We start from the raw sequence: 57,671 nt of genomic DNA on the forward strand, positions 1-57,671 counted from the left end.
CCGGCCTGGACATTATTGATGAGCTGAGTAGCGTACTGAAAGAGCGGGAAAAACTGTACCGTTCAGCCACACATTTTGTCATTGATGCTGACAGGAATAAGGCACTGGTCATGCAGGATATCTTCAATCTTTACCTGTCCAATATTGCACATCAGCCAGCACCACTGCGTTAAACACACCTGAAAGGTACAGGTTCCCGGCCTGTACCTTATTTTCTAAAACCCTTTTAATGTGATCTGTTGCACATTTTCAATTTTTTCTCGCCACCAAATCCAGGGAAAAACTGGCTTTTCTCACGGCACAGAAAAATCTGAACCAGCTTTTCAAAAAATAAACATCAGTATTTAGCTCACATTTATTCGCGATTTGTTAACAACAATCAAATGGAATTATTTTTTTGTAACTTGCAAGTTAACCTAAAAATTAAAACAACATCATAAAATTGTTAATTCCATAGAATACCTCTATGACTACCCATAAAAAAAAGCATTATTTTCCCTCTCATTGCTCTTCTACCATCAGGATAAGAAAAAAAATCACCCCAAGAATGCAATCTATTAATTACTGAAAAGATGCACTCTGTCGTACCCAAGGAGAGCAAAATGAATACTTACCGCCATATATTTTCGCCTGTCACAATAAATGGCATGACATTAAAAAACCGTATCATAATGCCCCCAATGGGAACGAACTTTGCCGGAATTAATGGCGAGGTTTCAGAAGAGCAACTGGATTATTATGAGCTGCGAGCCAAAGGTGGTACCGGGCTAATTACAATTGAAAATGTCTGTATTGATTTCCCTTTCGCTTCAAATGGTACAACACAATTACGTATTGATAATGACCAGTATGTACCCGGGCTGTTTCGCCTGACAGAGCGCCTGCATAAACACGGTGCCTGTGTCTCAGTGCAACTTAACCACGCAGGGGCATCGGCATATCCTGGCCGCCTGAATCACCAACAACCATTGTCCTCTTCCAATGTGCCTTCCAAAAAAAATGGTCTGGTTCCCCGGGCCATGACCAAAGAAGATATTTACCAGGTTATTGATAAATTTGGTGAAGCAGCACTGCGTGCACGCCAGGCGGGTTTTGACTGTGTCGAGATTCACGCGGGCCACTCTTACCTGCTGTGCCAGTTCCTCTCCCCGGTTTATAACCAGCGTGATGATGAATTTGGTGGTTCACTGGAGAACCGTGCCCGTATTGTTCAGTTAGTGATTGATAAAGTCCGTGAACAAGTTGGCCCCCGTTTTCCAATCAGCCTGCGTTTCAGCCTGGAAGACTTTGTCGAAGGCGGGAACCACAAAGATGACATGATAACCATGCTGTCTTACTGCCAGGACAAGGTTGATATTCTCAATGTTTCCGTTGCCTTAAACGACACACTCCAATTCCAGATTGACCAGATGGATCTGGAAGACGGCTGGAAACGCAAGTTATCGCGTGTTGTGCGGGATAAATTCCATAAGCCGACTGTTGTTTCCGGCAACATCCGCACCCCGGCCATTGCCGAAAGTATTCTGTCTGAAGGCGATGCCGACCTGATTGCCATCGGCCGTGGTCTGATTGCGGAACCTGAATGGGTCAACAAAGTACAACACGGCCAGGAAGCACAGATGCGCAAGTGTATTTCCTGCAATATTGGCTGTGCCGACCACCGTATCGCCCGTTCCCGGCCCATTCGTTGCTCAATTAACCCCGACATTATTCATGGCGACGCCTATAAACAACGCCACGTTCGTGAACCTGTACGCGTGGTAGTGATTGGTGCGGGTACCGCCGGGATGGAAGCCGCCTGCACAGCAGCTGAAGTGGGTTGCGAAACCTGGCTACTGGAAGCCAAAGGGCAACCGGGAGGCCTGGCCGCAGAAATATCTACGCTCCCTGAAAAACGCCGTATCGCTGATTTCCCGGCTTTTATGAAAAACCGCATCAATGGGCTCAGTAACCTGCGCCTTATCACCGGCAAACAGGCAAGTGTCCGGGACATTGCGGCACTGGAGCCACACCTGGTAATTAATGCCACGGGTTCGTCACCCTTGTTGCCGCCCATTAACGGGCTGATGGACTTTATTGATAAACCCAACAGCAAAGTCTTTTCCATTAAAGGCATGCTCAACAATCTGCCGGCATTTGACCACCCGGAAAATAAACAGGTCGTGGTGATTGGCGGCGGTGCTGTCGGGCTGGATGTGACCGAGTTTTTTGCTCTGCGCGGCGCACATGTTTCGCTGGTAGAAATGATGCCGGCCCCTGGCCGTGATTTAGACCTGATAACCAAAACATCCATGATGAGCATGCTGCAGAAATATGGTGTGACTCAGTACATGAACACTCGCCTGATGTCGGTTAACGCCGACAGCTTCACCGCTGAACAGCAAGGCGAAACCCTTCACCTTCCCTTCGACTATGGCTTTGTTTGCCTGGGCATGCGGGCTGACCAGCACACCCTTTCCCCGCTGCAATCCTGGGGACTGGAACACAACGTCAACATCGTCAATATCGGCGACAGCGTCGCTGCCCGCCGCATCATCGACGGGGTACGTGAAGGGCGAAATATTCTCAGCACACTCGAAGACATGGGCGTTCTGGCGTAACGACAACACAAACACCTGACAGCGCCAGGCTGCCAACCCTACATCTTTTGCATTTAAATATAATGAGGAAATTATCATGACAGAACGTATTACTGGCCACACAGAGCTGATCGGTTTGATTGCCACACCTATCCGCCACAGCCTGTCACCCACCATGCATAACGAAGCCTTTGCCAAACTGGGCCTTGATTACGTTTACCTGGCTTTTGAAGTGGACAACCAGGAACTGCCCGACGTTATTCAGGGGTTTCGTGCCTTGAAATTGCGCGGTTTTAACGTATCCATGCCGAATAAAACTGCGGTATGCCAGTATTTGGACCAACTGTCCCCCGCAGCACAACTGGTAGGTGCGGTGAATACCGTGGTCAACGATGACGGCGTTCTGACCGGGCACATCACCGATGGTACGGGTTATATGCGCGCGCTGTCAGAACAACAAATAGATATTATTGGAAAAAAAATTACGCTGTGTGGTGCCGGTGGCGCTGCAACTGCCATTTGTGTGCAGGCCGCGCTGGACGGTGTAAAAGAAATTTCCATTTTTAACCGTAAAGATAACTTCTTTGCCAATGCCGAAGCCACCGTCAAAAAAATCCGCGATAACACCAACTGCGTGGTGAATCTCTACGATATGGACGACAGCAAACGCCTGCGCCAGGAAATGGATGACAGCGTGCTGTTCGCCAACGCCACAGGTATGGGGATGAAACCTTATGTGGGCCAGACATTGCTGCCAGACGACAGCTTCCTGCGCCCGGATTTAATTGTCACCGATGTGGTGTACAACCCACTGAAAACACGTTTGCTGGAAATTGCCGAGAAGAAAGGCTGCCGCACCATGAATGGTCTTGGCATGATGCTGTGGCAAGGTGCCCGCGCATTCGAAATTTGGACCGGGAAAGAAATGCCCATTGAATACGTTAAAAATATTCTATTTTGATAAGGTACGAGAAGATGAAAAATCGTTATCTTCCCACCGCTCTGGGGCTATACCTTAATTACCTGGTTCATGGGATGGGCGTGATTCTTATCTCCCTGAACATGCCACACCTTGAGCAACAATGGCAGACTGACGCCGCCGGGGTATCCATCGTTATTTCCTCACTGGGGATTGGGCGACTGGTGGTGCTGTTCTTGTCTGGTATGCTTTCAGACCGCTTTGGGCGCAAACCCTTTATCTACCTGGGAATGGCCTGTTACTTACTGTTTTTCTTTGGAATACTGAAGTCGCAGACCATTGCTGTTGCTTACGCGTTTGGCTTCCTGGCCGGTATCGCCAACAGTTTCCTGGATTCAGGAACTTACCCGGCGCTGATGGAGTCGTTCCCCAATTCGCCCAGTACAGCCAATATTCTGATTAAAGCGTTTGTTTCCGCAGGCCAGTTCCTGTTGCCGTTTATTATCAGCCTGTTGGTCTGGGGCAATGCCTGGTTTGGCTGGTCGTTTGTTGTTGCCGCGTGCATTATGATCCTTAATGCCATCTTTTTGCTCAAACGTCCTTTCCCGGACCAGGACCAAAAAAAGGCAGGAAAAGCGAACAATCCGGCTTCAGGTGCCAGCAACCAGGTGGCGGCCGCTCCCCGGATGTCACGCAGTGAGATACTGGATATAGCCTGCTTCACGCTCTACGGCTACATCTCTATGGCGACGTTTTATCTGGTCAGCCAGTGGCTTTCTCAATACGGTCAGTTTGTTGCAGGAATGGAATACGCTTCTGCCATTAAGTTACTGAGCCTGTATACCGTTGGGTCATTGTCCTGCGTATTCATTACAGCCGCATTGGTGAAAAAGACAGTCAGCTCACATACCCTGTTGATGCTGTATACCTTTATCTCCTTTATTGCACTGCTCAGTGTTTGCCTGTGGCCAACGCCTGTAATGGTGGCAGGGTTCGCATTTGTCATCGGTTTCTCCGCCGCTGGCGGTGTTATGCAACTGGCGCTGACAATCATGGCAATGAAATTCCCGCAGGCTAAAGGGAAAGCAACCGGGATTTTCTACAGTGCTGGGAGCCTGGCAACCTTCACCATCCCACTGATTACAGCAGAATTATCACACACCAGTATCGCCAGTATTATGTGGTTTGATACCGGCCTGGCTGCCGCCGGATTTGCGCTGGCCTTAATTATCGGCGTGAGGCAATTCGCAGGTGCCCACTTTGCCGTTAAAAGTGCTCAGGTCTGACACCAACGAGCCTCACAGGAGAACGGGATTATGAACACAGTTACTGTCAGAAATATCACTTTTGGTACTGGTACGCCGCTTATCTGCGTACCGTTGATGGGGAAAACCCGCGAAGAAATCGTCGTCAATGCTCACGAACTGTTGTTACAGAAAGCAGATTTAGTGGAATGGCGAGTAGATCACTTCAGCCAGGTTAGCGACCAGGCGGCAGTCAAGAGTGTGTTATCCGCACTGCGTGACATCATGCCTGCCACACCACTGCTGTTTACTTTCCGCAGCAAAAAAGAAGGTGGGGAGTGCCAGCTCAGCGATGACGACTATTTTGCCCTGAACGCCATGGCGGCAGGCAGCGGCCTGGTTGACCTGATTGATGTTGAGCTCTTCAATGATGAAAAACGTATTGCGCAGTTAGTGGGAATTGCTCATGAGTGCAACGTGCGCGTCATCATGAGTAACCACGATTTCCATAAAACACCGCCGAAAGAAGAAATAATCTGGCGCTTGCGCCGGATGCAGGAACTGGGTGCAGACCTGCCCAAAATTGCGGTAATGCCGCAAACAAGACAGGACGTGCTGGTATTGCTGGATGCCACCACCACCATGGCGGAACTGTATGCCACGCAACCGCTGATTACTATGTCGATGGGCAAACTGGGCGTTATCAGCCGCCTGTGCGGTGAAGTATTCCACTCCAGCATGACTTTTGGTGCTGTGGGCCAGGCTTCAGCCCCTGGGCAAATCTCTGTCAGCGCTATGCGCGCAGTATTGCCACTGCTCTCGGCCTGATAACCAAACCGGTAAACAACCTGGCCAGTTGTTTACCGGTTTATCTTAGCGAAACGAATTCTCCTGGCAAAAACGCAGCATAAACGCTTTAAACGCCTGTGCAGGTGGCGACATCGTGCGGTATTTATGGGTTGCCAGGTACACATAACGGGTTTGCTCAATGTTATTCAGGTTAATAACATGAACATTTGATGACGATAACAAGTTAATCCGCGGCATTATGGCAATCCCATAATTAATGCCGACTAACCCAACCATTGCGGTATCTTCCTCAACATAACAGGCAACATTGGGAATGATATTCTTACCCACAAAGATCTTATCAATAAACTGGCGCAAACCGCTTTTTTCTGAAAAAAAGATAAAGGGATATTCCGCCACATCTTCTAAATCAATATTGAGAATGTTTTTTTGCGCCAGAGGGTGATTTCTCGCAGTCACCAGAACTAACTCCTGGCTAATAATAGGTGTGAAGTCAATATCGGTTTCATCCGGCATCATTGAACAAATAGCCATATCAAATTTATCTGCTTTCAAATCCTGAACAATTGATGACGTTGTCCCCTGGTAAAATGAAAACTGAATGTTGCTTGTTGCAGGTTGGGCGGTGAAATGCTCAATCAGTTGGGGAATGACATACTCCCCCATCGTGTAGATAAAGGCCAGTTTCACGTGGTCAAATGCAACATCTGCCAGCTTAGTCAGGGCGTTACAGCCTTTTTCCAACTCACAAATCGCTTTCTCTACATAAGGCAGGAATAGCATGCCACCACTGGTTATACGGACATTTCTTCCCTGTTTTTCAAATAAAGTTACACCTAATTCTTTTTCCAGCTCAGCAATAGCATGGCTCAATGAAGGCTGAGTAATAAACAGGCTTGATGCGGCCTCAGTATAATGCTGCTTTTCAGCCAGCCTTTTAAAATAGTACAACTGTTTAAGGTTCATGAAGCCACTCCAGTAATGTTATTAAATTGTATACGTTATTAACTGAAATAACACATAATCCGTGCCTGATAAAAAATGGCGGTGTTCGTGTAATATTACGGAAACGATAGTTCAGCTAATGAAATAGTTACCTCATTTTACAGAAAAAACAGGGAGTGAAATATTTCCACTTTTGAAAATTTAAGAATATATTGTGCGTTTTTTCAAGAATGCAGTTTGCTGATGATATCACAGTGTGGCAGCCACAACCGTTAACAATGGTGCGAATAACACAATTACCACTGGGAAGGGAAGGCACTAAAATTGCCCCCCTGTGGTAATGCCCGGAAAATTACAGAGTAAAAGCCCCTACCAGCATAGTGCGCGCCTGCCCGCCAATGTTCACCCGGCCAGGTTCACCCAACGCGAGCGACAACTCACCACCACGCGCAGAAGCCTGGAACGCATGCAATTGCGTTTTCCCAAGCTCAGCGCACCAGTAAGCCGCCAGAGCGCAATGTGCAGAGCCGGTTACCGGGTCTTCATTCACCCCCACCCAGGGAGCAAAGTAACGCGAAACAATATCGAACCCATTTTCGCCACGGGCGCTCACCACAATTCCACGCCCGGGTAACGCCCGTAAGGCCGCAAAATCTGGTGCCAGCTGGCGTACAACAGCTTCGCTACTGACCACAATAAAATGCTTCTCACCGAACATGCCCTGTGCTGTTACTTGCTCATCAGTAAGCCCCAGTGCGGCAAGATATGCCAGCCCGGCAGGCACTGCCATATTGGGTGGCAACAGCGGGAAATCCATAGTGATTGCATCCCGCCCTGCCGTTACATGCAGCGGGCCAGAAAGGGTTGTGAATGTTAATGTTTCCCCGCTATTAAGCGCACCGGTTTGCTGTAAAACATGCGCAGTGGCGAGCGTACCGTGCCCGCACAAGTTAACTTCAGTAAGCGGGGTAAACCAGCGTAACTGCTGGCTGCCAGGGGTATAAAATGCCGTCTCGGAAACAGCCATTTCTGCGGCAATTTTTTGTAGCAGTGCATCAGGTAGTGGTTCGGGAGTAATACACACCCCGGCAGGGTTTCCGGAGAAGGCCTGGTGCGCGAATGCATCTACCAGGTACATAGCCAATTCCATGCAGACATCCTCTGTGTTAACGGCTGAGCCAATACCCAGTATCACACAGTCCTGGTATTCTGCGCACCTTAGCCAACAACTCAGGTTTACCTGGGCATGGAACGCCTTTGCATCCAGTTGGCTATCCAGCGTGATAACAGCGGCCCGGTAAGCATCACCAGAATAAAGCGCCCGGTTTGCATCGCCATCACGAAAGGCAAATCCACATTACTGGACGAAGCGATAATCGCCACCGAATCCGCACCACCCGGGCTGGTTGCCAGGTATGCGGTTAACGGGTCGATACCTGCGAACCGGACCAACAGCCAGGCAAACCCGGCACACACCGCCACCAGAGTTAATACGGAAAGCAGCACACGCGGCAACGCATGGGCTGCATGGCGCAGGATCTCTGCGGAAAAGCGCAAACCAATGCCCCAGCCAACAAACGCATAAGCCAGTGCCAGCAAGGTTTCTGGCAGTGTAATAGCCAAACCACCGGCATCTTGCGCAACCGTTGCCAGCACCAGTGCCAGTAACATGGGCCCGGCAGGGAGCTTAACCCAGTGAGCCAGCAATACGCTGCCAGCGATAACCAGCAAAGTGGCGCATAGTGGCCACAGAGGTACCGGAGCAAACCAGTTTATCTGGGCTGCGGCACCATCCGGAATATCGCTCACCCACAGGCGAGTTACCAGTGTGGCGACCAGCGCCACCACCATCACCCGCAAATACTGCATAAATGCCACCAGGCGCACATCGGCACCAAAGCTTTCCGCCATCAGTGTCATGGCGGTAGCGGCACCTGGAGAAGACCCCCAAATTGCCGTGGAACCAGGCAGAACCTGGTAGCGGGCTAACAGCCCTCCCAACACCAGGCTGGCGATAATAACCGAAACCACACACCCCAGAAACAGTGGCCACTGGCGAGCGATTTCGTGAAAAATCGAGGGAGGAATAGCGGCAGCAATCATAGCGCCCACCACGGCCTGCGCACTACGAAATAACGGGCGGGGAATACTCACCGGGCGGCTGGATGCCGCAAAACCAATAGCCGCAAACATCGGCCCCAGCAATAAAGCCGCCGGGATCTGTACCGCTTCCAGAACCAGAACCAGCAAGGCGGAAATCAGTACCAGCCCGCACCAGCGGGCCAGTGATGCCGGCGCCTTAATCACCTGGCGCTAACCTGTGCCAGAACATCGGCTGTGGTGCCGGTTTCCCCCAGGCGCGGGAAAATACGTTCAATACTGTTCGCATGGGTTTCTGCCGCCAGATCGGCCATTGCATCTACCGCCAGCGCCACGTTGTAACCCAGCTCATACGCCTGGCGGGCAGTGGATTCAACACCAATACTGGTTGCCACACCCACCACAATAACCTGGGTCACACCCCGTTGTTGCAGTTCACTATGCAGCGGCGTGTTGTTAAATGCGCCCCAGGAGTGTTTAGTAACAGTGATATCGCCAGCCTGTGGGGTCATCTCCGGGATAAGCGTTGCCCAGTTGGCAGGCAGTTCACCACTGTGGCGCGGCTGCTCTGTACGCCCGGGAGCGCCCCCGGCAACATTCACCAGCACCACGGGGAGCTGTGCGTTGCGAAAAGCGCCAACCAGTTGGGCGCATTTTTCAATAACCGGGCGAGTATCCTGCGCGGTAGGCAGAGAAACAATGCCATGTTGCAGGTCGATAACGATCAGTGCCGTATTGGCATCAAGGGTAGTAATAGCCATGTATAACCTCTCAGGATGAATAGTCAGCCAGTTTCTGGAGTAAAGGGACAAGTTGCGTTAATTGCTGCTGTTCTTCCTGTGAAAGCTGGCTCTCCATGGCTTGCAATAACCAGTCATCACGCATTGCGCGGTTAGCTGACACCAGCGCCTGGCAGGCTTCAGTGGCGTGGTAACGTGTTTTGCGCCCGTCGTTCGGGTCGGGTTCACCGGTTACCATGCCGGATGCCTGTAAACTGGCAACGGTTGCGCCCATTGACTGGGTTCGCACCCTTTCAGCATCTGCCAGTTCGGTAACCGTCATGGCGCCATCACGCACCAAATAGCCCAGCACAGCAACCTGAGACCAGGTTAAATCGCCAGGAGGTGCAGATGCGCGCAAACGGCGCGACAGCCTGCCAACCAGGCTGCGCAGGCTGGCAGCGGTTAGGGTTGAATCGTTCATTTTATGCGCTCCTTACTCCATACAGGCAGTCTACAGTTACGAAGGAAAACTTGGTAGTTTACCTTCGTATCATTTTGTAACCACCCGGTTAACAGGGACAAAAAAGCCCGCCAGCATGGAAACTGGCAGGCAGGGAATAACGATATTGTGTTAATACGAATCAAAAATAGCCTGGATACTTTCTGGCGACTCAGTTTGTGTCAAAGCCAGTTGCAGCAAGATGCGTGATTTCTGTGGGTTCAGTGTGCCTGCAGCCACAAAGCCATACCGGGCATCATCAATTTCCGCATCACGCGTGGTAGCGCCGCCAGGTACTCGCGAAGAGCGCACAACAGCAACACCCTGCCTGCGCACTTCAACCAGTGCATCAAACACCTGGTGGTAAAGATTACCGTTGCCCACACCGGCACTGACAATCCCTTGTGCGCCCTCGCCAGACAGCGCCTTCACTGGTGCCGCAGAGGCATTGGCGTAGTTATAGACAATATCCACCTTTGGCAGGGCATCAAGTTTGCTGACATCAAACACAGTCTGAGCCGGATGCCTGCGTGCAGAAACCCGCAGGTATTCGACCCGCCCATTGTGAACCAGCCCCAGTGGGCCAAAATTCGCGCCCTGGAAAGTCTGCACCCCGGTGGTGTGGGTTTTCGTCACGTCGCGGGCATCAAACACCATGTCATTCATTGCCACCAAAACACCCCGGCCCGCCGAGTGTTTATCTGCCGCAACCACCACTGCGTTATACAAATTAAATGGTCCGTCTGCGCTCATTGCGGTTGCCGGGCGCATCGCCCCCACAAGAACCACTGGTTTATCGCACTTTACCGTGAGATCAAGAAACCAGGCCGTTTCTTCCAGCGTGTCTGTACCGTGGGTAACCACAAAGCCATCGCTGGCCGCGCATTGTGCATTAATCTTTTTAGCTAATGACAACCACACTTTGTCATTCATGTCTTGTGAGCCAATATTTGCCACCTGCTCACCTTTAATAATGGCCATATCACTAAGCTGTGGCACTGCGGCAACTAACTGGTCAACATTAAACTGCCCGGCAACATAGTTAGATTGTGTGGCGGACTCGCCACCACCAGCGATGGTGCCACCGGTTGCCAACAGAGTGATTGTTGGTAAGGTTTGCGCAAAAACGGAAACGGGGGAAACGAGTGAAAAAACAAATGCACTTGATATAAACGAACGGGGAATGACCATTCTCAACTCTCCTGTCGAGGCTATATTCCAGTAAGGGCTATGTATTCCAGTAACCGTGCGCCTTCCCACCGCCGGGCGATAAAAACACCAACACCCGCCCAGGAAAACGCCACGGCATTATCACCAGGTACTGGTTTTTTTCTGTGATACATCCCCAGGGAATCCCGTTCCCACCCGGCAAAATACCCGGCTTGCGGTACAGGCCGCAAAATTGCCGGCCAGCCAGTGCCCGGCGGGCTCGTTCAACCTTCACGACAAGTTTCAACCAGGCCGGGATACCCCCATCATGCCGCGTACCTGAATAAAGCACAGCAATAATGAGCCCCACAGTGCCATGGTAAGATAAGGGCTGACCCCCATCATGTTAAAGCCACTTTCAATGGTTTGCAGGAGAAACAACGCCAGCACCATACCAATAATACGCCCGCTGCCACCATCGGGGTTCACCCCGCCCAGAACCGCCGCCAGAATAGACACCAGCAGGTAAGATTCCCCATAAGAGGCTTTGGCAGAATTCAGTTTGGACATCATTAAAAATGCGGCAACCGCACACAACAGTGCGGAAATCATATACACCTGAATCAGCACCCGGCGGGTATTAATCCCGGCATAGTGTGTCGCCCGTTCGTTAGAGCCAATCAGGTAGATGGCACGGCCCAACGGGCTTTTCTCCAGCAGAACCCACAGCCCAAGCGCTACCAGCGCAAACAGCCATAAAGGCAACGGGATACCAAACCACTGAGCATGGTTCAGCCACAACACCCAGTCCGGATAATTGGCAATGGCACTGCCGCCGGTTATCAAAATATTGATACCTTTCAGCAGGGTCATCATGCCAAGGGTTGCCAGAATGGGCGATACCCGTATCCCGGCAATCAATACGCCATTACATAAACCGATAAGCACCGCAGTGCCGGCACCGGCACCCAATGCACCGAGTGCCGATATCCAGCCAGGTGGATAACTGGTTGCCACCCAGGCCATAACCAAAGAGCAGGCGTTGGCCGTGCCAATAATCGACAGGTTGATCCCACCGCATAACATAGTCATCGCCATTGCCAGCGCCAGGATCCCCAGCACCGGCATTTGTGACGCCACTGACTGAAAGTTACTGACCGACCAGAAAATATCCGGCATCAGTACACTGAAAGCAGCCACCACCAGCAACAACAACCCCACCAGGTAAAACTCCACATTATTACGCCAGGCGATTTTCATAACAGACTCCGGTTCTGGTGCTGGCTCCAGGCAGTCGCACTGATACTCACAACAATGATGCTGCCGGTAATCAGTGTTTGCCAGTAAGAGGATACGCCCAGTAAATTCAGGCCGTTTTGTACTACCGCCAGTAAAATCACCCCTAATAATGTACCGGTGAGCGTACCCCGGCCGCCCACCAGACTGGTTCCGCCCAGCACCACCGCCGCCAGCACTGTCAGTTCATAGCCCAGCAGTGAATCAGGCGCCACGGTTTGAACTGTCCAGGCCTGAACCACACCCGCCACACCCGAAAGAAAACCCATATAGCCATAAACAAACAGGTGCAGCCGCAACACACTGAAGCCAATCCGGCTGGCAGATTCCCGGTTGCCGCCCATGGCGTAAATCTTGCGGCCAGTGGTGGTGAAATTCATGATAAGCCCGGTCAGTGCCACCACCGACAGCATCGCCAGTAATGGCAGGCTCAGCCCGTAGTCATAGCCATCTGCATCTGTGTATTTGAACAGCATGATGCCTTTTTCGAACCAGGGGGGAAAATCGTACAGCCACACCCCTTTGCTCAGCCATAACAGCAGGCCATAGAAAATATTCAGCGTGGAAATAGTAATGATGATAGACGGCACATTCAGGCGATTAACCAGCAGAGCATTGACCAGGCCCAGCAGCACACCGATACCGCCTGCCAATAAAAACGCCACGGCAAAGTTGCCGCCAATGTGGTGCAACAGCAACACCATGCCGTACTGGGCAATAATGGTCATGGCGGGAAAAGAAATATCAATACCGCCAGAAATCAGCACCATAAACAGCCCGCAGGCCAGAATGGTTAACATGGCGTAGTTATTCACCAGGTCATACAGGTTACTCAGGGTAAAAAACTCATCGCTTTTCCAGGCCAACCCGGCAAACAGCACCACAATCAGTAGCCCCAGCCAGGTTTCGTGGCGTTTGAATAAATCAGCCATTGACCACCCCGGCTATCATCTCTTGTGTACTGTTTTCTGGCAGGAAACTGTGGGTTAACCGCCCCTGCTGCATCACCAGAATCCGGTGGCTCTGGTACCAGGCTTCTTCAATTTCATCGCAAATCATCACTACCGCGATACCATGGTTCGCCAGGTCGCTGATAATCTGGTAAATCCCGGCTTTGTTGGCGATATCCACACCAACCGTTGGGCTGTCGAGAATCAATAACCGGGGAGTAATCGCCAGCCATTTGGCAATTGATACCCGCTGGGCGTTCCCCCCCGATAACGTATTCACCGGCAAATGAACATCAGGCACTTTAATGCTCAGCGCTTTTACCAGGCGGGACACCAGGCCCCGGCAACGGGTTTCATCAATCAGCCCCACAGTATTAGTGACCTGCGGGAACACCGTGCTGATAACGTTATTCTCGATAGACTGCGCCATTACCAGCCCACGGTTCATCCGGTCTTCTGAGACATAACCAATGCCCTGGCTGATAGCATCCTGGTTACTGCGCAGTTTCACCGGGCGGCCATTAATGCGGATTTCACCGCTGTCTGGCCGGGTGAGCCCGAACAGGCTCAGACAAAGTTCAGTGCGCCCGGCACCCAGCAGCCCGACAATGGACACCACTTCTCCGGCCTCCACCTGAAACGACACATCCTGGTATTCCCTGGCCCGTGACAAGTTCACGACTTCCAGCACCGGCGTACTACCCGCACTCTGGCGCAGTGCGCGGGTCTGGTATTCAAACTGCTGCCCCGTCATCAGGAAACCCAGGTGTTGCGTTGTCATATCGGCTGCCGGGTACGTGCCCACAAGTTCACCATCCTTAAGAACCGTGATGTTGTCCGACACCGCCAGCACTTCTTCAAGCCGGTGGCTGACAAACACCACACAGATACCTTTTTCCCGAAGCTGGCGCACCACCGCCAGCAACCCTTCCACTTCCTGGTGGGTTAGCGAAGCCGTGGGCTCATCCATAATAATCAGCCTGGCATCCTGGGCCAGCGCACGGCAAATAGCCACCAACTGGCAACGGGCAATAGACAGCGATTCCACCGGGGCATCCAGTGGCAGGGAAACATGAATACTCGCCATTGCCTGTTCAGCAACCAGGCGTAGTGCCCGGCGTTTCACCAGCCAGCCGTGGTGGTAGTGGTTGACGGCAATGTTTTCCCACACACTCAGGTTGGGAAACAGCGAGAGATCCTGGTAAATCACCTGGATCCCCTGAGCAACAGATGCCGAAGGCGTCAGGCGCGACCAGTGCTGGCCGCCAAGAGTTATCTGCGCACCGTCATCAGGGCGGTAAACCCCGGAAATAATTTTGATCAGTGTGGATTTGCCACAACCATTTTGCCCGGCAAGGCAGTGCACTTCACCGGGCAGAAAATCGAGCGCCACGTCGTTAAGCGCACGGGTGCCGTGAAAGGTTTTACTGATATGACGCAGTGAAAGAAACGGTTCCATAATCGTAATCCACCCGGTCCTGGTGCTGGCACCAACCGGCCAGAGGGCATAACCGCCCCCGGCCTTGTACCAAACTCAATACAGCGAATCGATATTGTCTTTATTCACCAACAACACTTTGTGGAAGCGAATGATATGTTTATCCATATCCACTTCCGCTTTCCCCAGGTTCTTCACTTCAAAGTCAGGTTTGATGGCGCCGCCGTTCAGCAACGTACTGGCGACAGCCGTCAGTGCATAACCAGCCGTTGCCGGATCGTAGGTGATCCCTTCAGTAATATCGCCACTGCGGATCAGCGAAGCAGCCTGCGACGGGATCATCATGCCGTACACCGCCACTTTGTTTTTCGCGCGTTTTTCTTTCACTGCACGGCCTGCGCCAATTGGCCCGTTAGAACCGAAGGAGACAATGGCTTTCAGGTCCGGGTAGGTTTTCATCAGATCCAGCGTGGTGCGGCGTGAATCATCCACGCTTTCCGCAACTGGCATACGGCGGGTCACTTCATGCATTTGGGGGTAATGCTCTTTCTGGTATTTCACCAGCAAATCTGCCCACAGGTTATGCTGCGGCACTGTCAGGCTGCCCACATAGATAACGTAGCCGCCTTTACCGCCCATACGCTTCGCCATGTGCTCAACGTATTCAGCCGCAAATTTCTGGTTATCAATAATTTCGATATCCCAGTTAGCGCTGGGTTGCCCCGGGGATTCATTGGTTAACACCACAATACCGGCATCGCGCGCTTTCTTGAACGCAGGTTCCAGTACGTTGGCATCATTCGGAACAATGGTGATGGCATTCACTTTGCGGGCAATCAGGTCTTCAATGATTTTAACCTGTTGCGGCGCATCGGTACTGGCAGGCCCAACCTGGGAGGCATTCACGCCAAAGTCTTTTCCCGCCTGTACCACCCCTTCCCCCATGCGGTTAAACCAGGGCATACCATCAACTTTGGAAATATTCACCACCGTTTTTTCTTCGGCGTGCAACGGCGCAGACAACACCGCCGCCCCCATCAGTAATGCAGACAACATACTGGCAATAAATTGCTTACTCATTTTCAGCCTCATATTTATTCGTCAGGACAGCGGTAAGAAAATGCGGCATACACAACAGACCATGAAATGTTGCCGCTTATCATGATTTTGTTACGTTTTTTTAACGACAGTCAGATTTGAAAATAGTTGGCGCGTCGGAAATATCCTGCTGGAAATATGGATAAACGCGCTGTTATTTTTCTATGTGATGAGACTCACGCCCTGATGCAAAATTAATTGGGAATTACGTGAAAAATTAGCATCCGTGAAATACGACGTAGTTTAAAACCCCGCAAATACCAGCTCTCACATCCCGTTTTCCTGATTATTATTGGGACTCAGTACTGGTTTTCCCAAAAATGCGAAAAAAGCATGAATAGCCAGCGGCATACATCAGCCGGAGTAGCCCACAAGCCTTACCATGGCAGCAATAAAAATAGCCAAAATGTAATAACCATGAACTATAAATGGATAATTGCCCTGTCTTTCAGGGCCGCGAAAACAACCCTACACACAGGATATAACCATGCTCAATCTTATTATTTGTTGTGATGGTACCTGGAATACGCCAGATCAAATGGACGACGACCTCCCGGCGCCAACTAATGTAGTGAAACTCTATAACGCGCTGGAGAACAACCCGGCACAACGCCGTTATTATCACCCCGGGGTGGGCACAGACGGCACCTGGCTTCAGCGCATGGCCGGAGGAGGCACCGGTGCAGGCCTGAATGAAAATATTATGAGTGCTTACGGGTGGCTGACACAAAATTACCAGCCAGAAGCGCGTATCTGGTTATTCGGATTCAGCCGTGGTTCCTGGACCGTGCGCAGCCTTGGCGGAATGATTGCCCGCTGTGGTTTGCTGGACCCGGTTGCGTCGAAAATGGATGAAAAACAACGCTGGGCAGCAATTAAAGACCTGTTCGAGATCTACAAGACCCCAGAAAATGAGGCTAAACCGGTAACCGCTACTGCACAGCGCGCTTTTTTCAATGTGGCGCAGGGGGCACCCACCCGGCACAGTGTCAGTATTGAATTTATTGGCGTGTGGGACACAGTCGGTGCGCTGGGTGTGCCGGATGATATGGCTTTGCTCAACCTGCTGGACAACCCGGACAATTACCGCTTCCACGATACCAATCTGAGTAACATTGTGAAGCACGCGCGCCACGCCATTGCCATAGATGAAAAGCGCCAGAGCTTTTCCCCCACCTTGTGGAGCAATGAAACAGCCCATACGGATATGAAGCAAATCTGGTTTCCTGGTGTCCATGCTGATGTGGGCGGGGGCTATGGGCAAAGTGCGTTATCAGACGGAGCCCTGCAATGGATGATGGAAGAAGCGCAGGCCTGTGAGCTGGCGTTTCGCACGGATACCATGGCGCAGCTTCACCCGGATTATTTGGGCTACCTGCATGATTCCGTTACCGGTGTCTTTAAATCGCTGAAAACCCGCCCGCGGAATGTGCCCTGCTTTACCACGCAAACCAGCCAGTTACACTCGTCTGCATTAAACCGCTACCACAACCCACCGCTGACCCAGGGTGGCTACTGGCCTACCACAGTGTTGGCTGAAGGTGGCGATACAACTGTCACGGTGTTTGCCCGTGAGCACTGGAATGCAACCGGGTTGTACCTGGAAGCCGGGAAAACTTACCACCTTCAGGCACAGGGTGAATGGATGGATAGTGACATCCCCAGTGGCCCGGCAGGCTGCGATAACGGCAAATTTCAGTTGAGCAAACTGGCACACAGCGTTTCATCACTGTTAGGTAAAGCCGAAACGCTCTACCAGAAATTCACCCATAACCACACCGCTGATTTCTGGTACACCAAACGTGAGGAACAGTACCCCTGGTTCGCGCTGGTTGGTATGGTTGCCAACGATTTTCCTTCGGGAAGCCAGCAGGATGAAAAATTACCCCATGAAGTCTTTCTGATTGGTGACACAACCACCTTCACACCTAAGGCAAGCGGCTACCTCTACGCTTTCGCCAATGATGCATGGCAAACCTACCACAATAATCGCGGTAGCGTCGCGCTAACAGTCACCTGTAAGTAGCCCGCACCAGAGAGCAGCGCCAGTACCCTGCCTGCTGCTCTCTGACCACTCACAATAACGGCTGTTGCGGCGCACTACGGCGCAAATGGTAATCCACCTGGTATTCGCGAGTATTACGGTACATTACCGAGTAATTGAGGAATACCCCGCTGTCGTTGTAAGACAACGAACTGATCCTAAGCAAAGGCGTGTGCTCAGCAACATTTAGCCGTTCAGCCAGTTGCCGGTCTGCCAGCACGGGTGTCAGGCTTTCATAGTTGCCACTAATCGTCAGCCCACACTCTTTCTCAATATAATCAAACTTCGACCCTTCAAGATGCGCCAGCGATAAATAAGGAAACAGCACGACAGGCATATAGCTGTCTTCCAGCATCAAAGGCTTACCATCCACGTAACGCAGGCGGCGGGAAAACCAGATCCGGTCATTCAGCTGCACCCGCAGTTGCCGGGCAATTGCAGGCGGTGCGGGCATCACTTCAAATTTCAGCACCTGGCTGGCAACCTCTTTGCCCTGCAGGCGCAGCACTTCCGCCAGGCCGCATAAACTGTTGGTTTCATGGTGAACATCTTTGCGGGCGACAAACGTGCCACTGCCATGGCGGCGAACCACCAGCCCCCAGCTCACCAGTAAATCCAGCGCGTTGCGAATTGTCATGCGCGCCACACCAAATTCCTGTGCCAGCGCCTTTTCACCAGGCAACGGGCTGCCCACAGCATAATCCGATGAATTAAGGCGCACCCGTAACCGTTCTGCAATTGATTTATAGATCACTACTGGACCTCTTTTTGCCTCAGCCATGAGTAAAATGAACTGGCGTTTCCGTTATAAAGTTATTTAAAAACAATTAACTAATAGAAAAACCAGTAACACATCTTCAGCCAGTTTCTGCACTTGTCTGGTTTCACAATAAAAAGTAGACATCATGCGCTGTAATTAAACTTTGAAAGCTATCACAAACCCGGTGTTCTCACCCGGCCATCGCATGCGCCAGTTCTTATTCTCAATACCGGCCAGCACGACAATGAAATAAGGCCTCTTACCCGGTTGGTTTATGTGAGGATTTTACAATGCTCAGTCAAATACAACGTTTCGGCGGTGCGATGTTCACCCCGGTATTATTATTTCCGTTTGCAGGAATGGTTGTTGGCATAGCTATTATGCTCAGCAACCCGCTTTTTGTCGGGGAGTCACTGACCGCGCCGGAAAGCTTATTTGCACAAATTGTTCATATTATCGAAGAAGGTGGCTGGAGCGTATTTCGCAATATGCCCCTGATCTTCGCCGTCGGCCTGCCCATTGGCCTGGCAAAGCAGGCTCAGGCCAGAGCGTGCCTTGCCGTACTAATCAGTTTCCTCACCTGGAACTATTTTATTAATGCCATGGGAATGACCTGGGGAAATTTTTTCGGCGTAGATTTTACTCAGGATCCTGTTGCAGGAAGTGGCCTGACACTGATAGCCGGAATAAAAACTCTGGATACCAGTATTATTGGCGCAATTGCTATATCCGGCATAGTTACGGCATTACATAACCGTTTTTTCGATAAACCCTTACCCGTTTTTCTGGGTATTTTTCAGGGCACGTCATTTGTTGTAATTATTGCATTTCTGGTAATGATCCCCTGTGCCTGGCTGACATTACTGGGCTGGCCGAAAATCCAGATGGGCATTGAATCATTACAGGCATTTTTACGCACTGCCGGTGCCACTGGCGTGTGGATCTATACCTTCCTGGAACGCATTCTGATCCCCACCGGGCTGCACCACTTTATTTACGGCCCGTTTATCTTTGGCCCGGCCGCGGTCGAAGGCGGTATTCAGGTTTACTGGGCACAACATTTACAAGAATTCAGCAACAGCAGCGAACCATTGAAAGCGCTGTTCCCTGAAGGCGGTTTTGCCTTACACGGTAATTCCAAGGTGTTTGGCTCAGTTGGAATTGCCCTTGCGCTGTATGTCACTGCCGCGCCAGAAAACCGGGTAAAAGTTGCCGGGTTGTTGATCCCGGCCACACTCACCGCCGTTCTGGTGGGCATTACCGAACCACTGGAGTTCACATTCCTGTTTATCTCCCCGCTGCTGTTTGCCGTGCATGCCGTGCTGGCTGCCACCATGGCGACAGTGATGTACCTGTGTGGCGTAGTTGGCAACTTTGGCGGCGGCTTACTGGACCAGTTTTTACCCCAAAACTGGATCCCGATGTTCCACCACCACAGCGGCATGATGTTCACCCAAATTGGGGTCGGCCTGTGTTTCACCGCACTCTATTTTGTGGTGTTTCGCACCCTGATTCTGCGGCTCAACCTGAAAACCCCCGGCCGTGAAGCCAGTGAAGTGCGCCTGTACAGCAAGGCCGACTACCAGGCTGCCCGCGGAAAAACCCCGGCCCCTGCCACCAGAGATACCCGTACCGGCCAGGCCTTCGGGTTCCTGGAAGCGCTGGGCGGAGCCGCCAATATCGACAGCATCAATAACTGCGCCACCCGCCTGCGTATTGCCCTGGTGGATATAGCGCAAACCCAAAGTGACGACGTTTTCAAAGCCCTTGGCGCTCATGGCGTGGTGCGCCATGGCAACAGTATCCAGGTGATTGTCGGGCTGCATGTTCCGCAGGTGCGGGACCAACTTGAAAGCCTGATGAAAACCGCTTTAACGAATGAATCCAACACCATGACGGAGGCAGTATGACAAATAAATTTTCAGTGGTAATCGCCGGTGGCGGCAGTACCTTTACCCCAGGCATTGTGCTCATGTTGCTGGCGAACCAGGACCGCTTCCCGTTACGAGCGCTGAAATTCTATGACAACGATGGCGCACGCCAGGAAGTTATCGCCGAAGCCTGCAAAGTAATTCTGCAGGAGCAGGCGCCTGATATCGCGTTCAGCTACACCACAGACCCAAAAGAAGCCTTTACTGACGTGGACTTTGTGATGGCCCATATCCGCGTGGGTAAATACCCCATGCGTGAGCAGGATGAAAAAATCCCCTTGCGCCATGGTGTTCTGGGCCAGGAAACCTGTGGCCCGGGTGGAATTGCCTACGGCATGCGCTCTATTGGCGGCGTACTGGAACTGGTGGATTACATGGAGCAATACTCCCCCAATGCCTGGATGCTGAATTACTCCAACCCGGCGGCCATTGTTGCAGAAGCCACCCGCAGACTGCGGCCAAATGCAAAAATACTTAATATTTGCGATATGCCCATTGGCATTGAAGGGCGCATGGCGCAAATTGTCGGGCTGAAAGACCGCAAGCAAATGCGTGTACGTTACTACGGCCTGAACCACTTCGGCTGGTGGACCCAAATCGAAGATTTGGCAGGTAATGATTTAATGCCACAGTTGAAAGCCTATGTGGCGCAACACGGCTATGTTCCCCCGGCAAAAGATACCCATACCGAAGCCAGCTGGAACGATACCTTTGCCAAAGCAAAAGATGTCCAGGCGCTGGACAGCGCAACCCTGCCCAATACCTACCTGAAGTATTACCTGTTCCCGGATTATGTGGTGGCTCACTCCAACCCGGAAAGAACGCGGGCAAACGAAGTAATGGACCACCGTGAAAAACAGGTATTTGGTGCCTGCCGGGCCATTATTGAAGCAGGGAATTCCAGTGCGGGAGAACTGGAAATCGACGAACATGCTTCTTACATTGTTGACCTGGCTGCTGCCATTGCGTTCAACACCCAGGAGCGCATGTTGCTGATTGTTCCCAACAATGGCGCAATTGCCAACTTTGATGCCGATGCCATGGTGGAGATCCCCTGCCTGGTTGGGAAGAACGGGCCGGAACCCCTGACTGTTGGCGAAATCCCGCATTTCCAGAAAGGGATGATGGGCCAGCAGGTGGCGGTGGAAAAACTGGTGGTGGATGCCTGGGAACAGCATTCTTACCAAAAGCTGTGGCAGGCCATTACCCTGTCAAAAACAGTGCCCAGCGCCACGGTTGCCAAAGCGATTCTCGATGACCTTATTGAGGCGAATAAAGCATACTGGCCTGAATTAAACTAACCCTTCCTTTTGTTGCTTCCCGCTCGCCCGGGAAGCAACGCTCCCGAAAGCCGGATAACGGCAAACCAACTCTGATTACCCCGCCCCCAGGCAGCACAATATTTATACGGCAGATAATGCTGCAACTGCTTTCCACCGTGAAAAGAGTAACCAAAAAGAGAACCACACTCAGCATGATGCACGGGTATTATCGCTGTCTGAAAAACATACTACAAAAGCCCCAAAAACCATTGCAGCGGTTAATTAACAACATAGTGATTTAAATCAAAATGCATCTCCCCCAAAACGCGGAGAAATACCGTAAAAGACTATTAAAACTTTTCCTGGCGCCAGGTTCTGGTTCTTAGCTGCGCCAATTTGCAAGGCAACTTAAAGATGGATTTAATGTGAGGTTTCGATAATGGAAACTGTGGTACAAGGCTCTAACTCACTGGGTGAATATTTTACTCTGTTACTGGATAAAACCCAGTACGACAAAGACGCTATTCTGAAAGCCAGTTATGGTTTAGCCGAGTATTATTTTGTGCATATTACCAAAGCAACCACTGAAAAATTGGCAATCTCTTTCTATACCAAAAATATCACCGGCACCCCTTTAGTGATTGAGAACGCGGTAACCCTGTTCTTAAACGCACTGCATGCCACCCCGCCAGCGCCATTGCCACTGGCAGAAACCCACCATTGAAGGTGTTCCGGCTAATGGCATACTTTACTTTGCCATGAAGTCACTTTATGCTGGCTCACTACCTGGGGAATATATTAATCAGCCGCCCAATAATGAATAACATGGTTATTCCCCGGAAAGCGTAACTGAGCCAGAATTACTTTAAAAAAAAGCCCCATAGCTGAAACAATTCAGCTTATGCAATTCGCAACATTCCGGTTGCAATTTCACCCGTTAGATCATCCCCTTTTAATAAACACCGCCGGGCAGTACGTTTTGCCATACCAACGGTATTATTCGGCTGCCGTTATACCAGCAATGGATCATAGTTCGGTCTGGCAGGTAACTGCTGGCGTCTCCAGGTAATATGGCATGAATTAAATAAATTCATAAATTGAGTGCTGCACGCTTCTTATTCATTGACCTGGTAAGCTCGCTTCGACGGCCATTAGTCATCCTCCGAAAACAAGCTATCAATCTCATCCCAATCAGGTAATTCGTGACGTTTAGGTGTCACGTTAAACTGCAAGCCAACTGCATCAAGCAAGCGCTCGAAGATATCGAATGAGCCTGTAAAACGACCATTCTCTATTTCTGAGATAGTGACTTTGTGAATACCGGTTAGCTCCGCGAGGCGCTGCTGGGTATACCCAAGCGCTTTACGTTGCTCGCTGACCGTTTTACCGATTTCCTGTCTGCTGGCCATGTAAACACCCAAAGTTAACTATATAGCTAATAAACTAACTCATAATTACAATATTAGCTATATAGCTAACAATATTTTAAGCGAGACCCATAAACACGAATAACGCCACATCAGACTTATCCAAATGCCCTGTAGTCATCCCATGATGCTGGAATGATAGTAGCCAGCCATAAATCAAGTGCTACACGCTTCTCGTTCATATACTGGCCAGCCTCTTGAACCGTTACCAGCTGTAAGGGTGATGGTGTATACCCACGACTCAATCGGTCTGGGCGAAGATAGCCCTACTCACCAGTCTGTGGAGCAACAGTCTGATGCAGCGCGTGGTGGCTATGCGCTGAAAGGCTGTGAAGGCCAGCCGCAGGTGATTTGCATTGCCACCGCCAAAACGCACCATCAACGTGCAACGCAAGCATCAATATTGTGCACACCGCCCGTTTTTACTTTTTCCTTCTCATAGCATTGTCCCTGGCGGCAATCTTCTTAACTAATTACTTTTCAAGTAGATAAAAAAACACCGGTTGTCTGATTACGCCCTGGCACAATTCATGCAAATGTCATTTCGTTCAAGTAACTTTCCTAAAATGAATATCACTTTCAGAGAGCGAAACCATGAAACTGACGCGTTTTTCCTTTGCAGCCTGTTGGGCCATGTTGGTAACTGCCAGCGCCTTTTCTACGACAGCACACAGCGCAGACTTACTGGAACGGATTAAAGAAGCGAAGGTCATGACCATCGCTACCGAAGCCCGTTACGCACCATTTGAATATGTTGAGAACAATAAAATTGTTGGCTACGACGTGGATCTGATGAATCACATTCTGGCTAAGTCGTTACCGGGCGTGAAAGTGGATCAGTTGGATCTCCCCTTTCAGGGCATTCTGCCCGGGCTGGATGCCAAAAAATTCGATTTCGTCATCACCGCGGTTACCGTGAATAAACAACGTGTGGATCACTTCGCGTTTACCGCTCCTATTGCTGAATCCACCGTCGCGCTACTGAAACGCGCGAAAGACAACAGCATCACCTCCCCTGACGATCTGAGCGGCAAAGTAGTGGGAACACAAACCGGATCCGGCCAGTTGCAGGTGCTGCAGGCTTTTGATCAGAAACTGAAAGCCAGCGGCAAACCGGGGATCAAAGAGATTAAACAATATGTCGCCTTCGACGAAGCCTATGTTGACCTGGCCAATGGCCGCCTGGATGGGGTTGCCCAGTCGCTCTCCAACCTGGGGCCGCTTATCAAAGCCCGCCCGGGTGTGTTTGCCACACTGCCGGAAATGCTGGGGCCGAAGACCTATTTTGGTTGGGTTGGGCGTAAAGATGCCGACAGCGCTTCACTGGTCAAACTGTTCCAGGACGGCATTATCGAGGCCAACAAAGACGGCACGATGAAAGCACTGCAACAGAAATGGTTCGGCTTCACCATGAATGTTCCGGCAACACCGATGCCAGCACCGGCACTGTGAGTACTGAGTGATGCCTGCTTTTTTCACCCATTTCGCCAGCTGGCTACCCGCGTTATTGCATGGCGCGCTAACCACCGCAGCACTCTGCCTGGTTGCCATGGTTGCCGGCTTTCTGGTGGGGATTGGCGTCTGGCGCATGTCTGGCAGCCCGGTGCGAGTCTGGCGTGGAGTGGCCCATGGATGGGTCAGTCTGTTTCGCGGTACGCCGGTGCTGGCTCAGTTGCTGTTGTGCTTTTACCTGCCTTCACAACTGGGGCTGAATCTGCCGGTGTTCCTCGCCGCAGCGGTGGCACTGACACTCAACACAGCCGCTTACCAGTCGCAAATCCTCAAGAGCGGGTTTGCCAGTATTGCTCCCGGGCAGTTGGAAGCGGCCGCAATATGTGGACTCAGTTCCCGGCAAATTCTGTGGCGTATTCAGGTGCCGCAGGTGTTGCGCCTGACACTGCCCTCATTGTTATCAGAACTGATTGATGTGGTGAAAGCTTCTGCCGTGGTCTCTGTCATCGCACTGACTGACCTGATGCGTGTAGGCCAGCAACTGGCGTCATCCACTTACCAGCCATTACAGGTCTACCTGTCAGTTGCGCTGATTTACCTGGCGCTGACCAGCCTGCTGGCCCTGGCTGGGCGCCAGGCGGAACGCTACTGGCAGAGGGAATCACGATGAGCGAACTGGCCAATTACCTGCCTGATTACCTTCAGGCTATGGGTACCACATTATGGATAAGCCTGTGTGCAGCCGTGCTGGGAATGGCGCTGGGGTTTGCGTTTAACGGGTTATGCCCACATCACCCACTGGCATACCGCTTGTGGCGCGGATATGTATGGATTATTCGCGGTACACCTTACCTGGCTCAACTGGCGGTTATCTATTTTGGCCTGCCTTCTGCAGGCATTATGCTCAGTGCGGTACAGGCCACTGTACTGTCACTCACGCTCTACAGCGCCGCCTACTTCGGTGAAATTTTCCGTGCAGCATGGGGCAGCATTCCCCCGGGCCAGCGCGAAGCGGCCCTGGCTAATTCCATTTCTGGTGTGCGTTGTTTCTGGCATATCCAGGCACCTCAGGCTGTGCGTTTTGCCCTGCCATTGCTGGGTAACCAGTTCATTTTAACTATTAAAGAAAGCGCGATTGCGTCGGTGATTACCGTACCGGAACTCACCATGACCACCAGCCAGATTGTCGCCAACACCTACACCTATGTACTGCCGTACGCCCTGCTGATTGCCAGCTACTGGTTACTGGCGCAAGGCGTCAGCTTTTGCGTGCGCGGCCTTGGCTATGCACTACGTACAGGAGATTAACGTGAGTAATGCATCCGCTCCAATTCTGGAAATGCGCCATGTCGGGAAGGCGTTCGCCGGGAATCCGGTGCTGCGCGACATCAACCTGAGTGTTCACCCGGGCGAAATCGTCACCCTGATTGGCCCTTCCGGCTCAGGGAAAACCACCGCGCTGCGCTGCATGAACTTTCTGGAAGCTTACGACCAGGGAGAAGTGCTGATCAAAGGCCAGTTACTCGGTTATTCCGGTAACCAGCGCGGTAAAGCGCACACCGACAGCCCGGCGCTAATAGCAGAGGTGCGCCGCCCGCTGGCCATGGTATTCCAGCAATTCAACCTGTGGCCGCATATGACCGTGTTGGAGAATGTCGTCGCCCCACTGGTGCTGGGCAAAAAAATGCCGCGCCACACAGCAAAACACGCCGCCATGACAGCACTCAACCAGGTGGGTATGGCGCAAAAAGCCAGCGACTGGCCGGTACGGTTATCCGGCGGTCAACAACAGCGCGTAGGCATCGCCCGCGCCCTGGCGCTGGAACCCGAACTGCTGCTACTGGATGAACCCACTTCAGCACTGGATCCGGAACGTGTTGAAGAAGTGCTGGATGTTATCCGCAGCCTGGCAAAGCAAGGTATGACCATGGTGATGGTGACCCACGAAATGGCGTTTGCCGCCCATATCTCTTCTCGCCTGGTGTTTATGGCTGATGGCTACATAGTGGAAAGCGGCAGCCCTCGCCAGCTCTTTACTCAACCAGAAAGTGAGCGCTTACGTACATTTCTGGCGCCACTGTTCCGCCGCCCTTTGCAACCTGAAGAACTGGAGTCGTTATGATTTCCTCCCCGAGCCTGAGTGCTGCCCAACACCTTGATACTGACTGGCTGGACAGCCTGCTGAGCAAGCTCTCACAATTTGGCGCACTGGATAATGGCGGTGTGGACCGCCAGGCACTGAGCGCTACCGAACTGGATGCCCGGGCCTGGCTAATTGATGAAGCCCGCTCGCTGGGTTGTGAGATTTACACCGACAGCGCCGCGAACCTGTTTTTCCGCCGCCCGGGCAGGCAAGACCTGCCACCGGTGACGACCGGCAGCCATATCGATACCCAACCCGGTGGCGGCAACTTTGATGGTTGCTATGGCGTACTGGCGGGCCTCGCCTGCCTGAAAGCACTGAATGACGCAGGCATTACTACTGAACGCCCGGTGGAAGTGGCCATTTGGACCAACGAAGAAGGCAGCCGGTTTGCCCCCGGCGCCATGGGTTCCAGTGCGTTTACTGAACCAGGCACCCTGGCGGCATTTCTGAACGTTACCGGGGAAGATGGCGTGACCTTTGCCCAGGCACTGGAGTTACACCACCAGCGCTTCCCAGGCCTTGCCCAACGGCCCAATCGGGACATGGCCTGCTTTGTGGAATTACATATTGAGCAGGGCCCGTTGCTGGAACACCTTGAGTTACCCCTGGCGGTGGTCTCGGGCATTCAGGGGGTTCGCTGGTACCAGGTGCAGTGCCAGGGCGAATCTGCCCATGCAGGCACCACGCCCATGGCCTTGCGCCAGGATGCCATGCAGCTTGCCCGCAACGTAGCCAGCACCATTGAAGCCAGCACATTAAACCCGGGCGATGACGCCCTGCGCCTGACATTTGGCCGCTGGCAGGTTACCCCGAATGCAGTCAATACCATTCCGTCCCGGGCCAGCTTCACTCTGGATTTCCGCCACCCGGACCCGGCGGTACTGGCACAGTTTGATGCCCGCATAGCCGGGCTGGCTGGCGACCGGGTCAGTGTGGCGCCGCTGTTATCCTGTGAACCGGTGGTATTTGCACCGCAGATAAACCAGGTGCTGAACGCCACAGCCCAGGCACTCGATATTCCCTGCACCGGGCTTCTGTCCGGCGCATTCCATGACGCCATGCATCTGGCCGGGCACTGCCCCACCAGTATGCTGTTTGTTCCCAGCCACCGTGGCATCAGCCACAACCCGGCTGAATACACCGAACCTCGTGCGCTGCATACCGGAGCCCGTGCTCTGGCAGGTGCGCTTACCGAGCTTTCTGATACTATTTAAGGAGTTACATAATGACTACCACTACCCAATACCCGGAATGTTGTGCAAAAGATAATGGCGATGCGCTGGGCATGAATGCCACCGCAACCTCCCCAATTTCGGTTGACGGCACACCAGTAGCTGGCGAGTTATATACCATTCCTCCGCGCTGCGGCCGGGCCGTAAAACTGAAAAAAGGCCAGGTGATTAAAATTATCAACACCCCGGGTAGCCAGGTGTGCGATACCTGGTTCTTTAACAGTGACGACCTGAGCGAATTCGCTTCCATGGAGCACACCCGCGCGTTTATCGACAAAATCATTCCCCAACCAGGCGATGTACTGGTAACCAACCAGCGCCGCGCTATTGTGACACTGCTGACCGATACCTCACCGGGTGTGCACGACACCATGATTGCCGCCTGTGACCTGTTCCGTTATTCCAACATGGGGATCACGGAGTACCACGACAGCTGTGCAGATAACATGCGTATGGCGCTGAACGCCATTGGTCTGCGTGCCCGCGAAGTACCGCAGCCCCTGAACCTGTGGATGAACACGCCGGTCAACCCGGATTACACCATTTCCTGGCTGCCAACTGTCAGCGCACCGGGCGATTACGTGGAAATCCGCGCTGAACGCGACTGTGTGGCAGTAATGTCCGCCTGCCCGCAAGACATTGTGCCTATCAATGGCTGTTCACCGAAGGAAATCCAATTTACAGTAGCAGGATAATTTTTTTGTTTTGGCCTGCCTGGGCAGGCCTTATTCATTAACTGGCAACCCATTAGCCCATGAAAAAAAAGACAGACCCGAAATCAACAGGAACGCCTGCCAGCCTTGGTATGCGGTTACGCCATGCCCGGCTGGTCAGGGAAATGACACTCAAGCAACTGGCAAGCCAGGTAAACTGCTCTGAAAGTTTTCTCTCCAAGCTGGAAAATGACGCCGCTAACCCTTCACTGACCATGCTGCACCACCTGGCAAAAACCCTGGAGACCAGTGTTTCAGACCTGATGTCGGAAGACTGGGCAGGGGATTCCCCGGTGATGAAACCCGCGCAACGCCACCGTAAGCGCTTCCTGCAGCGCAACAAAAAAGGGGGAATCGAGCTGGAGAACCTCACCTGGCACCACAAAGGCGGGTTGCTACAGGGTGATATCCATATCATTGAACCTGGCGTGAAAAGCGATGCCTTAATTGAACACCAGGGCGAAGAAATGGGTTATGTGCTGGAAGGCATATTAGAATTGCGCATTGGTGAAGAAACCTGGCAACTGGAAGCCGGTGATTCATTCTACTTTCCCAGCCACCTGCCTCATGGCTACAGCAACCCCGGCAAAAGCGTAACTAAAGTGCTGTGGGTAAATACACCAGTGACATTCTGACCAGGGGCTGGCTTAGCCCCTATGTAATGGTGGTGTATATTTATAGCAAAGCACCGCAGCCAGATATAATTATTCGCAAATATTTTTATTAAAATAGACTTCAATAAGCGCAATCTTAATTTGCCCCTGGCGTGGCGCCCGGCACCCTTCACGCCCGCCAGCACACAGCGAAAGTATCAAGCTTCCAATACAATATAAAGCAAGACAAAAACCTTAAAACATACAAGCATAACACCACGAACCAGAACAAAACGCCAAAAACCAGACAAGCGGCTTCACTACGACCGACCACTACCAATTTCTGCTGGTCATATTTTTTACTCTGCCACGTTATAATCACTTTCTTCTCAAAATAATTTTAACTAACTGGCTGGGAATTATTCCCTGCTGCACGGATACATCTGTTCTGTATAGCCGGATTATATTTTTCTGTGACAAGGAAACACCACGATGAAAAAAGGATTTAGCAAAATCCTTATCTATTTATTGCTCACGTTATTTGCCATACCTGTGGCCACACTGATGCTGTCGGAATATGCCGGGTACCAGCTGAATAATGAAATTACTGAAGCAATACTGGATAACGCACGCCAGAACAACCAGGACCTCACCAAAGTAAGCGCATTTCTGCAGGCACACCCGCCACGCAGTGTATGCGACACAGTTACGCCAGACCTGCTTGAATATAAGCATGCCGTCTGTAATGGCAACGAGCTGTGGCAATTCGAAACCATGGACAAAGTGATATTCTTAAGCATGGGTTTGGGGCTGGTGTTTTTAGTTCTGGTTGGTGTGCTGGGTGGGGTTGCTTTTATCAGCCCGGGCGCCCAGGCATGGAGCCTGCGGCTCTCGCGCCCGGTGCTTATTTTTATGAGTTTTGTGGAGGTTATTGTCCAGGGCGGGTTGCTGCTGTGGTTTACCTTCTGGATCTCCGCATTCTTTACCGACAAATATTACCCCAAAGCTATTTTCGCCGTCGCTCTGCTGATACTGGCCGGGTTGTTCTATATGGTAAAAGGGATTTTTCGCCGCATCCCCTTTGACAACCAGGTGGAAGGCGCACAAATCAGCCGGACACACGCCCCGGCATTGTGGGCCAGAATGGATAACCTTGCCTCGCGCCTTGGCACAACTGCACCAGACCATATTGTGGCCGGGATTGACGCCAGTTTTTATGTCACCGAAGTTCCGCTAACCGTGAAAGACCGCAAACTGACCGGGCGCACGTTGTATGTCAGCCTGCCGTTGTTGCGCCACCTGACACCCGAACAGGCTGATGGCGTGATGGTGCATGAGTTAACTCACCTCCACCAGGGGGACAGCGCCACCAACGCCACACTGGGGCCGAAAATACAGCGTTTTGATTTGTATATCTCAACCATGAAAGATAACCTGGCGACCTTGCTGGTGTATTACCCTCTGGCGGTATACCGCACCTTATTTGAGCTTGCCTGGCAGCGCGACAGCCGCCGCCGTGAGTTTATTGCCGACAACAAAGCAGCACAAATCGCCGGGCCTGCCACTATTGCACAATCCCTGGTGAAAGTTTCCGCCTATTCCGGTTACTGGGGCGAGGTAGAAAACGAATTGTTCGCTCAGGATGAAAAGCACGAAAGCAGCCTGCAAATACGCCAGACCATTGCACAAGGGTTAACACAGTACGCCCATTCAAACGGGTTCAGTGAGATGATCCGCCGCCAGAATGTGCCCCATCCGTTTGATTCTCACCCGCCATTAAGTGTACGGATGAAAAATGTCGGGTATGAAATCAGCAGCGACCAACTGGCGGCAGTCGCCACCCACGTCCCCGAAGAAAGCTGGGCAAACCTTATCCCGGATGCGGAAGAGATTGAACAGGCATTATGGCAACGTTACGAGCACGAATTCTCCAGCGCTCATGAAGAAAGCCTTGCCTGGCGTTACCGCCCGGAAGATGCCGCCCAGACAGCACTGGTAGAGAAATATTTTCCACCGCAAACTTATACGCTGCGCAAAGGCAAAACCATCACCATTAGCTGGCAGGGCATTACCGAACCCAAACACGGTGAACTGTTGCGCTGGGAAGATATCAGCACCATGACTCACGACACCCGTTGCTGGATTGATTACCTCGCCCTTAACTTTGAGAAAACCCGTACCAACAAGCGCAAACGCCTGACCATTTACCTGCCAGGTATTGGCAAACAAATGGACGCGCTGAATGAATCGCTGGGGCGTTACTGGGTTCGCCACCAAACCATGTGCGAGCACCAGCGCACACTGCGTGAAGAACAGCACACCACCACAGCGGATGCCTGATGCAGGCATTGTGCCAGGGGGGTCCCTCTGGCACTGTTCCGCCAGGCTGCGGCAGTCGGGTTTTGTGGTGATTAGGCGAAAATGAAATACCGGGTATATCCCCCCGGCATCACACGTATCTTTCCTTTTATCCCTACAGATAACCCAATATCTCCCCCCACCTTCCCTTCTGTATTTAATTCCCAGACTGTACAAATTTATCACTATTTTTAATTATTTGTTAATTAGCTGTTTGAATATATTAAATTAATGCTAAATCCAACTCCACTCGCACTAATTCGTTTTGCAAATGACAAATTTAACTCACTTTTTAACGCGAATGAGATATTGAATTCTTCCGCAAAAACCCAAACAAAACAGATACAAAACCTATATAAACGTTAAAATGTAGATATTTATAATTAAATTTCATATTTAAAGAATATTTAAATTTGTTTTAGTAACTTTACGTGGTCTTATATTCCGGCGAAATGAACAGGACTTGTGTTCAGCAAAAAAGGACAACTGGCGCGACGCAGGGAACCTCTGGATAAGCCTCACGCCAACACATTACAGCTATACACAAAACAAATTGGAAAGAGATGAAAACTATGTTTAAGCAAACAGTAATCGCAGCAGCAATTATTTTTTCTGGCGCTGCATTTGCTACCGAATCAACTGGCGTTGCCGGGGGTACTATTACTTTCAACGGTTCTGTATCTGATACCACTTGTGACGTTACCACCAACAACGGTTCTGATTTCACTGTAAACCTGACTCCGGTAACCCTGGACGATATTAATAGTGCTGCAGGCGTTGTTGCTGCCGGTAAAAAAGATTTCACCATGAGCCTGAAAAACTGCTCTGCAGCTGATGACGGTGCCACCACGCTGAAAATCACCTTCAGCAGCAGCAACCTGTCTGATGATGGTAAATACCTGAAAAACTACAGCGATGGTGGTGCAGATGGCGTGGGCATCGCCCTGACCTCTGATGGCTCTACGCTGGTTCCGTTTGATAGCGCATTTGATACTGGCCTGAGCTCTACTGACGTAGCCAGCACCAATGGCGCGACTGTAACCATGTACGCTAACTACTACAACTTCGGTAATGGTGCAGCCACCACTGGTAAAGTGGTTACCGACGCAACTTACGCATTCAGCTACGATTAAGGCACTCAAACCGGGGGCCCCTTCCCCCGGTTTTCTAATACCGATTATGAAAAAACTCCTGGTTCTTTTAACTACCGTTTTATTTTCTCAAACGGTACTGGCAAGTGTTGTTATTAATCAGACCCGTGTTATTTACCCGGCTGCGGCGAAATTCGTTTCCGTACAGTTAGTCAATGACAGTGATAAAACACACCTGGTGCAATCCTGGCTGGATAATGGTGATGCTTCGGCCGCACCAGAGAAAATAAAAGTGCCCTTCACGATTATGCCACCAGTAGTAAAAATGGCAGGCCACGCAGGGCAAACTTTAAAAATATCATCCATGAATACCGCACCTTTGCCGAAAGACCGCGAAAGTGTGTTCTGGCTTAACGTACTGGATGTTCCGCCTATTCCTGAAGGCAGTAACGATAACTATTTACAGGTTGCCATTCGTAACCGCATTAAGTTGTTTTATCGCCCTGAGTCTTTAGCCGAACCGGATAGTTCTGTCGCAGAAAAAATATCAGTGTCGTCATCTGCCGGGCATACCTGCCTGAAAAATGACTCACCTTATTACATGACGATTCCCCAGGTTGTCACCTGGCAGGGAGGGGAATTAAAACAAATCCGCAAAGATAATTTACTGGCAGAGACCGCGTTTATTGCGCCATTTGGCTGCACAAAAGTGTCAGACAAAGTCCGTGCTGGTGGGCATTACCGGATTACCTGGCTTGATGATTTCGGTGCAAAACGGTTCAGCACCATTAACTGATTATGGTTGTTGATTACTCGGGTTCATTTCTGATGAAAAACGAATTTTTGTTTCGTAAAAGCTTGCTTGTCCATGCCATTAGTCTGGCGGTGTGTGCATTAAGCGCCACGAACGCTCTGGCTGAGAGTTTCAATAATAGCTTGTTGGTGGGTAACTCTGCAGAAATGGACTGGAGTAATAAGTCATTGGTAATGACACCGGGAGCTTATGACCTGGATGTCTATGTTAATAATGTCTGGCGCGGCAAATTTAACGTCATCGTTGGCAGCAATGCAGCTAATTCACTTGAAATAAAAAAAGATGATATTGCGCAGCTGGATATTCAGGAACTGGATGATGTACTGAAAAGCCAGCATGAGGATATAGTTGATATTAACGCCCTGCTGCATGGTGGCAAAAGCACCCTGAAACCAGGCGAATTGCGCCTTGACCTGGAAGTCCCTCAGGCTTTCGTAAAAACCCAAAGCCGTAACTGGGTTGCACCCGAAAAATGGGATGAAGGTATTAATGGCGCTTATACCAACTACAACCTGAACTATTACAATTTTCATGGTCTGCAAAAAGGCTACACCAACAGCGATAATATCTATCTGTCATTAAACAGCGGGCTCAATCTTTTTGGCTGGCACCTGATAGATAACTCATCCTGGATGCGCTACAGCACGCTTAATAAAAGCTACTGGATCAATACCACTCGCTACATTGAAAAACCCATTGCGGCAATAGGCGCAGTGCTGCGTGCCGGACGGGCTTATACCGCATCGGACTATTTTGATACCGTACGTTTCCAGGGTGTAACCCTGCGTAAAAGCCGCCAGATGCTGCCAGACAGCGAACGCGTTTACATGCCGGTAATTACCGGTATTGCAACGGGTACTGCCGTAGTCAGCATTTACCAGGATGGCCATATTATTCACCAACAAACCGTTCCTGCGGGCCCGTTTGCCATTCGTGACTTAATGCCTACTGGCTCACGTAGTGATTTATCTGTTGAAGTAAAAAACAGTGGTGGCAGCATTGAGCGCTTTGTCGTCCCGTTTTCTTCTATTCCGGATATGCTGCGTCCGGGCACCAGCGACTACCAAATTAACCTTGGTAAAGTTGATATCCGTGGCGTGGATGATAACACCGGATTTATGCAGGCCAGTTATTCACGCGGGCTGAATAACTACCTGACAGCATCTGCTGGCACTACGTTAAGCAACCATTACCAGTCAGTTATTCTGGGCAGCGCTGTGTCGATTCCATATATCGGCTCGCTCTCTGGCTCACTGGAAGAAGCGCAGTACTCACTCCCGGGCGACAGCCGTACTCGTGGTGAAAAATATTCTATTTCCTGGAGTAAGTACTTCCCGACGCAGACCAATATTTCACTGGCGTCTTACTATTACCGTACCCAGGATTACGCATCGTTCAGTGATTTCGTGCAGATGCGCTCGAATGTCCAGACATACGGCTACAACACATCAACAATTAACAGCAAACAGGCGTTCAGCGCAAATATCAACCAGACATTACCAAACGGCTTTGGCCGCCTGTCTTTATCTGCTTACTGGCGTGATTACTGGAAAAACCGCCAGACCAGCAAGCAGTATAACTTTACCTGGAGTAATACCTGGAAGAGCGTGAACTACTCCGTCTCCCTGCGCCGTTCTGAGGTTTCCCAGTCTTATTACGACTATGAAACCAACTATGAAGGCAACATGGTAAGTGCCCTGCGATCCAGTGGTAAAACGGAGAATAACCTCTATTTTACTGTCACTGTCCCTATGACAATTTTTGGCAGTGGCGGCAGTGTTTCAAGCCACGCCAGTGTACAAAACGGCAGATACTCCTCTTCTGATGTCAGTGTTAGTGGTAATGCCAAAGACGTGGATTACAGCCTGATGCTTTCCCATGACAGAGAAGGTAATTCGCGTTCGGCAGACCTCTACACAAGCTGGAAGAACGACTACACCAGCCTGAACAGCGGCCTGACCATGGCACGTGAATACCGCCAGGCAAGCCTGGGTGCCAGCGGTAACCTGCTGGCCTGGCGTGGAGGTGTGCTGATGTCACCAGAAAGTGGGCGTAATTTTGTGATACTGGAAGCACCCGGGGTTGAAAATGCCACAGTGAATGGCAGCACCAGCACACGAACTAACAGCAAAGGCATCGCACTGGTCACCAGTGCTACAGCTTACCGGCAGAATAACTTCCACCTGGACCAGGATGGTACTCAAAGCAGTGATGTAGATTTACTGGGGAATATGCTCAACATTGCCCCGTATGAAGGCAGCATTACTTACCTTAAATATAAAACAGACACCCGCAAGCTTTTCACACTGGATGTTCAGGATGCACAAGGCGACCAGCTACCCTTTGGGGCATTTGTCTACGACAACAAAAAGCAAGAACTGGGTTTTGTCGCCCAGGGTAGCCAGATATTTATTAAATCCGACACCATGCCGGACACCATTACAGTAAATATCAGCAAAGGCAAAAAGAAACAGATGTGCACCATTACACATCCAACTGAACACGGCATTAATACCTGCCGCTAACATTTTACTGTGGCGATTAAACATCATGCTCAATAAATTTTTTCTCATTATTACGGTGATAGCCGCAATATTGACTCCTGGTTTTTCCGCCCAGGCTGCGGGAGCACAAGCTCGAGCTGTTACGGGCGATACCTGCCGTAACGCAGGTATTTTATTTACCAGTGTGGCGGAAGCAGATAAATCCCTGAACCTGTCTTCTGCTTTCGTTAATAGCAATGTGTATGAAGCTACTTATACCACCAGTTGGTCCGGCAGCATGACTTGCGTGTACGGCAGTGTGGGGATCGGTTCATTAATGCAGGATCACCTGTATTTCTTTACCGGATTCGACAGCAACCCGGTTTACCTGCATTTCAGTAGCAGCGACGGTGAAGACAGCTACTGGATTAAAGTGACATCTGAAATCACTGGCATTCAGAAAGTAACAGTCAGCGGAATAGTGGGTATTCACTCACTTGGCTACCAGACACAATATACACTGCGCGCTGAACTGTTAACCTCTGCACCCAGTGGCGTAGAAAGCTACACCAAGTCTACCACTACCGGTGCGCTCAGCGTGATCCCGGCAGTGATGAGTGGTACCGGTAGCGGAAGTGACTCACCGTTATTATCCAGCAAAACATACTCGTACCGCGCGTGGAGCAACATGATGGCAAATACATCACGCAGAAGTTGGGATACCGATTACTTTCTGGCTTATGAAAAGATGACCATTCAGTTTGAGCCCAAACAGACCACCTGCAATATGACTCGGGATTTAACCGTAAAATTGCCCCCAGCTCCACTTAGCACTCTGAAAGCTCAAGGAAAAGCCAACGGTGCCGATTTCACCATCCCATTAAAATGTGGCAACCTGGCTGGGGTGAAAACCGCCACACGTAATATTAAAGCCTGGTTGTCCAGCAATGATCTGGTCAGCACAGACTCTTCCTACCAGATTATGGTGAATGATGAAACCACCGCTGGCGGTGTTGGCATTGCTATTCGCAGCCGTATTTTTATGGGAGATTCTGAAGAAGTACAGATATCCAGTAGCTCAGATATGGAAAATGCCACACAAATTCTGGATATAGAAAAAGATGAAGATATTCAGGATACCCAATACATTTATTTGCATGCGTATTATAAAGTCTACAATGCCGCTTCACTCAGCACAGGGACAGTTGTTGCAACAGCGCAAATCATGTTTGGCTACGATTAACCTGATAAATAAAATTTTGACACGCAAGAATTAATTCGTTTTTAAGAAACGAGAATTTATATCATTTTCACAATGCTCCAGGCATATCGGCAGAGTGAATTAAAACTCGTATAAATACGAGAAAAAAGTACCGATAAGGACATTATGAAAATATCAATTCAGACCGTACTCGATTTACTTCACAGCATTATTAAACCGATTTCACCTGAAATCGTCATTCACCTGCAACGGACAGCGTTAATCAGTTGGTATCTGGCCAACAAAGCCCGTCTGCCTGAGCAGGAGATACGCGAGACTTATCTGGCGGGCATGCTGCACGATATTGGTGCTCTGGATAAACCCCGGGCAGACCTGGCTCTGGCCAGTGAGTCATTTTTAGACGGCCATGAAGCAAGTGGGGCAGCAATGACGGCCGGGATCCATTTTCTGCAGCCCGTCACACAAATTATTGAACATCATCACCTTGAATGGGTGGATGGCAGTACCCTGAATTTACCGCTGATTCACCACCTGGTGCATATGGCAGACAGCTTTGAGCTATACCTGCGCCGGGTGGATGGCAATTATATTGCACAGCGCGAAGAGATTGTGAATGGCTTTTTGTCTGGCAATAAGAAATGGCCCTTAGAACTGGTTGATGCGCTGATAAAAGCAAGCCAGCAGGATGGCTTTTGGTTCCGGCTGGGCAATCCGGAACCGGAACGCGTGTTACAGACCATCAGCCCGCTGCACGAAGAATTCCTCGGCCGGGAAGACTTTCTCGAAGTGTGCCTGCTTATTTCCAAAATCGTCGATAAATACAGCAGCTTTACCCAAACCCACAGTACCAGTGTGGCCCATGTTGCGGAAAAGCTGTCTGAGCTGTATGGCTACGACACTGAAATGCAACAACGCATCTGTATTGCTGGTTACCTGCATGATATCGGCAAGTTATTTATTCCGCTGTCGATTCTGGAAAAACACGGACGGCTGGAAGCAGTCGAATATGCCAGAATGAAGTTGCACAGTTATAAAACGCTGGTGATGCTGGAACAATTTGAAGAGCTGGGGCGAATTGTATCCTGGGCAGCAAACCACCATGAGCGGCTGGACGGCAGTGGCTACCCTTTTGGCCTAGTGGCCGCAGAACTGGATATACCTTCACGAATTCTGGCAGTAGCAGATGTGTTCACCGCAACAACGGAAAACCGCCCTTACCGGCGAGGAATGGATACCGAAAAAGCCATAGAGATTCTGATGGAAGAATCTGCAAATGGCCGCCTGGACAGGGACATCGTTGGGTTACTCATCCATAATATCGGCGTTGTAAAACCGCTGGTTGCAATGTGCTGAATAAGTGGTGCAGTCAAAAGAGTCGCTCATGAAATATGTCATCGCTGGCAGTATTATTTATGATACAGAAAGTGGCACGCTGGCCGTAAAAGAAACGGGCTCACTTGCAGGATCGCCTGTACTGGAAGAGAAAAAACTTACCCATACTGCCAACCGGATTTTATCATTATTAATTGCGTCCCCAGGCCAGGTGCTGGAGCGGAGCTATTTATTGGAAACGGTATGGGAATCAGCCGGGCATGTGAGCTCCAGTTCGTCATTAAATCAATATGTGAGTATTCTGCGTAAGATCCTCACCTCACTGACAGATATTGAAGAAACGATTATTGCGGTGCCCCGGGTTGGATTTTATTTTTCTGCTGATATCGAGATTCTGCCCTGGCATGACATCTCACAGCCGGATACACAACAACCCGTTGAAGTTCAGCGCAATGCTGCAGCAAAACTCAAACTACCCTGGCGGATTGTAATACCTGCCGCCCTGATAACGCTTCTGGTGCTGGCAAATATTGCTATACGCCTGGATGACGATACAGGTGCGCGTTTCACACGGCTTTATAATGCAGGAACAATCGGTAAATGCCAGTTGCAAACTTTTGAACAATTGCCAGGTAGTTTGCAACAGAAACTACTTAATATGATGAGCCACTTTCAACCAGATATGGCAGCACGCTGTGAAAAGCAGCCTTTTGCTGTCACTGTTCAGGTACAACGTAGTGTGTTTTACGGCGGCCGCGGGCGGGTGTTTTATTCGCTATGTCCGTTAGATGACGCAAGCGAGAAAGTTATTTACTGTGAAAATCACTACACCTTCGATGGGGAATGGAAATGAAACTGACAGGGCTGTTTGTCACCCTCATTGTGCTGCTGGCAGGGCTGTTTGCCTGGGGTGCAAACAGCCACCCCAAAGAGTATTTTAGTGATCGCTGCTTCGCTAACCTGACTTATGACAGCTCAACAAAAGAAGAAGACTTTACATTTAATGGCAATATCGCTTTTGAGTTTCGTACCGATAAAACCGGGCAATTTAATCTCTCCGGTTTTATGAAGTCCGACGGGAAAATCTGGACCTTTTCACGCTATATCACCTTTAACTACCGTAATATTTCTGCCAATAAATACCACATTACAATAACTGGTCAGGCCCCGATGGTGCACGATAACGCCCCCGACAACGTTTCAGCACTGGCGGTAAAAATGCTGGGTCTTGGCGGGCAATACGCCGTCTACCTGCAAAGAACAGATGACAATTATTTCACTATCGGTATTCCCCTGTCGCCAATCATGAATTGTGTTATCCAGTCATGACCCTGACCATAGCCCCCATTGCCACAACTGGCATTGCAGTAGAGTAACCTGCCCATAAAAAAGAAGAAGTTGAAATGAAAAAAAACTGTGTCACCTGTGCAAAATGTGGCTTTGCCAGTGCCTGTAAAGCATACCTGTTTGATTACCAGGAGCGGTTGTTTGTTGACAGTCTTTCCACACGTAAAGCATTTGCGAAAGGTGATTTTATCTACCGCTGTGGTAACAAAGTGGATGCACTGTATGCCCTGCGTTCTGGTTTTGCGAAAGTTTATGACGCAGAGGATAAGCTCCAGGGGCTGATACTCCCAGGCCAGGTATTTGGCGCGGAAGAGCTATATTCCGAGTATTACCAGCACCATGTTCAGGCGGCCAGCCCGGTTGAAGTATGCCAACTCAAAAATTCCCGTTTCTATGAAATCAGCCAAATTACTACGGGTTTTACCAATTTTATTATTAAAATCATTGCCCGCTCAGCACTGGAAAAACAGAAATTCATCGCCGTACTGAATCAACGAGACAACGCCGGAAAGGTGTTGGGTTTTTTACGTTATTTATCAGATATTAATAAAGAATATGGCCTTGACCAGTGCGAGATACAGCTCCCGCTGAACCAGGAGGAAATTGCCCATATGCTGGGGATATCCAAATCTACTTTCCTGCGTGCTATGGATATGCTGGTAGACCAGGAACTGGTGGATATTAAAAATAAAACTATGATGCTGTTGGCTTCTGATTCCAGTCGGTAACTGTGAGTCCACAAGCTAAATTGTAATAGCCAGGCGGAGAACCACCTGGCTACGCTTGCTCTTGTACATCTCAAGCGAGCCTGTTTGAGCCCGCAGCTTAATTCAGCGCGGTTTCTGGCAACGCTTCATCGCTGTTCACCGCCACCTGGTGTAACGAACTCCATGAATTGATATCTGTGCCATGAACCTGCAGTTTTACCCAACGAGCTTTAACCGGCTCCACCACGAACTTTTCGCCCTTGAGAGACGCCGTGGATGTCTGTACCCCTTGTGCCAGTGTTACCCAGGTTTGGTTGTCCTGCGAAACCAGCAAATCAAACTTAAGCCGCCGCTCTGCCGGTTTAAAAGTATGCAGAACAATATTATGAATCTCCGTTTCATCGGCTAACTGGAACACGGCCCAGTTCCCTTTACCACTTACGGCCCACCGGGTTTTAGCGTTACCATCCAGCATAAATTCAGGCTTGTGGCCGTTCTTTTCATCAAAACCAGAAGCCGTAACGCCACTGATTTGGGTGGCGAATGCCGTTGCAGAACATGCCAGTAAGAGTGCTGCGCTAACCAGTCCTTTAAACATAGAGCTGTCCTTAATAAGTCAATATGCGGGTATGTTGTGTGAGGTGCTAATTCGTGCATAGTATCGGTTGATACGTAATGCTACGCAGCGTAATAAACCGGAATGCCGGGGTGAAAACAACAGAACAAACAGGCAGGGAGAAATAAAATTACAAATTGTGGTGGGTTTCCTGTTTTTTTATAACCGGAATGTACTTCCGGGCAGCAAGGTTAATGACAATTACACTCGTTATTTAATGCTTGTATTAACTGAATGTACGATTAAATAAACACGCAAGGCCATTCACATAACGTAATTAATTTATTCCTGGTAAACAGCAGCATGAACAAGCCAGGCGCTATGGCAAAACCCGCCTGACTATGCCTGCCAGTACACTCACCCAACCAATGCTTCACTGGCTATATGGTGTGTAACCCAGTTAAAAAGTGCCCCTGAATCACCACCGTCTTCACCCTGCTCAAAGGTGTACACCGGGCCGATGCTCATTGGGCGGGCAGATTGCGCTAACACTGCCAGCTCTGGTAAATACTCTTCCCCCGGGTGGCCCGGTTTACGTTGCTCAAGCCGCCGGGCATAGCGTGATACAGCCAGTTCCGGTGAAACCTGATTCCAGACTTCCAGCACCTCACGTACCCGAGCCTGTTGCAAAAAGACCTGAAGTTGCTCACGGGGCTGGAACCCAAACCAGGCATCAACCAGCCAGATACAGTTTGCTGGAGCCGCAGCAATAACCGACCAGATAGCCGCATAAGCCGCGCACCCAAGCTGGCGGTTAAGCTGGCGATCTATAGCCGGGAACTGCGCCATAAAAGGCTCTTTGATACCATCCAGCGTCAGTGAGGGCAGGCCGAATTGCTGTGAAAGCGCCTGGGTGACGGTACTTTTCCCTGATGCCGGAATTCCATTAACCAGAATGACGGTTTTATGTTCAGCACTAAGTAACTGTTTCATAGCAATGCTGCCACCTCCTCTTTGCTGCGCGCTGCCCGCAGGCTGGACAACCGGACATCGTTATCCAGTAAATCGACAATTGCGCGAATCCCCTCTTCAATATGCTTATTGCTATCCTGTGCACCAAATAAAATAACAATATCTGCCGCACCACTTCCGGCAAAACTGACCGGTTTTTTAAGTAACACCAGACTAAAACAGGTGCGGGATACACCGTTTTCCGGGCGGGCATGGGGTATGGCAATCCCCTCATCAAAAACATAATACGCTCCGTGTTCAAGCGTGTTTTTGATTACGGCTTCCCCATAATTTTGTGAAATAAAACCTTTATTCACTAAAGGGTTGGCAGCCTGGCGAATCACATCCTGCCAGTTATCAATATCTACACCGACCTGGATAGCATCTGCTTCCAGCAACAAATCTTTAATGGACATGCGCACTCCCTAAATATTACGGCGAATAATATTTCGCAGTTCATCAATTCGAGTAAACAACGTCTCCACCTGTGGCCGATAAACAGGGCTTGCGGCATAAGCACGTAGTGCACGGTTGTACTCAAGCATTAATGCTTTTTGTGTTTCAGCATTATCTGGCTGTTGGGCCAGAGATTGCTCCAGCAGAGCTATTTGTTCAGACAACAGTTGTGCCTGCTGATTATTGTCTTCCTGGTTCACTGGCGCTTTTTGCCATAATACTTTTAGCGAATTAAACATAGCTGACTCCAGCCCCGACGGGTGCCGGGGCACCAGGGTGAGTGATAAAAATAAAAGAAGAACGGGTATTTATTTAAACAGTGCGATCTTTTCCATTAATACCTGCGTAACGGCTTCGTTTGCCGGAATTAAAAATTTCCGCACACTGTCATTCACTTTTCCTTTTTCAAATGTGGTTTTACATTGCCCTACCCACTGGACATTCATTTCTGTACCCACATTCACTTTATTAATCCCTTCGGTCACCGCCAGGCGCATATCTTCATCGCTAACGCCCGTCCCGCCATGTAATACCAGCGGCGTGCCAGTTGCTTTACTGATTGCGGTTAACCGTTCATGGCGAATTTGCGCTTTACCCGTATACAGGCCATGTACTGTGCCAACAGAGACTGCCAGCATATCAACCTGCGTTTCATGCACAAAGCGCACAGCATCTTCCACGGTAGTAATGGTGATGTCTTCATCTGCCACGGCTTTGCCATCTTCTGAGCCACCAATCGCCCCCAATTCACCTTCTACAGTGATATTTTTCGGGCGAGCCATTTCCACCACAATACGCGTATTCGCAATGTTGTCGTCAATACTAAGGTGAGAACCGTCATACATCACAGATGTAAAACCCGCATTCATCGCTGTTTCAATCGCGTTAATATCCGAGCAATGGTCCAGGTGCAGGCAGGTTGGCACATTTTCACTTTCCGCCAGGGAGCACACAGAATCCACCAGCAATTTATAACCCAAATATTGTGCTGTTCCGGTAGATATCTGAATCATTAACGGACTGTTCGTTTTTCTTGCAGCCCGGAAATAGGCAGGCAGCATTTCAATACAATGTAAGTTAAATGAACCAATTGCCTTAAATTGTCGTTCCTGAGCAATACGTAAAATATCGTTGAAATTAAGCAGGCTCATGACCTTTCTCCCCTTTAGGATTAACAGACTTACCATTTACAAACCAGGCAAGGGCGGCAACAAACACAATAAACAAGGCAACAAATAACCAGTTATTTTGGAATGCATGCCCCAGCACCAGGCCAGAACTGATCACATCTGAGTCACTGAACGTGACGCCATTAAAACCGTAACTTTCCAGCATCGGCACCAAAACTGACGGCAGGAAAGTAATAAACAGGCCATGGACAACACCACCAATCATTGCTCCACGTCGCCCTCCCAGCGCATTGCCAAAAACGCCAGCGGTGCCACCTGCAAAAAAGTTCGTTAATAACCCGGGTAGAATCATTGCCATCCCGAACATCGGGAAGACCAGCATGCCGATAATAGAACCCACTGTTGTTGCCAGAAAGCCGACTATCACTGCATTGGGGGCATAGGGAAAGAGAACCGGGCAATCCAGAGCGGGTTTGGCGTCTGGCACAATACGCATGGCAATTCCACGGAATGCAGGCACCAGTTCATTAAGCAGTAAACGCACACCGCTATAGAGAACAAAAACACCGGCAACAAACTGGATAGATTGCATAAACGCGTACATCAGGTAGTTCATACCGCCAGAAAACTGGGCAATATAAGCAGGCCCAGCCGCCAGCGCCGGGATCAGGTACATGGGCACCATCACCACCGCCATAGACAAATAGGTATCTTGCAGGAACTTGAAATTATCCGGCAGCACCAGGTCTTCAGTTGAGCGGGAGCCTTTGCCGACAACTTTTGCCACCGCAGCCTGAACCAGGTAGCCAATGGTACAAAAATGCCCCAGCGCGACGTCATCTGAACCGGTAATTCGCCGTACCACAGGTTGTGCCAGCGCTGGCATCAACACCGCCATAACCCCACCAAAAACACCACCAGTAAGGATAAGGGGTAAACCTGTCAGGCCAGCTTTATAGCCAATAACAGTGCCGATAGTTGCCATCCAGAGCAGTGCCTGCCCGGTCAGGAAGATGTATTTAAAGGGTGAAAGGCGCGCCACCAGGATATTGACGGCAAAGATCACCATCAGCGTTAACGCCACTTCGGAGCCCAGCTCACGGTTTGCCAGCCCGGCTATCGCTGCCACGTCGGTGATATACCCTTTCATGCCGAAGCCATGGGTAAAAATATCGTTAAGGAAAGTCAAAGTGGCGACAATAATGTTAATGCCTGCCATCATTATCAGAAAGCCCAGCAGCGTTTTAAATGTGCCTTCTGCTATTTTCCCTGGCGATTTTTTTTGCAGAATCAACCCGAGCATGGCAATAAATGCCACCAGGATAGATGCCTGGCCGAGTAAATCTTTTACAATAAATGAAATAATACTATTCATGATCAACCACCATTAAATTTTGCGCTTTCATAAAGGCAACTATTTTTGTTTCTATCTCCTCTTTATCAGTTAATTTATTCAGAATGATAACGCGCCTTGCCTCTTCTTCACTGGCATCGGCTGTTAAAATATCTGCAAATGTTTTGGAGGTTAAAATAATATCGGATTTAAATGCCCCCGCTTCAGAAACAGTGGTGTGTTCAATTTGTGCAGGAATCTCCAGTTTTTTAAGAACAGCTTTCGCGGTCATTTCAATGGCAAAGCTTGAGCCGAGGCCGCAGCCACATACGCAAAGTACTTTTAACATGTAGGGTCTCCTCAAAGGATATTGAGCTGCCTTGCAAGTTTATAATGATGCCCTTCAGTATCGACCAGGCGTTTTTGCATACTAATTAAATCAATGGGAATAGGTTTATTACTCGAATTAATAACAATGGCTTTATTACGCATTCCAGACTGAATGCAACGAACAATCTCACTGGCCATAATCGTTCCCTGATAAATTTCCTCGCAACTTGGGTCGCCACTGCGTAAGCCAAAACCCAAAATGGTCTTACGGATACGCACACCTATTTGTGGCTCCAGTTGTTTTATCATGGTGTCTATCGCCCCCTGAAACCCTGGCGAGTACTCTTTCGTGTAGCCTTCTGAGCAAAGGATTACGACGCTGTTTTGTTCCGCAAGCTTGTGCTGAATTTTTGATACCAGCTCAGCCACTGGCAACTGCCTTTCAGGGATTAACGCAATATCGGCATTACTCTTGATAGCCGCCTGCAAAGTCAGCTCGCCACAGTACCCACCAAGAACTTCAATCATAAATACTCGCCCGGGCAATGCCCTGCCGGTATTACGTAATTTGGATACTTCCTGGCGAATTTGTTCACAGGCCGTTGAGAAACCGATAGTGTAATCACTGCCGAATACATCATTATCAATCGTCATACCCACACCAAAACAATTAACACCAAATTCGCTGAGGGTATTCAGAAATTGTAAAGAACCATCGCCACCTGCCATGATTAATATATCAATATGGAGTGATTTAAGTTTTTTACTGATTTCGCTGTACTCTGAACGCATTAATTTTTTCGACGTCCTCCCGGATGTGATTACCGGCATTGCAGAGATAGAGAAGTCCACCAATTCACGCCATGCAATCTCATGGTGTTTTTTCTCCAGTAAGCCAGGGATCCCGCCATTAAATAGCGTAATATCAGCCTGCGCCAGCCTGGCTATCTGGAAAATAAAATTATTTATCCCTGAAACATCTCCGCCACTTACGACAATACCGATTTTCATCATTTGCCCTTATTGCTTGCGACACCCACATTTTTCCCTGGCTGCAAGCCCTGTATTTGCAACGAAGATCTCAAAAACTGGATAAATGAATCCATACAGAACATTGACACCCCTGTTTGTTAATAGTTTTTTGTGAATTGAATCACATTTAAAATTTAACAAATAGCGGGAATCAAATGTTTTTATTTTTTAAATACAGTGAGTTATTAAATAAATAGAAAAACTGAATTGAACAATGAGGGCTGTGAGTAATAGCCAGAAGATGCGATGGCAATTTTGTGAACACTACCTCATTTTTTGCGCTCAGGAGGTGCCAATAAGGCACCTGAGTCTGATGACAAACCTCATGTCCGTACAGAAAGAAAGGATGTCACCTAATAAAAAACCAGGAAAATCAATTCATTGATTTTCGGCTGCTAACTAAAAAGAAGGGATAACCACGCTTTTCCCTTCTTTTTCATCAATCTAAGGTGCCAATAAGGCACCTGTTTATTTTTACCGGGATAACCACGCACGGAAATTGCCAGATGTAATAGCGAAAACAGGCACCATAAACACCAACCAGGCCACACCAAAAAGGTGATGCAAGCAATGCGCTCAGCGCGTTAATAACCAGCGAGCTGTATGCTCATCGGTAACCAGGCCGTTAACCCAGCCCCCTTTCAGCGCGGCTAAAATCGCCGGGCGTTTGTAATCGCCACAGGCCACACCAATACGTGGGCAGGGATTGTTGCGAATATCATAACTGGTTATCAGCTGGTTGATTTCACTGTTAACAACATTGCCATCAGCATCAATAAACCGCCCCAGGATCTCACCTACAGAGCCCAGTGTTGTTAGTTCATCCAGTTGCGCCCGGTTAATAAACCCGTCTTTATAAATTGGGCTTTGCTCACCTAAAGGCCCCACGCCAACAAAAATAACGTCCGACAGGTTGGCTAACTCGCTCACGTTATTAAACAAGCGGCTTGAGCACCACATTGCGTGTTCATCATTGGTTTGTGCATAGCGCGGTGCCGGCCACTGAGAATATTTGGCTTCCAGTTTACGCGCCAGCAGCAAGGGCACATCGTCGTAATAATTACACTGGCCGTTTTCATCCATGGCACTAATCAACGCAACACAGCGGGCGTTCTTACAATTAAAATCAATGCGCTGAATGGTTTTTTTCAGGGTAAACCCCGAGCCAATACCAATGATCTTCGGTGTATCGGCCCGCAGAAAACGGGACATCACCTGGTAACAGCCAAATGCCACGCTATCGAGAAGGCTGTCTTCGCTGTAGACCGGCACAATATTGCATTCATGCAACTGGTACTTTTCCTGCAACAACTGCGCATAATCAAGGCAGTTCGCCACCGGATGGTGCAGACCAATGGAAACAATACCCTCTTCTTTCGCCGCAGCTATCAGGCGCTGGACGACCGGCCTTGAAGTCCCTAACAGGGTAGCTATTTCACTCTGATTCTGCCCGGCAATGTAGTACATCCACGCCGCACGCACTTTTTGGTCCAGCCTGGCATCATCTTCTTTGCTCACGTTTCCCTGCCTTATTCCTGCGCCTGCGGGCATTTTACCCCCGGCAATACCCGCATTCTGGCGGGAAGATCATAGCGAGGCAAGTACTCTTGCCATAATTAGATGCACATTATTGGTCATTTGTATTTTATTTGGTCTTTTGCTCTTTTGTGATCTATAGCTCTATAATTGATCAAATGATTGAATAGAGTGTGCCCACACCTTAATGGAGAACAGAGCATGAACAATCAATTCACATGGCTTCATATCGGTTTGGGTTCTTTTCATCGTGCACATCAGGCCTGGTACCTGCACAGCCTGATTGCCGCAGGCGATAACCGCTGGCACATTGCCGCCGGGAACATCCGCCCTGATTCAGAAAACGTACTTCAGGCACTGAAAGCGCAGAATGGCCGTTATGTCCTGGAAACCGTCAGCCCGGAAGGGGAAAGAAAATACGAAGAAATCACCTCTATTCAGAAACTCATTCCCTGGCAGGAAAACCTCCAGCCACTGATTGACGAAGGGGCGAAATCCGCAACTAAAGTGATTGCATTTACTGTCACAGAGGGTGGGTATTACCTGAATACCCAGCACCAACTGGATACCAGCAACCCGGATTTAGCGGCAGACCTGCAAGGCGCCTGCAAAACGATTTACGGCACCATTACCCGCATTCTTGAAGCGCGCATGGCCGCGCAGGCAGGCCCGTTAACCCTGCTGTGCTGCGATAACGTCCGCCATAATGGCGAGCGCTTTCATGGTGGGTTAATCGAATTCTTACAACAGACAGGCAAGCAGACCGTGATTGACTGGATGACAGCCAACACCACCAGCCCGAATACCATGGTGGACCGTATCACACCACGCCCGGCACCAGACCTGCCGGCCCGTATCAAAGAAAAAACAGGTATTGATGACAAAGCCCCGGTAATGGGTGAAACCTTTATTCAGTGGGTGGTGGAAGATAACTTCCGCGATGCCCGGCCAGCGCTGGAAAACGTCGGTGTTGAACTGGTGTCTTCCGTTATTCCTTACGAAGAAGCCAAAATCCGCATTCTTAACTCATCCCACAGCTGCATTGCCTGGGCAGGTACGTTAATCGGCCAGCAATATATCCATGAAAGCACCCAGACCGATTTTATCTATGCCATAGCAAACCGTTATGTCACCGAAGATGTCATCCCTTGCCTTGGCGATAACGGTATTGACCTTGCCAGTTACCGCGATGTAGTGCTTAACCGCTTTACCAACCCGTATATTCAGGATACCAACCAGCGTGTTGCCGCAGACGGTTTCTCAAAGATCCCGGCGATGATCACGCCAACGCTGCTGGAATGCTACCAGCGTGGAGCCCCCCCGGATGCCACTGCAATGCTGCCTGCCCTGTTCTTCGTGTTTATGGAGCAGTGGCACAACGGCACGCTGCCTTATGAATACCAGGACGGCATTCTGGATGCCCCTGCCGTGCATGCCATGTTCAACGCGGCCGACCCAATTGCTGTTTATGCCAGCAACAAAGCACTGTTTGGTGAACTGGCTTCACGCGCCGACTTCGCCGCGCTGTTACGCGCAAAAATTGCCGCTGTATACACGCTGATTCAGTGAGGGATGACTATGTACTTAGGCATTGATCTTGGCACATCTGAAGTGAAAGCACTGGTCATTGACGACAACTACCATGTTGTTGCCACCCACAGTGCGCCACTGAGCATCCAGCGCCCGCACCCGCACTGGTCTGAACAAGCACCACAGGCCTGGTGGGAAGCCACAGACTATTTAATGGCAACACTGAAAGAGAAATGCGGCCAGCACTGGTCGGCCATTAAAGCGATTGGTTTATCCGGGCAAATGCATGGCGCAGTGCTGCTGGATGACCAGGGCGAAGTGATTCGGCCCGCGATTTTATGGAACGACACCCGCTGTGCACAGGAGTGCGCAGAGCTGGAAGAAATTGCGCCGGAACTCCACGCCATTGCTGGTAACCTGGCAATGCCGGGGTTTACCGCACCCAAGCTGCTTTGGGTTCGCCGCCATGAAAGCGACAACTTTAACCGCACAGCAACAGTGCTGCTGCCGAAAGATTACCTGCGCTTCAAAATGACAGGCAAGAAAGTCTCCGATATGTCTGACGCCGCAGGCACTCTGTGGCTGGATGTAGCCAAACGAGACTGGTCAGACACCCTGCTGGAGAAATGTGGGTTGTCGCGCAGCAATATGCCGGAACTGGTGGAAGGTTGCGCGGTGTCGGCAACACTGGCACCAGACATTGCACAACGCTGGGGGCTGAATGCTTCAGTAGTGGTTGCCGGTGGTGGTGGCGATAACGCGGTTAGCGCGATTGGTGTTGGCGCGGTCTCCCCGGGGGATGCGTTTATCTCCCTGGGTACTTCCGGCGTTCTGTTTGTGGTAACCGACGCCTACCGCCCCGCGCCACAATCGGCGGTACACGCTTTTTGCCATGTGCTGCCCAATTTATGGCACCAGATGAGTGTGATGCTGAGTGCCGCCAGTTGCCTGCAGTGGTTTTGCCGCCTGACAGGCACCACTGAAACGGCACTGCTGGAAGAAATAGAACAGTTAAGCGATAGCGACAAAGCCCATGCACCACTGTTCCTGCCTTACCTTTCTGGCGAGCGCACACCCCATAACGACCCGAACGCACGCGGCCTGTTCTGGGGGCTAACCCATGCCAGCCTGCGCGCGCAAATGGGCTATGCCGTTCTGGAGGGCGTGAGCTTCGGGATTGCCGACGGCCTGCGAGTGCTGCAGGAAAGCGGCACTGATATTACGCAATGCTCATTAGTTGGCGGCGGTGCCCGCAGCCCATTCTGGGCACAACTTCTGGCAGACATTCTTGCCATGCCGGTTGTCACCCACAAAGGTGGTGAAACCGGCGGGGCTCTGGGCGCTGCCCGGCTGGCCTGCCTTGCCGCAGGTAAACCTATGGCAGAGGTGTGCACCAAACCTGAAATCTACAAAACCTGGCAAGCGAACCCTGAGCGCCACCAGACACTAATGGAACGCTATAAACAATTCGCTGCTCTGTACCAAAACGACATTACTTACCGTACTCATTAATTTTAATAACAAAACCCTCCGGCCTGCGCCGGAGCGGCTCCACTGTACCCTGAATACGAGGTCATTATGTCTGTAACCAACAAGCAGTGGCTGGGATTGCCTCTGAACCTGATATGGGGTTATATCGCTATCGCCTTCTTCATGACGGGAGATGGCTTCGAACTGGCGTTTTTATCCCACTACATTAAAGAATTAGGCTTTTCACCGGCTGAAGCCTCTTTTGCTTTCACACTCTACGGCCTTGCAGCCGCGCTTGCTGCGTGGGTGTCTGGCGTGGTGGCTGAAATTATTACCCCACAAAAAACCATGCTGATTGGCTTTTTGATGTGGTGCGTATTCCATGTCCTGTTCCTGGTGTTTGGCCTGGGGCGTGCGAATTACGCCATGATCCTGCTGTTCTACGGCATTCGTGGTTTCGCTTACCCTCTGTTCCTGTATTCGTTTATTGTCGCCATTATTCATAACGTGAAGAGCGACAGCGCCAGCTCAGCGATTGGCTGGTTCTGGGCGGTGTATTCCATTGGTATTGGTGTGTTTGGTAGTTATATTCCGAGCTTCACCATCCCGCATATTGGCGAACTGGGGACATTGTGGCTGGCGCTGGCGTTTTGTGTTACTGGCGGGGTTATCGCGCAGATTTCACTGCGCCACATTGCCACACCACGCCATATGCAAAACCTCACCACGCGGCAAAAATTCAGTGAGCTCACCCGTGCCGTGACGCTGATTTACAGTAACCGCAATATTCTGCTGTCCTGCATGGTGAGGATTATCAATACCCTGTCGCTGTTTGGTTTCGCCGTCATCATGCCAATGATGTTTGTCGACCAACTCGGCTTTACCACGTCTGAATGGCTCCAGGTCTGGGCTGTCTTTTTCTTCACCACGATTTTCTCCAACGTGTTCTGGGGCGTTGTGTCTGAAAAAATGGGCTGGATAAAAGTGGTGCGCTGGTTTGGCTGCATTGGTATGGCGATCTCCAGCCTGGCGTTTTATTACATCCCCCAGCATTTTGGGCATAACTTTGCCATGGCGTTAATTCCGGCAATTGCGCTGGGCATTTTTGTGGCGGCATTTGTTCCCATGGCCGCGGTATTCCCGGCGCTGGAACCTAACCACAAAGGCGCGGCTATTTCGGTTTATAACTTATCTGCCGGGACATCCAACTTCCTGGCCCCAGCCATTGCCGTGCTGCTGCTGCCCCACTTCAGTACCATTGGTGTAGTGATTGCCTACACCGTGCTGTATATCGTCGCGTTTTTCATCTGCCCATTCATTCACGTTGAACAGCCCGGTTTTAGCACTAAACCGGAATGTGCGGCAGAAAGCGCGCAATTGTCGTAAACAACCGGGCTGGCGGGCAGCCGCCAGCCAGCAAGAGAGGTAAAAATGAAGGTGAAAGCGGTTATTTTTGATATGGATGGTGTGATTATTGATTCTGAACCGTTCTGGCAACAGGCACAAATCACGGCACTTGCGGCATACCAGGTCCAGGCCACGGTTGCGCAATGCGAAGCCCTGACAAAAGGCAAACGGCTGGATGAAATCGCCAGGGTGTGGTGCCAGTATTTCAACTTACCCACCCGGCCAGGGCAACTGGAACAGGCCATTTTGCACCATGTCACCACATTAATTGCCGCTAACGGTAAACCTTTGCCTGGCGTCGAAGCGACATTACGCGCCTTGCAGCAAAGAAACTGCCGCATCGCTTTAGCCACTTCATCTTCGCACCAGGTTATTGATGCCGTGTTCGATAAACTGCAACTGAGCCACTATTTTGAAGTGGTTTCCAGTGCCGATAACGAACCGCGCGGTAAACCAGACCCGGCAGTTTACCTCTCTACCGCACGCAAACTTTCACTGCCCGCCGCAGAGTGCCTGGTGGTGGAAGACAGCCTGAATGGCTTCCGGGCAGCACAGGCTGCCGGAATGGCAGTATGTGTAGTGACACCCGGCTGCCACCAGCCTGATTTCCAGGGTGCTGCCGGGTGTTACTCTTCACTGGCAGAGATGCTGGCAGCACTGCCAGTGCCAGCTACCCAGCCAGCATAACCTGCCGGTTTTCTGAATACGTAAGCGCAAACATTCCGGGAGATAAACGGTCTGTTCTTTCCTTGTTTGCGCTTACTTTTTTAACAGCAGTTAGTGGTCCAGAAAGACGTAGTTTTCCCAGCTTTTCATGCGAATCAGGATTTTACGCATTAAAGACAGCTCTTCAAAATGGCCGGAATAGACTGCCACTTCCACCTGGGAACCCTGGGGCAGGTCATATTGCGCCAGCCGCGGGTCTGTTGCCCTGACCGTGACCAGAACACGCCCCTGTCCTTGTAAATCTGCCGTGGTCAGCAGGCGGCCCTGCCCCTGGAACTGGCCTTCACCCATCGCGGGCAATACACCGAGCACTTCACCGTGAAACACGGTACCCGGAATTGACGGGAACAACAGCTCTGCTTCGTAACCGGGTTTGATGCGCTGAATGGAGTTCTGGCGGAACGCGGCAACATAAGTAGGTAATTCCCCCGGCTCTTTAGGCACAAATGTCATTACTGGAGCCATCCCCAGTGATGTAGACATCACACCTGGGCGCAGGCCCACCATAGTGACGTAACCATCGGAAGGCGCACGCACCACCGTACTTTCCAGGTTAAATTCGGCGTTACGCAACTGCGCCATCAGTGAAGCGACTTTCGAGTTTTCACCATCCACCACAGAATTGAGTGAGTTCTGTGCCTGCTGTACCGCAGCCTGCTCTGCTGCCACTGTTGCCTCTGCTGCTTTCCAGGTTTGCAGGCGGGTATCTACTTCCTGGTCCGAAAACGCACCTTTCTTGTGGCCCTGAGCATAACGGGCATATTCCCGTTTTGCCTGGTCGCGGTCGGCAATGGCTTTATTCAAATCCGCTTTTGCCTGGTTCAGGCCGGAATCCAGCGAAAGGGCATTCTGGCTGGCGTCTTTAATTTGCGCACGGAGATCATCCACCCGGTTCTGGAAAGGTTCCGGGTCAATACGAAACAGCACATCGCCTTTATGCAGCATAACATTCGGCGTTACCGGTACATCGGTTACCCGCCCGCGCACCTGAGAAACAATGGGAATGGTGCGGTAGGCTTCTTTGCCAATATCGCTGAAGGGGTAGTTGTAATTCATAATAAGCACAATCAGGCCAAGAAAAACGCCTCCGCCTAATACTGCCGTGGGCACAGTCCATTTATTTAACGGGATGCGAAAAATCTTGAACACCGCAACACAAAGTGCGGCATAAGAAAGCAGTAACAATGTTTCCATTATTTTTCCTCCTGCGAACTGGCCGGCACTTCTTGCACTACGGGTACCACTTCGGGTACTGGCTCAGGAGTTTTTTTTAACTGGGTAATCTCTTGCTGAAGCTGCTCTATTTGCGTGGTAAGCACGCTAAGATGGTGCTGGATATCATGCTGTTCTTGCTCAATTTTCTGAATACCCCAACCCCTGTCTTCCCGCCACAGGGTGGCCCAAATCCACAGGAATGGCCATAACACATGCAGAGTGAACAAACTAACCCACCCGGCATAATGAATAGCATCCTGATGGGGATGATTGCGTTTTTTGGCTATTTCATAAGGAATATCGTGAATGGCAATGATCCCGTAAAACAAAATCAACACCACCACTACCAGCATTACCAATGCAACATAGTCCAGCGTCATGAGTTTTGCTCCCAGCGGAAAATAACTTCTGCCTGGTCATCGCCAGAAAAAGATATTTTCAATTGTTTTCAAAATATTAGCTCAAAGCCCGGTTATATTTTCTCATTCAGGTTGTGGAATAATTCGCCAGGGGGCAACAACCTGATTAATTTGAGCTTATGCAGGGGAACGGGGTTACGCCAGTTCAAATGAGATATTTCTCAACAACAATTAAAAAATGGCAAAAAGGTGGGATTGCGCAAGAAAAAAGCGAGGAAAGAAACCGGTTACTTTGCTTCTTTTGTATTGCAGGTGGTATTGCCTTCATCTTCCTGAACAGCCTTTTCACCGGGTTGCATCTGGATAACGGGTATTTTGCGAAATGGTGCACCGCGCAATGTTTTGCGCTCTGCTTTTTTGCGATCACGCAGATACAAAAAATCACAAACCATAGAGGAGACATCAACTAACAGACTGATAATATTCCACATTCCCCGCTCTCCTTTATCCCGTACCAGCGAATTCAAACACAGCTAATAATAAATTGGCGCAGCTGCAGCATGCCCCCACTAAAAATGGTGGGGCTATAGCCAGAATCAGGGCGCAAATGGCGCGTTATGTTACCCATTGTTGGTAACCCAAAATCGTTATACTGTGTAGGGATCTCCCTAAGGGAAATGCTTTCTGAAGTGCTGTCACGATATGCGAAGTCAGCGACGAAAATACGCCGCAAACTGAACTAATCTTCCTGATGGAGGACTGCACGTTTTACATACAGCCCGGCTATAAGGAACATCATCATGGCGACACGTAATTACCGGCTTAATAATGACAAGCCCCAGGAGCAAACAAGCGCTTTGGATGGGCAGTCGCACAGGGCCGCACGGGCGCTGGATTCCTGGCGTTTAAAGTTTGACAATATTGCGTTGAGCAAATGTGGCGGAATGTCTCTGGAAAGTGCGCGCCAGCATGCTGCAGAGGTTTTCCCAATGCTGAAATTGCGCTGGCACAGCCACAATGATGACCATGTGGATTGCAACGATATTCTTTCCCAACTTCATACCCGGGCAGATATTGTGCAGTTGATTATTATGTCTATCAACGTGGCGCAACACGCCATAATGACTCACGGCTTATTTTCCACTGAAGCAGAAGCGCGCCTGTATTTAATGGGCCGGATAATGGACCACTACCGGGTGCCGCACCGTTTATAACCTGGGCAGAGGTGGCTCAGGCATTGTTGTGTGTTAAACCACCTCCACTGTATTGCTGCACCGGGATCACATTTTTCACGCCACTCTATTCCCATATAAAAAACAGGTGTTAGTATTCACCCGTTTTTTCTTACCTAATCTCACCGAGGCTTTGATGCTGGAGAATGTAATCATCAGATAATCAGCTTGCTGGCTTTACCGCCACACTGGTTATCGCTGCGCTAAAACCTTACGCAAACACCTGCGGGTGTTGGCATGTTTTTGCACATGATGATTAACAGGTTTCAGTATGAATTTATCCCGTCAGGAACAACGGACTTTACACGTGCTCGCAAAAGGCGGGCGCATTGTGCATACCCGTAATACCTCTGGCCGCGTTACCGCAGTTGAATGTTACAGCCGGGAAGGGCTGTTGCTGAGCGACTGCACACTCGCTGTTTTCAAAAAACTCAAAACCAAAAAACTTATTAAGTCCGTAAACGGGCAGCCCTATCGTATTAACACCACTGGGCTGAATAACGTTCGCGCCCAACCGGACAACCGCTGAGGAGAGCACCATGGATATCCCACGTATTTTCACGATTAGCGAAAGCGCTCACCGGATCCATAACCCCTTTACCCCGGAGAAATATGCCACTCTTGGCCAGGCGTTACGCCTGAAACCCGGCGACAAGGTACTTGACCTGGGCAGTGGCTCAGGCGAAATGCTGTGCACCTGGGCCCGGGACCACGCCATTACCGGCCTGGGTGTGGATATGAGCCAGCTATTCAGCCAGCAGGCCAGCCAGCGTGCCGAAGCACTTGGCGTCAGCCACGCGGTGCAGTTTATTCATAATGATGCCAGTGGCTTTGTGGCCAGTGAGCCGTTCGACGTGGCTGCCTGTATTGGTGCCACCTGGATTGGCGGCGGTATTTTTGGCACCCTGGCATTGCTGGAGAAAAGCCTGAAACCCGGCGGACTGCTGCTGGTTGGCGAGCCGTACTGGCGCCAGTTGCCGCCAACAGAAACCATTGCCCGCGCCTGTGGTGCCACAGCACCGGGGGATTTTCTTACACTGCCAGAACTGGTTGCCTCATTCCGTTCACCTGGTTATGACCTGGTGGAAATGGTACTGGCAGACCAGGACGGCTGGGACAGGTATGAAGCGGCAAAATGGCTGACAATGCGCCGCTGGCTTGATGAAAACCCGGGTGATGACTTCGCAGCAGAAGTACGGGCTGAACTTAACGACGCCCCACTCCGCCACGTGGCATACACACGTGAATACCTGGGCTGGGGTGTGTTCGCCTTACAGGCTCGCTGATACTCATTAGCCCGCCTGGCAAACAGCAGTAAAAACAAGGCCGGTATACGCAGCAGGGCAACCGGCCTTTTCTTATTTTGCTGGCGTTAAAGCTGAACACGCCAGGTACTCAGGGTGATTTAGCGCTATGGCAGTGGATTTACTGAGCCGGTTTTACCTGTGCCACCCAAATAGGTAAATCCCAGGTGCCGCCAAGGCGCAGGTAACGGCACGAACCAGTGCCACCTTCATGGCTTTTACGGAAAGCAGAGCCATCCCAAACCCAACTGGCACTCCACAAGCAATCGCCCATACCCCGGCCTCTCTGGCTCAATGAAATAACACCATCGCTATAATCAGTGCCGGAAGTTGTCACCAGTTGCGGTTTTTCAGCAAGCTGGCTATCCATTACCCAATAGC

58 protein-coding genes and 1 pseudogene (2 of these 59 cut by a window edge) are annotated in these 57,671 nt (G+C 50.4%); 33 read left to right on the plus strand and 26 right to left on the minus strand.

Annotated features, from left to right (window positions below; genetic code table 11):
• The 5 genes from aroL to aroD all read left to right on the plus strand — a co-directional run.
• Positions 1-173 carry the final stretch of a shikimate kinase AroL gene (gene aroL / locus DT73_RS07890; protein WP_036106617.1) on the plus strand. It extends 370 nt beyond the left edge of the window, so 173 of the gene's 543 nt are visible here — the last part of the coding sequence; the start codon falls outside the window, past its left edge; its stop codon occupies positions 171-173.
• A 429-nt stretch (positions 174-602) separates the two neighbouring features.
• A complete protein-coding gene (locus DT73_RS07895; RefSeq protein ID WP_036106620.1) occupies positions 603-2,600 on the plus strand; it encodes an FAD-dependent oxidoreductase in 1,998 nt (665 codons plus the stop codon).
• 76 nt (positions 2,601-2,676) lie between these two features.
• Complete coding sequence (locus tag DT73_RS07900; RefSeq protein ID WP_036106623.1) at positions 2,677-3,540, plus strand: shikimate dehydrogenase; 864 nt, start codon at positions 2,677-2,679, stop codon at positions 3,538-3,540.
• Between the two features lie 14 nt (positions 3,541-3,554).
• On the plus strand, positions 3,555-4,784 hold the full coding sequence (locus tag DT73_RS07905) for an MFS transporter (RefSeq protein WP_036106625.1): 1,230 nt from the start codon (positions 3,555-3,557) through the stop codon (positions 4,782-4,784).
• A 27-nt stretch (positions 4,785-4,811) separates the two neighbouring features.
• Positions 4,812-5,570: a type I 3-dehydroquinate dehydratase gene (aroD, locus tag DT73_RS07910; protein WP_084172253.1), complete on the plus strand. Its 759-nt coding sequence runs from the start codon at positions 4,812-4,814 to the stop codon at positions 5,568-5,570.
• Between the two features lie 45 nt (positions 5,571-5,615).
• Here aroD and DT73_RS07915 read toward each other — a convergent pair whose 3' ends face one another.
• From DT73_RS07915 to DT73_RS07965, 11 genes are all read right to left on the minus strand, one after another.
• Positions 5,616-6,518, minus strand: coding sequence for a LysR family transcriptional regulator (locus DT73_RS07915; protein WP_036106630.1), 903 nt, complete (start codon positions 6,516-6,518; stop codon positions 5,616-5,618).
• A gap of 331 nt (positions 6,519-6,849) precedes the next feature.
• Positions 6,850-7,647, minus strand: coding sequence for a PhzF family phenazine biosynthesis protein (locus DT73_RS07920; protein WP_036106633.1), 798 nt, complete (start codon positions 7,645-7,647; stop codon positions 6,850-6,852).
• 86 nt (positions 7,648-7,733) lie between these two features.
• Entirely contained in the window at positions 7,734-8,804 is a 1,071-nt protein-coding gene (locus DT73_RS07925; RefSeq protein ID WP_051691301.1) for an AbrB family transcriptional regulator, read from the minus strand.
• Positions 8,801-9,358, minus strand: a complete 558-nt coding sequence (locus tag DT73_RS07930) for an isochorismatase family protein (protein ID WP_036106636.1) — start codon at positions 9,356-9,358, stop codon at positions 8,801-8,803. Before DT73_RS07930 ends, DT73_RS07925 begins: the two co-directional genes overlap by 4 nt.
• A gap of 10 nt (positions 9,359-9,368) precedes the next feature.
• The gene (locus DT73_RS07935; RefSeq protein ID WP_036106640.1) at positions 9,369-9,800 is read right to left on the minus strand and encodes a MarR family winged helix-turn-helix transcriptional regulator; all 432 of its coding nucleotides are present in this window, start codon (positions 9,798-9,800) and stop codon (positions 9,369-9,371) included.
• Between the two features lie 150 nt (positions 9,801-9,950).
• Positions 9,951-11,009 carry an L-asparaginase 2 gene (gene ansB, locus DT73_RS07940; RefSeq protein WP_036106642.1) on the minus strand — a complete coding sequence of 353 codons (1,059 nt, stop codon included), beginning with the start codon at positions 11,007-11,009 and terminating at the stop codon, positions 9,951-9,953.
• A gap of 37 nt (positions 11,010-11,046) precedes the next feature.
• Positions 11,047-11,262, minus strand: coding sequence for a hypothetical protein (locus DT73_RS07945; protein ID WP_146211510.1), 216 nt, complete (start codon positions 11,260-11,262; stop codon positions 11,047-11,049).
• Between the two features lie 8 nt (positions 11,263-11,270).
• The gene (locus DT73_RS07950) at positions 11,271-12,227 is read right to left on the minus strand and encodes an ABC transporter permease (RefSeq protein ID WP_036106647.1); all 957 of its coding nucleotides are present in this window, start codon (positions 12,225-12,227) and stop codon (positions 11,271-11,273) included.
• Positions 12,224-13,195: an ABC transporter permease gene (locus tag DT73_RS07955; RefSeq protein WP_036106648.1), complete on the minus strand. Its 972-nt coding sequence runs from the start codon at positions 13,193-13,195 to the stop codon at positions 12,224-12,226. Before DT73_RS07955 ends, DT73_RS07950 begins: the two co-directional genes overlap by 4 nt.
• Positions 13,188-14,672, minus strand: a complete 1,485-nt coding sequence (locus tag DT73_RS07960; RefSeq protein ID WP_036106651.1) for a sugar ABC transporter ATP-binding protein — start codon at positions 14,670-14,672, stop codon at positions 13,188-13,190. Before DT73_RS07960 ends, DT73_RS07955 begins: the two co-directional genes overlap by 8 nt.
• 75 nt (positions 14,673-14,747) lie before the next feature.
• On the minus strand, positions 14,748-15,731 hold the full coding sequence (locus DT73_RS07965) for an autoinducer 2 ABC transporter substrate-binding protein (protein ID WP_036106927.1): 984 nt from the start codon (positions 15,729-15,731) through the stop codon (positions 14,748-14,750).
• 505 nt (positions 15,732-16,236) lie between these two features.
• On the opposite strand from DT73_RS07965, the gene DT73_RS07970 reads away from it, so the two are divergent.
• Entirely contained in the window at positions 16,237-17,775 is a 1,539-nt protein-coding gene (locus DT73_RS07970; RefSeq protein ID WP_036106654.1) for a DUF2235 domain-containing protein, read from the plus strand.
• Positions 17,776-17,824: 49 nt separating this feature from the next.
• Here DT73_RS07970 and DT73_RS07975 read toward each other — a convergent pair whose 3' ends face one another.
• Positions 17,825-18,547, minus strand: a complete 723-nt coding sequence (locus DT73_RS07975) for a GntR family transcriptional regulator (RefSeq protein ID WP_036106657.1) — start codon at positions 18,545-18,547, stop codon at positions 17,825-17,827.
• Between the two features lie 296 nt (positions 18,548-18,843).
• Between DT73_RS07975 and DT73_RS07980 the strand changes: the two genes are divergently transcribed.
• From DT73_RS07980 to DT73_RS07990, 3 genes are all read left to right on the plus strand, one after another.
• Positions 18,844-20,463 (plus strand): alpha-glucoside-specific PTS transporter subunit IIBC, encoded by a 1,620-nt coding sequence (locus DT73_RS07980; protein ID WP_036106660.1) that lies wholly within the window; start codon positions 18,844-18,846, stop codon positions 20,461-20,463.
• The gene (locus DT73_RS07985; RefSeq protein WP_036106662.1) at positions 20,460-21,785 is read left to right on the plus strand and encodes a 6-phospho-alpha-glucosidase; all 1,326 of its coding nucleotides are present in this window, start codon (positions 20,460-20,462) and stop codon (positions 21,783-21,785) included. The genes DT73_RS07980 and DT73_RS07985 overlap by 4 nt, the downstream gene beginning before the upstream one ends.
• Positions 21,786-22,185: 400 nt before the next feature.
• Positions 22,186-22,470, plus strand: a complete 285-nt coding sequence (locus tag DT73_RS07990; RefSeq protein WP_036106664.1) for a hypothetical protein — start codon at positions 22,186-22,188, stop codon at positions 22,468-22,470.
• 427 nt (positions 22,471-22,897) lie between these two features.
• On the opposite strand, the gene DT73_RS07995 is transcribed toward DT73_RS07990, so the two are convergent.
• On the minus strand, positions 22,898-23,155 hold the full coding sequence (locus DT73_RS07995; RefSeq protein ID WP_036106667.1) for a helix-turn-helix domain-containing protein: 258 nt from the start codon (positions 23,153-23,155) through the stop codon (positions 22,898-22,900).
• Positions 23,156-23,390: 235 nt separating this feature from the next.
• Here DT73_RS07995 and DT73_RS27060 point away from each other — a divergent pair.
• The 17 genes and pseudogenes from DT73_RS27060 to DT73_RS08080 all read left to right on the plus strand — a co-directional run.
• Positions 23,391-23,462 (plus strand): annotated as a pseudogene (locus tag DT73_RS27060) (hypothetical protein); the annotation flags it as partial.
• 344 nt (positions 23,463-23,806) lie between these two features.
• Positions 23,807-24,625: a transporter substrate-binding domain-containing protein gene (locus tag DT73_RS08005; RefSeq protein ID WP_051691309.1), complete on the plus strand. Its 819-nt coding sequence runs from the start codon at positions 23,807-23,809 to the stop codon at positions 24,623-24,625.
• A 10-nt stretch (positions 24,626-24,635) separates the two neighbouring features.
• Positions 24,636-25,295 (plus strand): amino acid ABC transporter permease, encoded by a 660-nt coding sequence (locus DT73_RS08010; RefSeq protein WP_036106675.1) that lies wholly within the window; start codon positions 24,636-24,638, stop codon positions 25,293-25,295.
• A complete protein-coding gene (locus DT73_RS08015; protein ID WP_036106685.1) occupies positions 25,292-25,933 on the plus strand; it encodes an amino acid ABC transporter permease in 642 nt (213 codons plus the stop codon). Before DT73_RS08010 ends, DT73_RS08015 begins: the two co-directional genes overlap by 4 nt.
• Before the next feature lie 31 nt (positions 25,934-25,964).
• Positions 25,965-26,747: an amino acid ABC transporter ATP-binding protein gene (locus DT73_RS08020; protein ID WP_036106929.1), complete on the plus strand. Its 783-nt coding sequence runs from the start codon at positions 25,965-25,967 to the stop codon at positions 26,745-26,747.
• The gene (locus tag DT73_RS08025; protein ID WP_036106688.1) at positions 26,744-27,985 is read left to right on the plus strand and encodes a M20 family metallo-hydrolase; all 1,242 of its coding nucleotides are present in this window, start codon (positions 26,744-26,746) and stop codon (positions 27,983-27,985) included. The genes DT73_RS08020 and DT73_RS08025 overlap by 4 nt, the downstream gene beginning before the upstream one ends.
• Positions 27,986-27,996: 11 nt before the next feature.
• Entirely contained in the window at positions 27,997-28,698 is a 702-nt protein-coding gene (locus DT73_RS08030; protein WP_036106690.1) for a DUF1989 domain-containing protein, read from the plus strand.
• A 59-nt stretch (positions 28,699-28,757) separates the two neighbouring features.
• Positions 28,758-29,351, plus strand: coding sequence for a cupin domain-containing protein (locus DT73_RS08035; protein ID WP_036106692.1), 594 nt, complete (start codon positions 28,758-28,760; stop codon positions 29,349-29,351).
• Positions 29,352-29,801: 450 nt separating this feature from the next.
• A complete protein-coding gene (locus tag DT73_RS08040; RefSeq protein ID WP_036106694.1) occupies positions 29,802-31,649 on the plus strand; it encodes a M48 family metallopeptidase in 1,848 nt (615 codons plus the stop codon).
• 590 nt (positions 31,650-32,239) lie between these two features.
• Entirely contained in the window at positions 32,240-32,800 is a 561-nt protein-coding gene (locus DT73_RS08045; RefSeq protein ID WP_036106695.1) for a fimbrial protein, read from the plus strand.
• A gap of 46 nt (positions 32,801-32,846) precedes the next feature.
• Positions 32,847-33,554 carry a molecular chaperone gene (locus tag DT73_RS08050; protein WP_036106697.1) on the plus strand — a complete coding sequence of 236 codons (708 nt, stop codon included), beginning with the start codon at positions 32,847-32,849 and terminating at the stop codon, positions 33,552-33,554.
• Between the two features lie 32 nt (positions 33,555-33,586).
• Positions 33,587-36,097: a fimbria/pilus outer membrane usher protein gene (locus DT73_RS08055; RefSeq protein ID WP_036106931.1), complete on the plus strand. Its 2,511-nt coding sequence runs from the start codon at positions 33,587-33,589 to the stop codon at positions 36,095-36,097.
• A gap of 25 nt (positions 36,098-36,122) precedes the next feature.
• Positions 36,123-37,298, plus strand: a complete 1,176-nt coding sequence (locus tag DT73_RS08060) for a fimbrial protein (protein WP_036106699.1) — start codon at positions 36,123-36,125, stop codon at positions 37,296-37,298.
• Between the two features lie 144 nt (positions 37,299-37,442).
• Complete coding sequence (locus DT73_RS08065; RefSeq protein WP_036106701.1) at positions 37,443-38,630, plus strand: HD domain-containing phosphohydrolase; 1,188 nt, start codon at positions 37,443-37,445, stop codon at positions 38,628-38,630.
• Positions 38,631-38,658: 28 nt separating this feature from the next.
• Positions 38,659-39,462: a winged helix-turn-helix domain-containing protein gene (locus tag DT73_RS08070; protein WP_036106703.1), complete on the plus strand. Its 804-nt coding sequence runs from the start codon at positions 38,659-38,661 to the stop codon at positions 39,460-39,462.
• On the plus strand, positions 39,459-39,938 hold the full coding sequence (locus DT73_RS08075; protein WP_036106705.1) for a hypothetical protein: 480 nt from the start codon (positions 39,459-39,461) through the stop codon (positions 39,936-39,938). The genes DT73_RS08070 and DT73_RS08075 overlap by 4 nt, the downstream gene beginning before the upstream one ends.
• A gap of 74 nt (positions 39,939-40,012) precedes the next feature.
• Positions 40,013-40,684 carry a Crp/Fnr family transcriptional regulator gene (locus tag DT73_RS08080; protein WP_036106707.1) on the plus strand — a complete coding sequence of 224 codons (672 nt, stop codon included), beginning with the start codon at positions 40,013-40,015 and terminating at the stop codon, positions 40,682-40,684.
• A gap of 97 nt (positions 40,685-40,781) precedes the next feature.
• Here the strand turns inward: DT73_RS08080 and DT73_RS08085 are convergent, their stop codons facing one another.
• The 9 genes from DT73_RS08085 to DT73_RS08125 all read right to left on the minus strand — a co-directional run bounded on the left by DT73_RS08085 (position 40,782) and on the right by DT73_RS08125 (position 48,029).
• The gene (locus tag DT73_RS08085) at positions 40,782-41,261 is read right to left on the minus strand and encodes a discoidin domain-containing protein (RefSeq protein ID WP_036106709.1); all 480 of its coding nucleotides are present in this window, start codon (positions 41,259-41,261) and stop codon (positions 40,782-40,784) included.
• A 375-nt stretch (positions 41,262-41,636) separates the two neighbouring features.
• Positions 41,637-42,212: an AAA family ATPase gene (locus DT73_RS08090; RefSeq protein WP_036106711.1), complete on the minus strand. Its 576-nt coding sequence runs from the start codon at positions 42,210-42,212 to the stop codon at positions 41,637-41,639.
• A complete protein-coding gene (locus DT73_RS08095) occupies positions 42,209-42,646 on the minus strand; it encodes a PTS sugar transporter subunit IIA (protein WP_036106713.1) in 438 nt (145 codons plus the stop codon). Before DT73_RS08095 ends, DT73_RS08090 begins: the two co-directional genes overlap by 4 nt.
• A gap of 9 nt (positions 42,647-42,655) precedes the next feature.
• A complete protein-coding gene (locus DT73_RS08100; RefSeq protein WP_036106715.1) occupies positions 42,656-42,925 on the minus strand; it encodes a hypothetical protein in 270 nt (89 codons plus the stop codon).
• A gap of 69 nt (positions 42,926-42,994) precedes the next feature.
• Positions 42,995-43,837, minus strand: coding sequence for a class II fructose-bisphosphate aldolase (locus DT73_RS08105; RefSeq protein ID WP_036106717.1), 843 nt, complete (start codon positions 43,835-43,837; stop codon positions 42,995-42,997).
• Positions 43,824-45,191, minus strand: a complete 1,368-nt coding sequence (locus tag DT73_RS08110) for a PTS sugar transporter subunit IIC (protein ID WP_036106719.1) — start codon at positions 45,189-45,191, stop codon at positions 43,824-43,826. Before DT73_RS08110 ends, DT73_RS08105 begins: the two co-directional genes overlap by 14 nt.
• A complete protein-coding gene (locus tag DT73_RS08115; protein ID WP_036106721.1) occupies positions 45,184-45,498 on the minus strand; it encodes a PTS sugar transporter subunit IIB in 315 nt (104 codons plus the stop codon). Before DT73_RS08115 ends, DT73_RS08110 begins: the two co-directional genes overlap by 8 nt.
• Positions 45,499-45,509: 11 nt before the next feature.
• Positions 45,510-46,490 carry a 6-phosphofructokinase gene (locus DT73_RS08120; protein ID WP_036106934.1) on the minus strand — a complete coding sequence of 327 codons (981 nt, stop codon included), beginning with the start codon at positions 46,488-46,490 and terminating at the stop codon, positions 45,510-45,512.
• Positions 46,491-47,087: 597 nt separating this feature from the next.
• Complete coding sequence (locus DT73_RS08125; protein ID WP_036106722.1) at positions 47,088-48,029, minus strand: sugar-binding transcriptional regulator; 942 nt, start codon at positions 48,027-48,029, stop codon at positions 47,088-47,090.
• Between the two features lie 219 nt (positions 48,030-48,248).
• Between DT73_RS08125 and dalD the strand changes: the two genes are divergently transcribed.
• The 4 genes from dalD to DT73_RS08145 all read left to right on the plus strand — a co-directional run bounded on the left by dalD (position 48,249) and on the right by DT73_RS08145 (position 53,141).
• The gene (gene dalD, locus DT73_RS08130; protein WP_036106725.1) at positions 48,249-49,616 is read left to right on the plus strand and encodes a D-arabinitol 4-dehydrogenase; all 1,368 of its coding nucleotides are present in this window, start codon (positions 48,249-48,251) and stop codon (positions 49,614-49,616) included.
• A 9-nt stretch (positions 49,617-49,625) separates the two neighbouring features.
• Complete coding sequence (xylB, locus tag DT73_RS08135) at positions 49,626-51,089, plus strand: xylulokinase (protein WP_036106728.1); 1,464 nt, start codon at positions 49,626-49,628, stop codon at positions 51,087-51,089.
• A gap of 66 nt (positions 51,090-51,155) precedes the next feature.
• On the plus strand, positions 51,156-52,433 hold the full coding sequence (locus DT73_RS08140) for an RbtT/DalT/CsbX family MFS transporter (RefSeq protein WP_036106731.1): 1,278 nt from the start codon (positions 51,156-51,158) through the stop codon (positions 52,431-52,433).
• A 45-nt stretch (positions 52,434-52,478) separates the two neighbouring features.
• Complete coding sequence (locus tag DT73_RS08145) at positions 52,479-53,141, plus strand: HAD family phosphatase (protein ID WP_036106733.1); 663 nt, start codon at positions 52,479-52,481, stop codon at positions 53,139-53,141.
• Positions 53,142-53,231: 90 nt separating this feature from the next.
• Here the strand turns inward: DT73_RS08145 and DT73_RS08150 are convergent, their stop codons facing one another.
• The 3 genes from DT73_RS08150 to DT73_RS08160 all read right to left on the minus strand — a co-directional run bounded on the left by DT73_RS08150 (position 53,232) and on the right by DT73_RS08160 (position 55,245).
• Complete coding sequence (locus DT73_RS08150; RefSeq protein ID WP_036106735.1) at positions 53,232-54,374, minus strand: HlyD family secretion protein; 1,143 nt, start codon at positions 54,372-54,374, stop codon at positions 53,232-53,234.
• A complete protein-coding gene (locus DT73_RS08155) occupies positions 54,374-54,775 on the minus strand; it encodes a DUF3302 domain-containing protein (protein WP_036106738.1) in 402 nt (133 codons plus the stop codon). Before DT73_RS08155 ends, DT73_RS08150 begins: the two co-directional genes overlap by 1 nt.
• A gap of 266 nt (positions 54,776-55,041) precedes the next feature.
• Positions 55,042-55,245 carry a hypothetical protein gene (locus DT73_RS08160; protein ID WP_036106740.1) on the minus strand — a complete coding sequence of 68 codons (204 nt, stop codon included), beginning with the start codon at positions 55,243-55,245 and terminating at the stop codon, positions 55,042-55,044.
• A gap of 309 nt (positions 55,246-55,554) precedes the next feature.
• On the opposite strand from DT73_RS08160, the gene DT73_RS08165 reads away from it, so the two are divergent.
• The 3 genes from DT73_RS08165 to DT73_RS08175 all read left to right on the plus strand — a co-directional run bounded on the left by DT73_RS08165 (position 55,555) and on the right by DT73_RS08175 (position 57,272).
• A complete protein-coding gene (locus DT73_RS08165; protein WP_036106744.1) occupies positions 55,555-55,968 on the plus strand; it encodes a hypothetical protein in 414 nt (137 codons plus the stop codon).
• A 289-nt stretch (positions 55,969-56,257) separates the two neighbouring features.
• Positions 56,258-56,515, plus strand: coding sequence for a YjhX family toxin (locus tag DT73_RS08170; protein ID WP_036106746.1), 258 nt, complete (start codon positions 56,258-56,260; stop codon positions 56,513-56,515).
• A gap of 10 nt (positions 56,516-56,525) precedes the next feature.
• Entirely contained in the window at positions 56,526-57,272 is a 747-nt protein-coding gene (locus tag DT73_RS08175) for a cyclopropane-fatty-acyl-phospholipid synthase family protein (RefSeq protein ID WP_036106749.1), read from the plus strand.
• A 139-nt stretch (positions 57,273-57,411) separates the two neighbouring features.
• Here DT73_RS08175 and DT73_RS08180 read toward each other — a convergent pair whose 3' ends face one another.
• Positions 57,412-57,671, minus strand: the final stretch of a protein-coding gene (locus DT73_RS08180) for a DUF1176 domain-containing protein (protein WP_036106752.1). The gene runs 802 nt beyond the window's last position; only the last 260 of its 1,062 coding nucleotides appear in the window; the start codon falls outside the window, past its right edge — the gene reads right to left on this strand; its stop codon occupies positions 57,412-57,414.

The sequence above is a fragment of the Mangrovibacter sp. MFB070 genome, assembly GCF_000705335.1.
GTDB lineage: Bacteria > Pseudomonadota > Gammaproteobacteria > Enterobacterales > Enterobacteriaceae > Mangrovibacter > Mangrovibacter plantisponsor.

Coding starts and splice junctions, on each gene's coding strand:
- DT73_RS07895 (WP_036106620.1), top strand. CDS start 603: ATGAATACTTACCGCCATATATTTTCGCCTGTCACAATAAATGGCATG.
- DT73_RS07900 (WP_036106623.1), top strand. CDS start 2,677: ATGACAGAACGTATTACTGGCCACACAGAGCTGATCGGTTTGATTGCC.
- DT73_RS07905 (WP_036106625.1), top strand. CDS start 3,555: ATGAAAAATCGTTATCTTCCCACCGCTCTGGGGCTATACCTTAATTAC.
- DT73_RS07915 (WP_036106630.1), bottom strand. CDS start 6,518: ATGAACCTTAAACAGTTGTACTATTTTAAAAGGCTGGCTGAAAAGCAG.
- DT73_RS07920 (WP_036106633.1), bottom strand. CDS start 7,647: ATGGAATTGGCTATGTACCTGGTAGATGCATTCGCGCACCAGGCCTTC.
- DT73_RS07930 (WP_036106636.1), bottom strand. CDS start 9,358: ATGGCTATTACTACCCTTGATGCCAATACGGCACTGATCGTTATCGAC.
- DT73_RS07935 (WP_036106640.1), bottom strand. CDS start 9,800: ATGAACGATTCAACCCTAACCGCTGCCAGCCTGCGCAGCCTGGTTGGC.
- ansB (WP_036106642.1), bottom strand. CDS start 11,009: ATGGTCATTCCCCGTTCGTTTATATCAAGTGCATTTGTTTTTTCACTC.
- DT73_RS07950 (WP_036106647.1), bottom strand. CDS start 12,227: ATGAAAATCGCCTGGCGTAATAATGTGGAGTTTTACCTGGTGGGGTTG.
- DT73_RS07955 (WP_036106648.1), bottom strand. CDS start 13,195: ATGGCTGATTTATTCAAACGCCACGAAACCTGGCTGGGGCTACTGATT.
- DT73_RS07960 (WP_036106651.1), bottom strand. CDS start 14,672: ATGGAACCGTTTCTTTCACTGCGTCATATCAGTAAAACCTTTCACGGC.
- DT73_RS07965 (WP_036106927.1), bottom strand. CDS start 15,731: ATGAGTAAGCAATTTATTGCCAGTATGTTGTCTGCATTACTGATGGGG.
- DT73_RS07970 (WP_036106654.1), top strand. CDS start 16,237: ATGCTCAATCTTATTATTTGTTGTGATGGTACCTGGAATACGCCAGAT.
- DT73_RS07980 (WP_036106660.1), top strand. CDS start 18,844: ATGCTCAGTCAAATACAACGTTTCGGCGGTGCGATGTTCACCCCGGTA.
- DT73_RS07985 (WP_036106662.1), top strand. CDS start 20,460: ATGACAAATAAATTTTCAGTGGTAATCGCCGGTGGCGGCAGTACCTTT.
- DT73_RS07990 (WP_036106664.1), top strand. CDS start 22,186: ATGGAAACTGTGGTACAAGGCTCTAACTCACTGGGTGAATATTTTACT.
- DT73_RS07995 (WP_036106667.1), bottom strand. CDS start 23,155: ATGGCCAGCAGACAGGAAATCGGTAAAACGGTCAGCGAGCAACGTAAA.
- DT73_RS08005 (WP_051691309.1), top strand. CDS start 23,807: ATGTTGGTAACTGCCAGCGCCTTTTCTACGACAGCACACAGCGCAGAC.
- DT73_RS08010 (WP_036106675.1), top strand. CDS start 24,636: ATGCCTGCTTTTTTCACCCATTTCGCCAGCTGGCTACCCGCGTTATTG.
- DT73_RS08015 (WP_036106685.1), top strand. CDS start 25,292: ATGAGCGAACTGGCCAATTACCTGCCTGATTACCTTCAGGCTATGGGT.
- DT73_RS08020 (WP_036106929.1), top strand. CDS start 25,965: ATGCGCCATGTCGGGAAGGCGTTCGCCGGGAATCCGGTGCTGCGCGAC.
- DT73_RS08025 (WP_036106688.1), top strand. CDS start 26,744: ATGATTTCCTCCCCGAGCCTGAGTGCTGCCCAACACCTTGATACTGAC.
- DT73_RS08030 (WP_036106690.1), top strand. CDS start 27,997: ATGACTACCACTACCCAATACCCGGAATGTTGTGCAAAAGATAATGGC.
- DT73_RS08035 (WP_036106692.1), top strand. CDS start 28,758: ATGAAAAAAAAGACAGACCCGAAATCAACAGGAACGCCTGCCAGCCTT.
- DT73_RS08040 (WP_036106694.1), top strand. CDS start 29,802: ATGAAAAAAGGATTTAGCAAAATCCTTATCTATTTATTGCTCACGTTA.
- DT73_RS08045 (WP_036106695.1), top strand. CDS start 32,240: ATGTTTAAGCAAACAGTAATCGCAGCAGCAATTATTTTTTCTGGCGCT.
- DT73_RS08050 (WP_036106697.1), top strand. CDS start 32,847: ATGAAAAAACTCCTGGTTCTTTTAACTACCGTTTTATTTTCTCAAACG.
- DT73_RS08055 (WP_036106931.1), top strand. CDS start 33,587: ATGAAAAACGAATTTTTGTTTCGTAAAAGCTTGCTTGTCCATGCCATT.
- DT73_RS08060 (WP_036106699.1), top strand. CDS start 36,123: ATGCTCAATAAATTTTTTCTCATTATTACGGTGATAGCCGCAATATTG.
- DT73_RS08065 (WP_036106701.1), top strand. CDS start 37,443: ATGAAAATATCAATTCAGACCGTACTCGATTTACTTCACAGCATTATT.
- DT73_RS08070 (WP_036106703.1), top strand. CDS start 38,659: ATGAAATATGTCATCGCTGGCAGTATTATTTATGATACAGAAAGTGGC.
- DT73_RS08075 (WP_036106705.1), top strand. CDS start 39,459: ATGAAACTGACAGGGCTGTTTGTCACCCTCATTGTGCTGCTGGCAGGG.
- DT73_RS08080 (WP_036106707.1), top strand. CDS start 40,013: ATGAAAAAAAACTGTGTCACCTGTGCAAAATGTGGCTTTGCCAGTGCC.
- DT73_RS08085 (WP_036106709.1), bottom strand. CDS start 41,261: ATGTTTAAAGGACTGGTTAGCGCAGCACTCTTACTGGCATGTTCTGCA.
- DT73_RS08090 (WP_036106711.1), bottom strand. CDS start 42,212: ATGAAACAGTTACTTAGTGCTGAACATAAAACCGTCATTCTGGTTAAT.
- DT73_RS08095 (WP_036106713.1), bottom strand. CDS start 42,646: ATGTCCATTAAAGATTTGTTGCTGGAAGCAGATGCTATCCAGGTCGGT.
- DT73_RS08100 (WP_036106715.1), bottom strand. CDS start 42,925: ATGTTTAATTCGCTAAAAGTATTATGGCAAAAAGCGCCAGTGAACCAG.
- DT73_RS08105 (WP_036106717.1), bottom strand. CDS start 43,837: ATGAGCCTGCTTAATTTCAACGATATTTTACGTATTGCTCAGGAACGA.
- DT73_RS08110 (WP_036106719.1), bottom strand. CDS start 45,191: ATGAATAGTATTATTTCATTTATTGTAAAAGATTTACTCGGCCAGGCA.
- DT73_RS08115 (WP_036106721.1), bottom strand. CDS start 45,498: ATGTTAAAAGTACTTTGCGTATGTGGCTGCGGCCTCGGCTCAAGCTTT.
- DT73_RS08120 (WP_036106934.1), bottom strand. CDS start 46,490: ATGAAAATCGGTATTGTCGTAAGTGGCGGAGATGTTTCAGGGATAAAT.
- dalD (WP_036106725.1), top strand. CDS start 48,249: ATGAACAATCAATTCACATGGCTTCATATCGGTTTGGGTTCTTTTCAT.
- xylB (WP_036106728.1), top strand. CDS start 49,626: ATGTACTTAGGCATTGATCTTGGCACATCTGAAGTGAAAGCACTGGTC.
- DT73_RS08140 (WP_036106731.1), top strand. CDS start 51,156: ATGTCTGTAACCAACAAGCAGTGGCTGGGATTGCCTCTGAACCTGATA.
- DT73_RS08145 (WP_036106733.1), top strand. CDS start 52,479: ATGAAGGTGAAAGCGGTTATTTTTGATATGGATGGTGTGATTATTGAT.
- DT73_RS08150 (WP_036106735.1), bottom strand. CDS start 54,374: ATGGAAACATTGTTACTGCTTTCTTATGCCGCACTTTGTGTTGCGGTG.
- DT73_RS08155 (WP_036106738.1), bottom strand. CDS start 54,775: ATGACGCTGGACTATGTTGCATTGGTAATGCTGGTAGTGGTGGTGTTG.
- DT73_RS08160 (WP_036106740.1), bottom strand. CDS start 55,245: ATGTGGAATATTATCAGTCTGTTAGTTGATGTCTCCTCTATGGTTTGT.
- DT73_RS08165 (WP_036106744.1), top strand. CDS start 55,555: ATGGCGACACGTAATTACCGGCTTAATAATGACAAGCCCCAGGAGCAA.
- DT73_RS08170 (WP_036106746.1), top strand. CDS start 56,258: ATGAATTTATCCCGTCAGGAACAACGGACTTTACACGTGCTCGCAAAA.
- DT73_RS08175 (WP_036106749.1), top strand. CDS start 56,526: ATGGATATCCCACGTATTTTCACGATTAGCGAAAGCGCTCACCGGATC.